This window comes from Stenotrophomonas sp. TWI377 (genome assembly GCF_039674525.1).
Classification (GTDB): domain Bacteria; phylum Pseudomonadota; class Gammaproteobacteria; order Xanthomonadales; family Xanthomonadaceae; genus Stenotrophomonas.
Genome location: NZ_JBDJNT010000025.1, coordinates 1 through 40843, shown reverse-complemented (window position 1 = coordinate 40843; position 40843 = coordinate 1). Strand labels below are relative to the sequence as shown.

The following is a 40843-nucleotide window of genomic DNA, read 5'->3' as shown; positions in this document are numbered from 1 at the left end:
GCTCCAGGCGGCGAACGGCAGCCGACCAACGGTCGGCTCTACGTGGTGCATCGGCAGCCGACCAACGGTCGGCTCTACGTGCTGCATCGATAGCCGACCAACGGTCGGCTCTACGTGGTGCATCAGCCCGCGCTTCCCCCCAGCGCCTTGAACAATGTCACATCGTTGATCAACTGCCGCTGGCGCACGGAGGCCAGTGACAGCTCGGCATCGCGCCGGGTCTGCTGCGCTTCCAGCCAGGTGCGCAGGTCGGTGGCGCCGACCCGGTAGCGCACTTCATACATCCGCTCGATCTCCACCGCTTCGTCGTAGGACGCCTGCGAGGCCGCCACCTGCGTGGCGAACTGGGTGCGTGCCGACAGGGCGTTGTCCACCTCCGACAGCGCGGTGTACAGCGTGCGGCGGAAGCCGTTGGCGGCGATCTGGTAATCGGTGCCGGCCAGCCGGGTGTTCAACTGCGCCTGGCGCACATTGAGGAACGGCAACGACAGCCCGGCACCGAGGGTGGCCACCGGGTTCTTCAGCACGTCGGAGAGCGAGGTGGCGCCGGTACCGACGCTGCCGGTCAGGCTCAATGCCGGGTAGTACTGGGTAGCGGTGACCTTGATGGTCTTCAGGCTGTTGCGCAGGCGCAGTTCGGCGGCGCGCAGGTCCGGGCGGCGGCCGAGCAGATCGGCCGGCAGGCCTTCGGCAACCACCGGGCTGCCCACACGCTGCAGCTGCTGCGGCTCCTCGGCCAGTGCCAGCGGCTGCCCATCCAGCAGCACCGTCAGCGCATTGCGCGCGGCGACGCGCTGCTGCTCCAGTGCACTCTGCGCGGCGCGCTGGGCCTCCAGGCTCTGGGCCGCCTGGCGCACTTCCAGGCGCGAGACCGCACCGGCATCGAAGCGCGCCTGGACCAGCTCGCGGGTGCGCTGCAGGCGCTCCAGGTTGGCCTGGCCGGCGGCAATGGACTGGTTGAGGAAGGCCAGCGTCCAGTACTGCGTGGCCACGTCGCTGATCACCAGCAGCGCGGTGTTCTGCAGGTCTTCCTGGCTGGCCTGGGCTTCCCACTGGGCGATGTCACGCTGGGTGCGCAGGCGCCCCCACAGGTCGATCTCCCATTGCAGGGACACGCCGGCCGAACTGCCGCGGTTCCAGTCCGCGCTTTGGTCGATGGGGCGGTTGCCGCTGCTGCTGACGCTGCCCGAGGGCTGCGGCCACAGCGCGTTGTCGGCGAGCCCGGCCTGCAGGCGCGCGCGCTGCAAGGCCAGCCCGGCCGAGGCCAGGTCCGTATTGGCGGCCAGGGCGCGATCAATCACGCGGTCCAGGCCGGGGTCACCAAACTGGGTCCACCAGGCATCGCTGCGGACATCGGCCGTCGCCGCATGCGGTTGTTCGGTCACCGCTTCGGTGGGGGTGTTCAACGTGGCATCGCCACGGCCATAGGTCGCAGGGACCGCCGGTGCATCGATCGGGTAGCGGCCGGTGCTGACACAGGCCGACAAGGCCAGTGCGGTCACGCAGGCCAGGACCAGTGGACGCAGCGAAGCGGGGTGCAGCAGAGCAGGAGAAATCTTCATTCGCGCGCCAGCGCCTCCACGGGATCAAGTTGGGCGGCATTGCGTGCCGGAAGGAAGCCGAACGCCACGCCGATCAGGCTGGAGCAGGCAAAGGCGGCCACGATGGATGCGGTCGAGAACAGCATCTGGAAGTCCGGCGCGAATTTGCCGAACAGCCAGCCGACCACCAGGGACAGGCCGACGCCGAGCAGGCCGCCGAGCAGACACACCAGCACCGCCTCGATCAGGAACTGCTGGCGGATATCGCTCTGCCGCGCGCCGACGGCCATGCGCACGCCGATCTCGCGGGTGCGCTCGGTCACCGAGACCAGCATGATGTTCATCACGCCGATGCCGCCGACCAGCAGCGCGATCGCGGCGATGGCGCTGATCAGCAAGGTCATCGTGCGGGTGGTCTGCTCGATGGTCTGACGGATCTCGGCACTGTTGCTGAGGAAGAAGTCCTCGGTGCCGTGGCGCATGATCAGCAGCTTGGAGATGGCCGCCTGTGCGGCATCCATCGGGGTGGCGTCATCCACGCGCACGGTGATGCTGGACACATGGCTCTGGCCGAGCATGCGCGACATCACCGTGGTGTACGGCACCCACACGCTCAAGCTGGTACTGCCACCAAAGCCGAAGCTCTGCCGCTGGGCCACGCCGACCACGCGCACCGGCACGTTGCCGAGCAGGATCACCTGGCCCACCGGGTCTTCGCCGTTGGGAAAGAACTGGGTGCGGGTGTTCTCATCGATGATCGCCACCTGGGCCAGGCTGCGCACCGCATCGGTATCGAAGAAGCTGCCGGCGATCAGGGTCACGCCCTTGACCCGGAAGAACTGCTCGCCCACGCCGTTGACCTGTGCGGTGGCCGATTGATTGCGATAGCGCGCGGTTACCGAAGACGACACGCTGGGCGTGGCGCTGTCGATGTAGCTCTGCCGCCCCAGCGCGTCGGCGTCGCTGGCCTTGAGGGTCTGTACCCGGGCCGAGCGCATGTCGCCGAAACCGCGGCCGGGATACACGTCGATCGTGTTGGTGCCCAGCGCGCTGATGTTCTGCAGGATCTGCTGCTGCGAGCCATTGCCCATCGCCACCACCGAGACCACCGAGGCGATGCCGATGATGATGCCGAGCATGGTCAGGAAGGTGCGCAGGCGGTGGGCATTCATCGCCAGCAGGGCCATGCGGAACGCTTCGGTGAAACGATCCCGCGCGGCCCGCCAGCTGTGCCCCTTGCCGGCAGCCACAGTGGGCTGGCGCTGGGCGCGGTAGCTCGGCGCCTTCGGATTGATGCGGTCGGCGATGATCTCGCCGTCGCGGATCTCGATGATGCGCTGGGCGTGTTCGGCCACGCTCATGTCGTGGGTGACGATGATGATGGTGTGGCCCTCGGCATGGAGCTCGCCGAGGATGCCCATCACCTCTTCGCCGGATTTGGTGTCCAGTGCGCCGGTCGGCTCATCGGCAAGGATCACCTCGCCACCGTTCATCAGCGCCCGCGCGATCGACACGCGCTGCTGCTGGCCACCGGAGAGCTGGCCGGGTTTGTGGTTCATGCGGTCGCCCAGGCCGAGCCGCTGCAGCAGCTGTTCGGCCCGCGCGGTACGCACCGGGCCGGGGCTGCCCGCATACACCGCCGGGACGGCCACGTTGCCGCGCGCATCCAGATCACCGAGCAGGTGGTAGCGCTGGAAAATGAAGCCGAAGTGTTCGCGGCGCAGCTCGGCCAGTTCGTCCGGCTCCATGCGGCCGGTCTCGCGGCCGGCCACCTGGTAACTGCCGCGCGTCGGCCGGTCCAGGCAGCCGAGGATGTTCATCAGCGTGGACTTGCCCGAGCCGGACTGGCCAACGATGGCGACCATCTCGCCGGCCGCGATGTCCAGATTGACGTCGCGCAGCACAGCGATCGTTTCATCGCCTGCCGGGAACTCCCGGCGCAGGTCGCGCAGCCGCAGCAGCGGCGTGCCCGTCGAGGCGCTGCTCATCGGCGCGGCCCACCCATGCCGGGGCCGCTGATCCGCACGCCGCCGCCGCCGCGGTTGCTGCTGCTGGCGCCCTGCGCGCCGCCGCCTTCGCCCACGATGACCTTGTCGCCTTCTGCCAGGCCGGACAGCACTTCGGCAGTGGCGCCGTTGTTGATGCCGATCTTGACCTTGCGCGGCGTGGGCATGCCATCGGCATCGGCCACACGCACCATGTACTGCCCGTCACGGGTTTTCGGGCCGAGCGCAACGGCCGGGATGATCAGTACGTCCTTGGCCTGCTTGAGCATCACCGAGACCTGTGCGGTCATGTCGATGCGCAGCGTGCCGTCCGGGTTTTCCACGTCGAACAGCGCGTTGTAGTAGACCGCGGTGCTGGAGCTGGAGCTGGACGAGCTGGAGCTGGACGAGCTGTCATTGGCGATCGAGGCCGGTGCCGGGTTGATCTGGCGCAGCGTGGCGTGGAACTTGCGGTCCGGCTCGCCCAGCGTGGTGAAGTACACCGGCATGCCGGCCTTGATCTTGACCACGTCCGCTTCGGAGACTTCCGCATTGACCGTGACCAGGTCCAGACGGGCCAGCATCACGATGGTCGGTGCGGTCTGGTTGGCGTTGACGGTACGGCCCTCTTCGGCGACCACCGCCACCACGGTGCCGTCCATCGGCGCGGTGATGCGGGTGTAGGCCAGGTTGGCGCGGGCGGTGCCCAGTTCGGTTTCGCGGCCGGTGATCTGTGCATCGAAGGACTGGATCTGGGCGCGCGCGGTCTTGAGCTTGGCATCGGCCGCATCGAACTCGGCGCGCGAGGTGGCCTCGGCGGCGAGCATCTGCTGCTGGCGCGCGAACTCGAGCTCGGCTTCACGCAGGCTGGCCTGCTGCACCGCGCGCTGCGCCTTGACCTGGTCCAGCGAGGCCTGGGCGTTGAGCACCTGGTTCTGCTGGGTGGTGGCGTCGATCTCGGCGATCAGGTCGCCTTCCTTGACGCTATCGCCGAGCTGGACCTTCAGCGATTTGATCTGACCGGAGGCCTGCGCACCCACGCTGACCAGCTTGTAGGCATCGATAACACCGGTGGCTTCCACCGTCTGTTCGATATCGCCACGGCTGACCGGCGAGGTCGCCAGGGTGGGTGCGGCCGGCTTGCGCAGCATCCATGCCACAATCGCGGCGATCAGGACGAGCACCACGAGCAGCAGCAGGAGGCGAGCACGGCGGGTTCTGGGCAAACGGGGCTTCACGATGATCGTCAACTCGGCAGGCCGGTGCATCGGCGTTGTCAGCATTGTGAAGATCGTTCATTGCCGGCTCAATGCTCGCCGTGTACCAAGATGTATCCCTGCGGTGCTCAACACGTTTCGTTGTGTATCTGCATCACCCTTTGAAACAGACGTACGCAAACCAGGAGATGCGGTTCAGCTCCCGACAGGGGATGATCACCGCATGGAGACTGCCAACAGCATGCACAGACTGCTGATCGTCGATGACGACAACGATATCCGCCAGCTGCTCGCCGAGCAGCTTGGCCGCGCCGGCTACCTGGTGAGCACCGCCAGCGATGGCCAGGGCATGCGCCAGCTGTTGGAGCGCGAACACGTCGACCTGATCGTGCTCGACCTCAACCTGCCGCGTGAGGACGGCCTGACCCTGTGCCGCGATCTTCGTGCGCGCTCGAGCACACCGGTGATCATGTTGACCGCGCGCAGCGAGCCGATCGATCGCGTGCTCGGCCTGGAGATGGGCGCCGACGACTATCTGGCCAAGCCGTTCGAACCGCGCGAGCTCCTCGCCCGCATCCGCAACGTGCTGCGCCGCACCGAGGCGTTGCCAGCCAACCTGGAGCCGCTGGCGATCCGCCGTGCGCGCTTCTCCAGTTGGATATTCGATCTCGAACACCGCCATCTGGTCGATCCCGATGGGCGCGTGGTGGTCTTGTCCGGCGCCGAATTCCGGCTGCTGCGGGTGTTCGTCGGGCATGCCAACAAGGTGCTGTCGCGCGAACAGCTGGTCTCGCTGAGCAGCGGCCGCAACTACGAATCGCAGGATCGCGCCATCGATCTGCAGGTCAGCCGGCTGCGCAACAAGCTGGCCGATGATGGCGGCAGCGATGGCCTGATCAAAACCGTGCGCAACGAAGGCTATGTGCTTGCGGCGGCAGTCACCCTGGAATGAAACGCCTGCGCCACTTCTTTTCCTCGATGGTGGGGCGACTGTTCGTCATCCTGCTGCTGGGCATGAGCGTGGCCGCGATCGGCGCGACCATGCTGGCCAGTACCAAGCGCCAGCAGGAGTTCGAGCGGCAGAACCTCAACCGAATCGCCGACCGCCTGCAGGGGTTCGTGAATCTGCTGGACGGCAATCCGGAGCTGCGCCAGCGGCTGCTCACCAGTGGCGGGCCGAGTGTGCGGCAGCTGCCGGAGGGGGCACGCATCGGCCGACCCGATGCCGCGCTGATGGAGATCCTCGATGACCGGCCCGGCCCGGTGGCGAGCAGCCAGGTGGCTTTCACCTCCTTCCGCTCCTGCCTGCCGCGGCTGCCGGAGCTGCTGCCGCCGCCACCGCGCGACAAAGAAAAGATGCGGCACCCGCCGCGTGAGCGCGACCCGGCCTTCATCCCACCCAAGTGCCGCGTGGTCACGCTGCAGCTGACCGATGGCACACCGCTGCGGCTGGCGCTGGATTCCCCCGCCGTCGCGCACAATGGTGTGCTCGCCGTGGACCCGTTGTTCCTGACCTTGCTGGTCGTGGCGATCGCGATCCTGGCCTACATCGTGGCGCGGATGGCCAGCGCCCCGCTGCAGCGGTTGGCCGATGCCGCCGCCGCGCTGGGCGATGACCTGCAGGGCGCCCCGATGCCCGTGACCGGTCCGTTCGAGGTCCGCCGGGCCGCGGAGGCGTTCAACGCCATGCAGAAGCGGCTGCAGCGCCACCTTGGTGAGCGCACCCAGATGCTGGCGGCGATCACCCATGATCTGCAGACACCGGTGACGCGCTTGCGGTTGCGGCTGGAGAACGTCACCGATGAGACCTTGCGTGAACGCCTGATCGCCGATCTCGGCGCGATGCAGGCGCTGATCCGTGAAGGCCTGGAGCTGGCCCGCAGCGCCGAGAGCGCTGAACAACGTGCCGCGCTGGACCTGGATTCGCTGCTGGAGAGCATCGTCGAAGATGCCGCCGAAGCCGGCGCCGATGTCCATTTCGAGCAGCCCAGCGGGGCGGTGCTGATGCTGCGCCCCTTGGCGATGCACCGCCTGTTCTCCAACCTGGTCGACAACGCGGTGATGTATGGCCAGAGCGCACGCGTGCGGGTGGAGCAGGCCGGGCAGGACGTGGAGGTGCGCATCCGCGACAGCGGCCCCGGCCTGGCCGAGGACGAACTGGAAGCGGTGTTCGACCCGTTCGTGCGGCTGGAGACCTCGCGCTCGCGCCAGACCGGTGGTGCCGGGCTGGGGCTGACCATCGCCCGGGCATTGGCCGAAAAGGACGGCGCGACGCTGCACCTGCGCAACCATCCGCAGGGCGGGCTGGAAGCGATCGTCCGCTGGGCCGCGCCGGCGCGGGCGGCGGCGGGGCCACGCGGGGGCTGACGCTGGTCCCCCAAACCGAAAGGATTTGCCTACTATGGGCATCTCTTTCCAGCGTCTCCTCCATGAGAGCGTACGACTCTGCCAGCCATCGCGCTGGTGCACGGCCGTTCCCCCCATGCACACGGCGCCTGCCCAAGGTTGATCCATACGGATGAGCGATCGGGGGGGCAGGATCCGGTGGCGGCCGGCACACGTGAAGTTCTTGGGCATGCCAACGCTGCAGGCGGCAGCGCTGTGGCTGTTGCTGCTGTGCGCGCTGCCATGGTCGCTGTCGGCGCAGGATGGGCCGCCGCCGCTGCGCGATTACGCCATCGACGTCTGGACCTCGCGCAACGGGCTGCCGCACAACTCCCTGCGTGATATCGCGCAGACGCCCGAAGGGCACCTGTGGTTTGCGACCTGGGAGGGGCTGGTCCGGTACAACGGCCTGGACTTCACCGTGTTCGACCGCAGCACCACCCCGGGCCTGCGCGACAACGGGGTCGGGGCGTTGCTGGTGGACCGCAGTGGCGGCTTGTGGATCAGTGATTCGCGCGGCAACGTGACCCGCCGGGGGGCGGATGGCCGCTGGCAGGTGTGGGAACACCGCGCCGACACACCGCAGGTGCTGATCCAGGCCATGCAGATGGACAGCCATGGGCGCCTGTGGCTGCTGTACGAAGGCAAGGGGATTGCCAGTCTGGGCCCCGACGGTACCTTCGATTACCAGGCGCCACCGGCCGACGTGCCGTTGGCGATGAGCTTCACCAAGCTGGTCGTGGATGCCCAGGACCGGGTCTGGGTCGGCACCCTGGATGGCCTGGTGGTGCGCGACAACGACGGGGTCCTGCGCCGGGCACCGGAGAGCTTCGGTCTGGGCCGTGGGCTGGTCTGGCCCTATCGTGCGCCGGATGGCGTGATGTGGGTGGTGGCCAGCGAGCGCATCTACCGCATGCAGGATGGCGTGCCTTTGCTGCAGCATCGCCTGCCCGGCGCGACCCACATCACGGCCATGCTGCAGGACCGCCACGGCGACCTGTGGCTGGGGACCGAAAACCAGGGCCTGCTGCGGCTGTCCCGGCACGGGCTGGAGCGGTTGCCGGCCGGGCTGTCCTTGCCCGGCGGGCGCGTGGTCAGCCTGCGAGAAGATGCCGAAGGCAGCATCTGGGTAGGCGCCAACGGTGGCCTGTATCGCCTGCGCGAAACCCTGTTCAGCAGCTACACCGAACGCGACGGGCTCAGTGGTGATTACGTCCGCACCGTCTTCGAGGATCGCCAACGGCAGCTCTGGATCGGCAGTGCGCGCGGGCTTGATCGCCGCGATGCCCAGGGCAACTTCAGTCCGGTGCCGCTGCGCAACAACGTCGGCAAGAGCCCCTCGGTGCTGAGCCTGGCCCAGGACCGTGACGGTGATCTGTGGGTGGGGACCTTCGGCGATGGCATCTTCCGGGTCGGCGAGAACGGGCAACCGCGGCGGACGTACGGCAGCGCCGACGGCCTGTTGGGGGGCAACATCCGCGCGATCAGCATCGACCGTGACGGGGTGATCTGGGCCGGCACCCAGAAAGGCGTGGTCCGCATCGTCGCCGACAAGGCCGAGCCGGTGGCCTTTCCCGGCATGCCCACCGGGCTGACCACCGCGCTGGCGCACGATGCCGAAGGCGCCCTGTGGATCGGCACCATCGAGGGCATCCGCGTGTTGCGCGGCAACCGCGTGCAGGTGATCGATCTGGAGGCACTGGGTGGTGGCCGCAGCGTGTTCGGCTTCCAGCAGATCGGCGATGCGATGTGGGTCAGCACCGATCGCGGCCTGTACCGCTACCAGGAAGGCAAGCTGGCACGGGTCGGCCTGGAGCAGGGCATGCCGGTGGATACGGTCTTCCAGTTGATTCCCGATCGCGTGGGCAACGTCTGGATCAGCAGCAACCGCGGCGTACTGCGGACCGACATGGCCATGCTCAACGCCGTTGCCGATGGGCGTGCCGCACGGGTCGAGGTCGAGCATTACAACGAGATCGACGGCATGGCCAACTCACAGGCCAACGGCAGTTCCGGCCCCTCGGCAATCCTGCGCCAGGACGGCACCTTCTGGGTGGTCACGGCCGGCGGGCTGAGCACCGTCGATCCACTGCGCCTGCAGCGTTTCCGTGAGCGCCTGGCGCCACCGGCGGTGATCGAGACCGTGCTTGTCGATGGCGTGCCGCTGCACTGGCAGGGCAGCGACCACAACACGATCCCGGGCGGGCGACGCCTGAGCGTGAGCTATGTGGGGCTGAGTTACCTGCTTTCCGAGCGCATCCGCTACCGCACCCGCCTGGAAGGACTGGACAAGGGCTGGGTCGAGCGTGGCCAGCAGCGCAGCGTGGAATTCATCGGCCTGCCGCCGGGCGACTACACGCTGCACGTTTCCGCCGCACATCCAGGTGGTGTCTGGAGCGACAGCGAAGCGGTCTGGGAATTCACGGTGGAGCCGTTCCTGTGGCAGCGCCACAGCGTGCAGTTGATCGCCGCGCTGTTGTTGCTGGCTGGGCTGGTGGCGCTGTACCGGTATCTGATCAGCCGCTACAAGGCCAGCAACGTGCGGCTGGCGCGGATGGTGCAGGAAGCCACGCTGGATCTGCAGACCCAGACGGTCAACCTGCAGGCACTCAATCAGGAAAAGACCGAACTGGCCGACCGCCTGGCGGTGCAGGCCGAGGCGTTCGAGCGGCAGGCCCGTGAGGATGCGCTGACCGGTCTACCGAATCGGCGTGCATTCGATGAAGCACTGGCGCGCGATTTCGCCCGTTCGCAGCGCAGCCGCCACCCGTTGTGCCTGGTGGTGCTGGACATCGATCACTTCAAGGAAGTGAACGACCGGCACAGCCATTCGGTGGGTGACGTGGTGCTGGTGGAAGTGGCGCGTCTGTTGGCCTCGGCCTGCCGCGATTCGGACATGCCGGCGCGGACCGGTGGCGAGGAATTCGCGCTGCTGCTCAACGACACCCGCCTGGATGAGGCGGCCCAGGTCTGCGCGCGCCTGCGTGGGTTGTTCCATGATCATCCGGACTGGGCCGGTATTCCGGGCCTGAACGTCACCTTCAGCGCCGGTCTGGTCGAACTGGACGCTGCCGACCGCACGCCGATGCTGCTCTACCAGCGCGCCGATCGCGCGCTCTACCGCGCCAAGAGCGAAGGGCGCGACAGGACCGCTATCGGGTGATGCTGCTCAGGGGCGCGGCCAGCTGTTGGCGACCTTGCAGAACAGTTTGGCGGTCTGCTCGGTGTCGTACACCGCGCTGTGCGCTTCATCGGCATCCCAGCCCAGCCCGGCGGCGGTGGCGGCGCGTGCCAGTACGGTCTGCCCGTAGGCGATGCCGCCGAGGGTGACGGTGTCGAACACGCTGAAGGGATGGAACGGGTTGCGCTTGTGGCCGGTACGATTGACGGCCGCATTGACGAAGCCCAGATCGAAGTGGGCGTTGTGCCCGACCAGGATCGCGCGCTGGCAACCGTACTTTTTCATCGCCGCCCGGATCGGGGCAAAGATGTGGTCCAGCGCATCGCGCTCGACCTTGGCCAGCCGGAACGGGTGATCCAGGATGATCCCGGTGATTTCCAGCGATTTGGGATCGATCTCCAGGCCTTCGGCCGGCACCACGTGGGCGCTGGCGGTCTGGCCGGGATAGAGCAGGCCGTTCTCGTCCATCTCGATCGGAACGGCGGCGATCTCCAGCAGGGCGTGGCGATCAGAATCGAATCCACCGGTCTCCACGTCCACCGCCACCGGCAGGAAGCCGCGGAAGCGGGTTGCCATCAAGCGCTGGGCAGCAGCGGGCAGTGCGTCGGCAGCAGCCGGCGCGTCGGAGCGGGGGAGGTCGTCAGTCATCGCGCCAGTTTAGCAGAGCGGCCTGTACCCCCCCTGCGCTCAGGCCAGGGCAGGGCGGTGCCCGCGGCCGCGGCGCAGCAGGTGATCCAGGCTCAACGGGCCCGCGCCCTGCACGGCCAGAGGCAGCAGCATGGCCAGGAACAGCAGCGGCAGTTTGAAGTTGCCAAAGCCCTGATCGGTGATGACATAGCCCATCGCCAGCTCGGCCAGACCATCCCAGTGCATCGGCCAGTGCACGGCGGCAGTGGCGACCACGGTCAGCACGAGCAGGCAGCTGGCGGCCAGGCGGGTCCCCAGCCCGAGCAGCAGGCAGACTGCGCCAACCAGCTCGAACCAGGTGGCCAGCTGCCAGTTGAGGGTGGCCGGCAGCTGATCGAACGGAAACGGGAAGGCCTGCTGCAGGTCCTCGAACCAGTTCTGGCCACGCAGTTTTTCACGGCCGGACTCGAAATACTCCCAGCCCATCAGCAGGCGCAGGCCGAGCGGGGCCAACCACGGGCCGAGGCGATCCAGCCGGTCGCGCAGGGCGACCAGGGGCGGTGACTTCATCGATGCGATTCCTGTGTGGAAGGGTCAGGTGGCGGGCGCAGCGGGCCCGATCACGCCGTTGTCGTGGAATTGGCGCAGCAGGGCGGCGCCGGGCAGGCGCAAGGCATCGGCCGCCATGCCGTGCGTCTGCGCGAGCTGCTGCAGGTAAGTGGCCCCGGTGCTGCCGGGGTGCTGGCCGATCTGCTCCAGCAACCGTGCGGCCATGGGGCTGACCACGGCGAAGCGGACCTGGCCATCAGGGTCGCGCCGGACCAGCAGCCCGGTCGGCTCGGGGGCCGGCTGGGAAGGCGCGTCATCGGCGCCGAGCCGATGCACCGGCCACTGATAGAGCAGTGGCCAGGCCAGCGGCGAGCGCTGCAGCGACGCGTGCATGGGGTCCATGCCCGGTGAGGGCGGCAGGGGCTGCGCGTCCAACTGGTAGAGGGCCGTTTCCACCCACTCGTAATGGGCCAGTTCGGCCAACGCCGGGTGCGGCAGCGCGGCTTGATGGTGCAGCCACTGCACGAACTCGGCGGCCAGTTCGGTGAACAACGGCGTCTGCGCCGGGTGGCCGGCAAGGAAGCGCCGGACCAGGGTGGCCCACGCCGTGTCACCCAGCAGCTGGACGCATACCGGGAAACCGTTGCCGAGCAGCCCCAGCACAGTGTTGAAGACCAACCGCTGGTAGATGGCCAGCCGGCGCGGGTCCATGCCCTCGGGTGCGGCGATATGGTCCGGGTCGCGCAGATGCGCGGTGAACGCTCTCTGCTGTGCGTGCAGGCGCGCCGGGGCGTCAGTCATGTCCGTTCCCGGCATGGGCGGCCATCAGCTGGCGGATGTGCTGCAGTTCGCCGCGTAGTTCGGCATACGGCGGGAAATTGAAATCACGTTCCAGCAGCGTCGGGCGTGCACCGATGCGCGCATAGGTGCGGGCGAGCAGGTCCCAGACCGGATCGATCACCGCGCTGCCATGGGTGTCGATCTTCAGATCGGGCGCCTCGTCCAGATGGCCGGCGACATGCAGGCACACGATGCGGGTGGCCGGCAGCCCGGCGATGAACGCATCGGCGTCGTAGCCGTGGTTGCAGGCGTTGACGTAGACGTTGTTGACGTCCAGCAGCAGATCGCAATCGGCCTCGGCCAGCACGGCATTGGTGAAGGCCAGTTCGTCCATGGCCGGTTCCGGGGCGAGGTAGTAGGACACGTTCTCCACGGCAATGCGCCGGCCCAGCAGGTCCTGCACGCGGGCGATGCGTGATGCAGTGTGGCGTACGGCCTCGTCGGTGAAGGGGATCGGCAGGAGATCGTAGAGGTGACCTTCATCACTGCAGTAGCTCAGGTGTTCGCTGTACAGCGGCACGTTGTGCCGCGCCAGGAAGCGTCCTACCTGTTCCAGCAGCACGGTATCCAGCGGCGCGGTGCTGCCCAGCGAGAGCGACAGCCCATGGCAGGTCAGCGGGTGGCGCGTGGACAGTTCGGCGAGTGCGTCGCCGGCCGGCCCACCGATACCAATCCAGTTTTCCGGCGCGCATTCGAGGAAGTCGACATCGCCGGCGGGCGCGTCACGCAGGTCCTGCAGCAGGGCGCGGCGCAAACCCAGTCCGGTCGCCGCCGCAGGCAGCGGCGACCGGGCCAGGCCAGTGGCGAAGGCGTCAGTGCTTGGCACCGCACTTGCCTTCGCCGCATTTGCCTTCCGCTGCCTTCTTGTCGCCAGCGGTCGTTGCCTTGGCGCCGGCAGCCTTGCCCTTGTCGGCGCCGCACTTGCCTTCCCCGCACTTGCCTTCGGCGGCCTTGGCACCGGTGGTCGCGGCCTTGTCGCCTGCCTTGGTGCCGGCCTTGTCGCCATGCGCACCGCACTTGCCTTCGCCACACTTGCCTTCGCCGGCCTTGGTCGCTGCCTGGCCAGCCACCAGGTAGCCTTGGGCCAGCTCGGTCATGCTCAAGGCGGATGCCGAGGCGGTGACGCCCAGGCCTGCGGCCAGCGCAGTGGCCGCCAGCAGGGACAGCGAACGGGTGGGTGTGCTCATCGGGTAACGCTCCTTGGAATGGGCCGGGGCCCGGGATGGCTGCGTGGGGGCAGCAGGTGCGGCCATGGTGGACCGACCCGACTCATCGAATCCTCACACAGGATTCAACGTTTCGTGAAGTGTGGGGGATTGCCATCATGGCAACGCAACAGCAAGGCAAAAAAAAGCCGCCACCCGAAGGCAGCGGCTTTTGCGTTCCACTTCGGAAGCACGCGCTCAGACGTGATCGGTACTGCTGGTCTCGTCGCGCTTCTCGCGCGGCGGCAGCGCCTGCTCGCCATGCACCAGGAACCACACGTTCTCGGCGATGTTGGTGGCATGGTCGCCCACGCGCTCCAGGTTCTTGGCCATGAACAGCAGGTGGGTGCACGGGGTGATGTTGCGCGGGTCTTCCATCATGTACGTCAGCAGCTCGCGGAACAGCGCGGTGTACTGCGCGTCCAGGCGGGCGTCATCGTCGCGCAGTTCCAGCGCCGCGGCGGCGTCGTTGTCGCGGTAGGCCTCGATCGCGCGGCGCACCTGCTGTGCGGCCAGTCGGCCCAGGGCGCGCAGCCCCTGGATCTGCGGCAGCGGTGGCACCTTGCTCAGGGCGATCGAGCGCTTGGCCACGTTGGCGGCGTAATCGCCGATGCGTTCGATGTCGGCCGGAATGCGCAGGCCGGCCAGGATCTCGCGCAGGTCGCGTGCCATCGGCCCGCGCAGCGCCAGGCGCATCACGTCGTGGCTGATGTGCTGCTCAAGCTGGTCGATGGCTTCATCGTTGGCGATGATGCGCTGGGCGGCGTTCTCGTCGCGCTTCTCGATGACGTCCATGGACGCCTCCAGCTGCGCGACGGCCATCTCGCCCATCCGCACGATCTCGGCCACCAGGCGCTGCTGCTCTTCGTCGTAGCTCTTGACGATGTGGTCGTTGGGAAGATTCATGGTCTGCAATCCGGGTAGAGCCAGGCCGTGCCTGGCTGGGACATTTGGTGAGGGAACAGCACCGATCAACCGAAACGACCGGTGATGTAATCCTCGGTCTGCTGCTTGTTGGGCTGCGAGAAGATCACTTCGGTGCGGTCGTGCTCGATCAGGTCGCCCAGGTACATGAAGGCGGTGTAATCGGACACGCGCGCGGCCTGCTGCATGTTGTGGGTCACGATCACGATCGTGTAATCGTGCTTGAGCTCTTCGACCAGCTGCTCGATGCGGCTGGTGGAGATCGGGTCCAGCGCGGAGGTCGGCTCGTCGAGCAGCAGCACGTCCGGGCGCAGGGCCACGGCGCGGGCGATGCACAGACGCTGCTGCTGGCCACCGGACAGGCCCAGCGCGCTCTGGTTGAGCTTGTCCTTCACCTCGTCCCACAGTGCGCCCTGGCGCAGGGCCTGCTCGACGCGATCGGTCATCTCCGACTTGGAAAGCTTCTCGTGGTGGCGGATGCCGTAGGCCACGTTCTCGAAGATGGTCATCGGGAACGGCACCGGCTTCTGGAACACCATGCCGACCTTGCTGCGGAGGCGGTTCATCGGGTACTTCGGCGAGAGGATGTTCTCCCCGTCCAGCATCACTTCACCCCGGGCTTCCAGCTTGGGGTACAGCGCGTAGATGCGGTTGAAGATGCGCAGCAGGGTGGACTTGCCGCAGCCGGAGGGACCGATCAGCGCGGTGACGCGCTTTTCCGGAATCTCCAGGTCGATGCCCTTCAGCGCATGGAACTTGTCGTAGTAGAAATCCAGCCCGCGTGCGGCCAGCTTGATCGGCGCCGGGGTGTGCAGGCTTTCATGCGAAGCCGGGACCACGATGCGCTGCATCGGCACGGCGTTGGAGAGATCGTTCATGGCGATGTCCGTGGAAAGGTCAGTCATGGGAGATACGGTTGCGCAGCAGGATGCCGCGCGCGGAAAGGCTGACCAGCAGCACGAACACGGTCAGCACCAGCGCGCCGGCCCAGGCCAGCACCTGCCAGGATTCGTAGGGGCTGCCGGCAAACTGGTTCATCACCACCGGCACCGAGGCCATCGGCTGGAACACGTTGCTGTTCCAGTACTGGTTGCCGAAGGCGGTGAACAGCAGCGGGGCGGTTTCACCGGAGATGCGGGCCAGCGCCAGCAGGATGCCGGTCACGATGCCGGCGGCGGCGCTGCGGTACAGCACCTGCACCGTCACCTTCCACTGCGGGATGCCCAGCGACAGCGCCGCTTCGCGCATCTGCGAGGGCACCAGGCGCAGCATTTCATCCGTGGTCCGCACCACCACCGGCAGCACGATGAAGGCCAGCGAGAGCGCACCGGCGAAGGCCGAGAACTGGCCGCCAGTCTGCATCACGTACAGGGTGTAGACGAACAGGCCCAGCACGATCGACGGCGCCGAGAGCAGGATGTCGTTGACGAAGCGGACCACCGTGCCGGTCTTGCGGAAGTTGCCGTACTCGGCCAGCCAGGTGCCGGCCAGCACGCCGAGCGGCGTGCCGATGGCGATGGCCAGGCCGCACATCACCGCGCTGCCGAAGAAGGCATTGGCCAGGCCGCCTTCCTGCATCGGCGGTGGGGTCATCTTGGTGAACAGATCCAGGTTGATGCCGGCCAGGCCCTTGGAGGCCAGCGTCCACAGGATCCAGCCGAGGAAGAACAGGCCGAACAGTGCGGTCAGGCAGGACATCAGCAGCGCGACCACGTTGACGATGCGGCGGCGCAGGTATAGCGGTTGGGCGTTGGCGGTGGACATCAGTTGCCCTCCTTGCGGGCCAGGCGCATCAGCATCAGGCGGGCGATCGCCAGCACCACGAAGGTCACCAGGAACAGCACGAAGCCGAGCAGCAGCAGTGCCGAACGGTAGGTCTCGGTGGCTTCGCCGAAATCGTTGGCGATCAGCGCGGCGATGGTGGTGCCCGGTTCGAGCAGCGACGGCGACAGGCGCACGCTGTTGCCGATCACGAAGGCCACCGCCATGGTTTCACCCAGGGCACGGCCGAGGCCGAGGAAGATGCCGCCGATCACCGCCGAGCGGGTGTAGGGCAGCACGATGTCCCAGCTCACTTCCCACTTGGTGGAGCCCAGCGCATAGGCCGATTCCTTCAGGCGGGTCGGCACGGTCAGGAACACTTCGCGCATCACCGAGGAGATGAAGGGGATCACCATGATCGCCAGCACGAAGCCGGCGGTGAGCACGCCGATGCCCAGCGGCGGACCCTGGAACAGCGGGCCGATGATCGGCAGCGTGCCCAGGTGATCATTGAGGAACGGGGTGACGTACTCGGTCATCACCGGGACCAGCACGAACAGGCCCCACATGCCGTAGATGATCGAGGGGATACCGGCCAGCAGTTCGATGGCGGTACCGACCGGGCCACGCAGCCAGCGCGGGGCGACCTCGGTCAGGAAGAAGGCGATACCGAAGCTCACCGGCACCGCGATGACCATCGCGATCAGGGCCGTGACCAGGGTGCCGTAGATGGGCGCGAGGGCGCCGAATTTGTTTTCGACCGGATTCCATTCGGACGAATAGAAGAAGCTCAGGCCCTGCTCCTGCAGGGCATGGCGGCCGCCCCACAGCATCGAGAGCGCGGCGCAGGCCAGGGCGACCAGCACCAGGATGACGGTGGCGATCAGGACCCACCGGAACAGTTTGTCATTGCGGGCGTCACGCAGGTCGCGGGTGGACGGTGCGGGAACAGGCTGGGCGATGGCATTCATGGGAAAGGCGGGGGCCCAAAATTAGGTGGGGTAGTGCCAGGCCATGCCTGGCAGAACGGTGTCATGGCGCCACACTCCGGACCCGCGCAATGCGCGGGTCCGGTCTGGATCACTTGAATTCAGCCGCCCAGTACCCTTCGATCTGCGTGACCAGCTCGGCCGGCAGCGGCACGTAGTGCAGTTCGTTGGCCTGGGTCTGGCCCTTCTCGAAGGCCCACTTGAAGAACGCCAGGGTGTCCTTGCTGCGCTGGGCATCCTTGGGCTGCTTGTGCATCAGCATGAAGTTGGTGGCGGTGATCGGCCATGCCTGGTCGCCCGGGGCATTGGTGATGACCAGGTTGAAGTCCTTGGCGCTGGCCCAGTCGGCGCTGGCGGCTGCTGCGGCGAAGGTTTCCGCGCTCGGCTGCACCCAGTTGCCGGCGGCGTTCTGCATCGAGGCGTACGGCATGCCGTTCTGCAGCGCGTAGGCCAGTTCGACATAGCCGATCGAGCCCTTGATCTGCTTCACGTACGAGGCCACGCCTTCGTTGCCCTTGCCACCCACGCCGTCCGGCCACTGCACCGAGGTGCCTTCGCCGACCTTGCTCTTCCAGTCCGGGCTGACCTTGGACAGGTAGTTGGAGAAGTTGAACGTGGTGCCCGAGCCGTCCGAACGGTGGACCAGGGTGATCTTGCCGTCGGGCAGTTTGACGCCCGGGTTGGCGGCGACGATGGCCGGGTCGTTCCAGGTCTTGACCTTGCCCAGGAAGATATCGGCCAGCAGGGCGCCGCTCAGGCGCAGCTTGCCGGCTTCCAGACCGTCGATGTTGACCACCGGCACCACGCCACCGATCGCCGACGGGAACTGGCCGAGGCCGGCCTGGGCCAGCTCTTCGCTGCTCAGCGGCTTGTCGGAGGAACCAAAATCAACGGTGCCGGCCTTGATCTGGGCGATGCCGCCACCAGAACCGATCGACTGGTAGTTGATCTTGGCGCCGGTGGCGGTGTTGTAGTCGGCCGACCACTTGGACACCAGCGGGAAAATGAAGGAGGCACCGGCGCCGGAAATCTCGGCGGTCAGGCGATCGCCAGCGGCCGGAGCGGCAGCGGGCGCATCGGTGGCCGGCGCGGCGGCCTGGCCTTCAGCGCCCGGCTTGCAGGCGGAAAGACCCAGCGCGATGGCCAGGGAAAGGGCGGCGATGCTGGCCGTGTGCAGTTTCATGCGTCACTCCATAGCGGGATAAGGGCCGGTCTTTCCGGCGACGCGACTATGAAATGATGTTTTTGTTACAGCTTGATGACGCCGTGACCGAGCGCACGCAAAGCCTTGCGGCACAAGGGTCGGGCGTTTTGCGGCAGGCAACAAAAAGGCGCGGAACCTTGCGGTCCGCGCCCGATGGCGCCGGAAGGGGGAGAGAGGTCCCTCCGGCGCCATTGCTCTGTCCGGTGGGTTGCGTCGGGGACTTCCTCAATACTTCAGGTTCTGCGACCAGTAGGTCTCGATCTGCTTGACCAGGGTGTCCGGCAGCGGGACGTAGTCGAGCTGCTTGGCCTGCGCATCGCCGCTCTTGTAGATCCAGCGGAAGAACTCCTGGGTGGCCTTGGCGTTGGCGACGTTCTTGGGCTGCTTGCGGACCAGGATGAAGTTGGTGGCGGTGATCGGCCACGCATCGGCGCCCGGGGCGTTGGTCATGACCAGGTAGAAGTCCTTCGCGCTGGCCCAGTCGGCGCTGGCAGCAGCGGCGGCGAAGGAGGTGTCGCTCGGCAGCACGATCTTGCCCGAGGCGTTCTTCATCGCAGCGTAGGACATCTTGTTCTGCAGCGCGTAGGACAGTTCGACGTAGCCGATGCCGCCCTTGATCTGCTTCACATACGCGGCAACGCCTTCGTTGCCCTTGCCACCGATGCCGACCGGCCACTGGACCGAGGTGCCTTCACCGACCTTGGTCTTCCACTCCGGGTTGACCTTGGAAAGGTAGTTGACGAAGTTGAAGGTGGTGCCCGAACCGTCCGAGCGGTGCACGACGGTGATCTTGCCGTCGGGCAGCTTCACGCCCGGGTTCAGCGCGGCGATCGCCGGGTCGTTCCAGGTCTTGATCTTGCCCAGGAAGATGTTGCCCAGGGTCGGGCCATCGAGCTTCAGCGCGCCCGGGGCAATGCCGGCCACGTTGATCACCGGGACCACGCCGCCGATCACCGACGGGAACTGGGCCAGGCCGGCCGCCGCCAGTTCTTCCGGCTTCAGCGGGGCATCGGAGGAGCCGAAATCAACGGTCGCCGCCTTGATCTGGGCGATACCACCACCGGAACCGATGGACTGGTAGTTGACCTTCTTGCCGGTCGCGGTGCTGTAGTCGGCCGACCACTTGGACATGACCGGGTAGATGAACGAGGCGCCCGCGCCGGTCACATCGGCGGCGTTGGCGGCGAACACGGACGACGCGGCGAGGACGGCAACAGCGGCGCGCGACTTGAAGGCGTGGATCACGGGGTGGCTCCTGGGATGGATGAAGGTGCGGGGTGTCCCGCCCGGTGCTCATTCCATAACGGTTCGATGACAGCGCAGCGTCTGTCATATGACCAACTCGTGACACGCCTTCTGGAAGGGGTGTCACAACGGCTGCAGCGCCTCCGGGACCGCGTAGCGGCGGCCGTCGAAGCGCAGCACGTGGCGCTCGCCTTCCACCGACGTGTCCTGGTCGCGGCAGCTGTCACCGTCCATCCAGCTGTGCGTGGTGACCCGTCGCTCGCGCAGGATGAGGTCGGCCAAGCCGTGTCTGCCTTTGGGCCCAACGGCCACGGTGCGCGTCACGTCGATGGAGTCGCCGGCGCAGCGGGTATCCCACTCGGCCTGGAAGCGACGCAGCACCATCGCTGGGCCGAACGTGCGCAGCGTGTCTGCCTGCACCGCCAGCAGATGCACCTGTTCTTCGCTGAACGGATTGGGCCCGGAGCCATTGCGCCGCTTCACGCGCAGGCCGAAGGCGAGGGTGTCCGGCGCAAGCTGGTAGCGCGCGGTATCAATGTGCATGCCATCGAAGAAGATCGCATCGCTGTCGAGTGCGCCGAGCAGCACCGCCCATGCGCGCGTGGCAAGGGTGTCGGTATCGATCACCAGTACCTCCACATCGCCATCGCGGGAGTCGTTGTTGCCGCCGTCGCGCCAGACCGGCGTGGCCACCAAGGTCAGCTCCGGGCGTGCCGGCCATCGGCGGCAGACGCTGGCGGCGATGTCGCGTGTGTAGCCGGCGCGGTCGGGCAGCACGTTGGGTGCTCGGACCGTGTAGGCCTCCTGCGCTGCCGCCTGGGCGTCATGGCAGTCCTGGGCTTGGGCGGGCAGGGCGGCGGCACTGCACGCGGCGGCCAGCAACAGCGAGAGTGCGATACGCATCGGGTCCATCCATGGGGCGAGGGGCGCACAGCATACCCGCGGACGAACACGAAAAAAGGCGCAGCCGAAGCTGCGCCTTTGTGTCACACGCGTGTTGCAGGGCTTACCAGAAGAACTGCAGGCGCGCTTCGAGGATGTTCGGATCGTCGTTGACGAACGTGCGCGCGGTCGAGCTGTACTTCTTGCTGTCCACCATCACGTAGTTCAGCGCGAACTTGGTGTTGGAGCGCCAGTAGTAGTTCACGCCCACGGTCCAGATGTCCATCTTGCCGCCCAGCACGCCATCGACGATCGGCGGGCGACCGGCCACCGGGTTCGCCGACAGATTGCCGTCGTTGAGGTCCATGTGGTCGTAACGCGCACCTAGCTGCCACATCCCGCGGCCCGGCTCATCCGGCAGGCCGGTGGTCGGGGTGCCGCCCTTGTAACCCCAGGTCTCGCCGCTGATGTTCCACAGGCCGCTGACGTAGTAACCGTCGCTGCTGTAGTTGTCGTGCGAGTACCGCTTGGCCTTGCTGGTGTAGTACTCGGCCTGGGCCTTGAACGGGCCGCCGATGTACATCGCTTCGGCGCCGATCGTGCTCACGCGGTCGGTGTCCACCATGTTGCCGCTGTCGACCAGGCGCGCGGTGGCCAGGTCGGCGTTGGGACGGGCACGCACGCGCAGGGTGTCGGCGTCGGTGTCGTAGTCCACATAGCTCAGGCCGAAGTGCAGGACCTGGCCCTTCTCATTGATCGGGGCCCAGGTGCCACGGGCGCCGTAGCCGCTGCCGTGCGCGAGGTTGCGGGTCAGTTCGCGGCCGAAGCCGCTGGCGGTGACGGACCAGTTGTTGTCACCGATGCTGTAGGCGCCACCGAGGCGGCGGGCCACGGCGTAGGTATTGGTGACCGCGGCCTTGGAGATGAAGTCGTTGTTCTTGGTGCTGGAGAGTTCTTCCAGGCTGTTGGGCTGCTTGAACTGGCCGAACTGCACGAAGTGGTTGGCGTTGCCGGCCAGCTTGTACTTCAGGTTGGTGTCCAGGAACTTGTCGGCCTTGGCGTCGTAGCCCACCACCCATTCCACGTTGCCCGGGCCCTTGCCCTTGAGCACCAGCTCGGCGCGGCGCAACTCGAATTCGCTGTTCTTGCCGTTGCCGGCATCACCGCCGTTGAGGTCGGTCACATCGTTGTCGAACCAGTTGCCGTCGGCCTGGACCAGGCCCTCGAACGTGATTTCCGAACCGCCGATCACATCGATGGCCACTTCAGCGTGAGCGGCCGGAACGAACAGCGCAGCCGCCACGGCCGCAGTAAGAAGTTGGCGATGCAGTTTCATGGAAGGAGCCTTGCAGGCAGGTGGGAAGATGCTGCGCAGGCTAATTAGTGAAGATTGCGTAAATGTGACAGTTTCGGGCAAACCGTCATCGCCCGTATCCCAAGCGGCGTCAGGGGCTGCTATTGATGCCGTCTGGAGATGACCGCCGGGTTGCGCCCATATGGCAGTCGTCGCCCCCGTTCAGGCAGCCGTCTTTTCCTTGAAACGGCACAGGTCGCGGATCACGCATTGCGGGCAGTCCGGCTTGCGTGCCTTGCACACGTAACGGCCATGCAGGATCAGCCAGTGATGCGCATCGAGCAGGAACTCGGCCGGGATCACCTTGACCAGCAGATCCTCCACCGCACGCACGTCCTTGCCCGGCGCCAGCCCGGTGCGGTTGGAGACGCGGAAGATGTGCGTGTCCACTGCCATCACCGGTTCGCCGAAGGCCGTGTTGAGCACGACATTGGCGGTCTTGCGACCGACACCGGGAAGCGCCTCGAGTGCAGCACGATCACGCGGCACCTCGCCGCCGTGCTGTTCGACCAACATGGCGCACGCGGCAATCACGTTCTTCGCTTTCGCGTTGTACAGGCCGATGGTGGCGATGTACTTCTTCAAGCCGTCCTCACCGAGAGCGAGGATCGCCTGCGGGGTATTGGCGACCGGGAACAGTTTGCGCGTGGCCTTGTTGACGCCGACATCGGTGGCCTGCGCCGACAACGTGACCGCCACCAGCAGTTCGAACGGCGAGCTGTACTCCAGTTCGGTCCTGGGGTGCGGGTTGAGCTCGCGCAGGCGCGTGAACATCTCGATCACGTCGGCCTTGGGCATGCGCGCGGTGCGTGCGACGGTTTTCTTCATCGTGGCCATCAGGAGGTGCGGCCCGCGGCCTTGGCCTTGGCGCGCGCGAGAATCGCGGCAGCGGCCGAGGGCAGGGCGGGTTTCTGGATCTCGGGTGTAGGGGGCGGTGCACGGCGTGCATCGCGCTCGGCAGCACGGCGCGCGAGTCGCTGCTGGCGCTGGCGGTAGCGCTCGCGTGCGGCCCAGGCACGTTGCAATTGCTGCTGTGCGTGCTGCAGCCGCTGTGGAAGATCGGGATGATCGGGCCGCAGCGCTTCGTCGCCCGGCTGCGGGACGTAGTCCATCAACCCGGCCGCCAGCGCGGCATCCCATTGATCGTCGAGGACGAGTGCCAGCAGCTGCGCCGGCGAAGCGGTATCGGAAGGCGACATGGCTCAGCGGTTCTGGAACACCGGCGGCCGCCGCGCCAGGAACGCGCTGGTGCCTTCGCGCATGTCCTCGGTGGCGAACATCAGGCCGAACTGCACGCTCTCGTACTCCAGTCCCTCGCCGAGCGAACATTCGCCGCCGATATGGATCGCATCGAGGATGCCGCGCAGCGCGAGAGGCGCGGCCGAGGCCAATTGCGACGCCAGAGCCTGGACGCGGGCATCCAGCTCCGCAGCCGGGACCACCTCATTGACGATGCCCAGTTGCGCGGCACGCGCGGCGGTGATCGGGGTGCCCAGCAGGCACAGCTCCAGTGCGGCGGCGCGGCCGCACAGGCGCAGCAGCCGCTGGCTGCCACCGAAGCCGGGGATCAGGCCCAGATGGATCTCTGGCTGACCGACCTTGGCGGTCTCCGCGGCCACCCGGAGGTGGCAGGCCATGGCCAGTTCCAGGCCGCCGCCCAGCGCAAATCCGTTGATCTTGCCGATCACCGGCTTGGGCATGCGCTCGATGCGGCGCATCAACCCTTGGCCGAGCAGTGAGAAATCACGACCCTGAACCGCGCTCAGGCCGTTCATTTCGGCAATGTCCGCACCGGCGACGAACGCCTTGGGACCGGCGCCGGTCAGCACCACCACCCGCACCCCAGGGGCGGCAGCGGCCTCGGCGAAGGCCGTATCAAGGGCTTCCAGGGTCGCCCGGTTCAGGGCGTTGAGTTTGTCCGGGCGGTTGACCGTCACAGTGCGTACGGCACCATCGTCCATAATCGCGATAAGGGCGTCGGCCACGGCAGGACTCCTGAAAACGTTAAAAAAAAGTGATGTTGAACTCTTGAAACGAAGTCAGGTCAGAGCCTGCGTCGTTAGTGGCGGTTCAACGTTGCGGCGGCTATCCTAACCCGTCGCCTCAGGGCGGCCCAACGCGTCCTGAGTTACCACCCCTGGAGAAAAGTTTGATGAAGTTGCGTTCTATCGCGGTCGCCGTCGCGGCCCTGGCCCTGACGGGCAATGCCTTCGCCCAGGACACCTCGTCCGAAAAGGGCAAGCTGAGCTATTACTTCGGTTACGACTACGGTAACAACCTGGCTGAACTCACCGCACGCGGCGAGCAGCTGGACATCAACTCGGTGGTGAAGGGCCTGCAGGATGCCTACGCCAAGAAGCAGCCGTCGATCACGGCTGAGCAGTTGAAGCCCGCCGTCGAAGCCTTCCAGAAGCGTGAGCAGGGTCGTGCGCAGGCCGCCAAGGCCGAGTACGACAAGGCTGCCGCCGAGAACAAGACCAAGAGCACCCAGTTCCTGGCCGCCAACAAGGCCAAGGCCGGCGTGCAGTCGCTTCCGAGCGGCGTGCAGTACCGCGTGATCGAAGCCGGCAAGGGTGCCAAGCCGACCCAGGCCAGCACCGTGCAGCTGGAAGTGGCCGGTCCGTATCCGTTCGGCACCCGTCCGGCCGAAGCGCGTCCGGCCCAGCAGATCCCGGGCATCAAGGTCAGCGAAGTTGAAATGAAGGCCATGCGTGAAGCCCTGCTGCAGATGCCGGCTGGCTCCAAGTGGGAAGTGACGCTGCCGCCGGATCAGGCCTATGGTGCCGATCCGCGCACGCCGTTCCCGCCGAACGTCGCGGTGCAGTTCGAAATCAAGCTCGTCAGCGTCAAGTAATTTTCGCAACATCAAGAACGCGCCGGTGGAAACACCGGCGCGTTTTTTGTTTCCGTGCAATCGCGGTACTGTTGACCGGTGCAATCGATGGAAGAATCCCCGCATGCCGTGCCCACTCCCTGCATCGGAATCTGCGCGCTGGATCGCGCCGGTGTCTGCACGGGCTGCCTGCGCACCGTGGATGAAATCACCCGCTGGCGAACCATGAGCCGACCCGAACAGCATCACGTCATGCAGCACACGCTGCCCCTGCGCGAACAACTGCGGCAATCGCTGCGCGGTTCGCTGGCCGAACACGAGCGCCTGCTGCGCGCGCTGCATCCGCTGGACCGGCCGCCGTCCGGCGATGGCTGGAACCGCAGCGAACTGATCGATCTGTTACCGCCCGGCCCGCCCGTTGAAGCGGCCGTGCTGGCCGGCATCATTCCGCGCGAGGGCGGCGCGCAGGTGCTGCTGACCCGGCGCACCGACACGCTGCGCCATCACGGGGGCCAGGTCGGTTTTCCCGGTGGCCGCATGGAGCCGGAGGACCGCGATGCCGTCGCCGCCGCGATCCGCGAGAGTGACGAGGAAATCGCACTCAAGCACGATCAGGTGCAGGTGCTTGGGTATCTGGATCCGTTCGTGACGATTACCGGCTACCGGGTCATGCCGGTGGTGGCCGTGATCGATCCTGCCTTCGTGGCCGTGCCCGAACCGGGCGAGGTCGCGGAAGTGTTCGAAGTGCCGCTGTCCTACCTGATGGATCCGGCCAACCTGCACCACGTGGAGATCGACCACCGCGGTCGCATCCGCCACGTGCTCGAATACGGCTGGCCCGGGCAGCGGATCTGGGGTGCGACCGCCGCCATTCTCTACAACCTGCGTCGCCGCCTGGAGCAGACCGCATGACCACGCCATTGATCGATGTCACCGCCCTCGCACAGGCGTTGGACGACGGCGCCACGCGCCTTATGGATGCACGTGCGACGGCCAGTGCCGCCCCCACGCTTCGGGTAGTGGATGCGCGGTTCTCCTTGGCCGATCCGCAGTCCGGTGCGGCGTTGTATGCACAGGGCCATCTGCCCGGCGCGCTGTACGCCGATCTCAACCGGGACCTGTCCGATCCTGGCCGCACCGGCCATGGCCGTCATCCGCTGCCGGACAGCGATGCGTTCGCCGCGCGCCTGGGCGCGTGGGGCATCGGGCCGGAAACCGAGGTCGTGGTCTATGACGCCGGCGACGGCAGCATGGCGGCCGCGCGGTTGTGGTGGCTGCTGCGGCTGATCGGGCATGCACAGGTACGCGTTCTCGATGGCGGATTTGCGGCATGGCAGGCCGCCGGTCTGCCGGTCACCGCAGCGCTGCCGCAGGTGACGCCGTTGCCGCCGTACCCGGGGCAGTTCGACCGCCGCCAGATCGCCTCGGTGGAGGAGGTGCAGGCGCGTCTCAAGCACGCGCCGGGCTGGCTGATCGATGCGCGGGCGGGCGAGCGTTTCCGGGGCGAAGTGGAGCCCTTGGATCCGGTCGCCGGCCACGTGCCCGGCGCGGTGAATCGTCCGTTCGCGTTGAACGTGCATGAGGGACGGCTGCGCCCTGCGGAGGATCTGCGCGCCGCGCTGCAGCCGCTGATCGGCACGCACGCACCGGACGAGGTCGTGCTGATGTGCGGCTCGGGAGTGACCGCCTGCCATCTGCTGCTGGCGATGGAAGCCGCCGGGCTGGAAGGGGCGCGGATCTATGCGGATTCGTGGAGCGGCTGGGTCAGCGACCCGTCGCGTCCCGTCGCCACCGGCTGATCACGGGCCACGATGACGGCCACGGCCAATGGCGCGGTAGGTGCCGACCGTTGGTCGGCACACCCTCTCACCCACGCAGTTCCTGCAGCGGCACCGCCGCCAGCACGCGTGGCCACGGGAACATCGGACCCGGATCGCGCTTGCGCGGCACCCGCCGTTCCGGATCGTCGCTGGCCACTTCCTCGCGCGTATCCAGCCACTCATGCCCGGCGATATGGGCCAACGCGGGCAGCGTCCCGCACAGGTGTTGCAGCAGGTCGATCAGCGCCGCGATCTGCGCATCCGGGTAGGGCTCGTCCATCGCCTGGTGGTGGGAATCCCACCAATGTGGGTAGCGCCCGGTGTTGACCAGTTCGATCCCGATCGAGCGCGGGTTATAGCCACTGACCTGATGCGCGACGCGGTCCAATGACACGTACTGGACGATGCGCCCATCGCGGTCGATGTAATAGTGGCCACTGTTGCCGGTGCCGCTGTCATACAGCACGCGTTCGCCGTACTCGCGTGCCATCGCCAGGTCCGGCAGTTCGGTGCAGTGGATGACCACCAGATCGATCTCGTCGTGCGTGCGGGACAGCAGCCTGTCCTGGTAGGGCAGGGGCTGTGCATCGATGGCGGGCGGGGCGCGGTCGGGCATGCGGCGATGCTAGCATTCAGGCATGAACGCTCCTATCGATTCCCGCGCGGTGTGCGCATGAGCCGCGGCCACTGCATCCTCTCCCATGGCTTTGAAAGCGGCCCGGACGCCATCAAGGTGACCGCCCTGGCCGACGTCGCCGAGCGCCTGGGCTGGACCCACGAGCGCCCGGACTACACCGATCTGGACGCCCAGCGCGAGGTCAGCAGCCTGGGCGATGTGCGCGCCCGCCTGCAGCGCCTGGTCACCCTGGCCACCGCCCGTGTCGTGCAGGGCCCGGTGGTGCTGGCCGGCTCCAGCCTGGGTTCGTACATTTCGGCCATCGCCTCGCTGCAGGTGCCGGTCCAGGGCCTGTTCCTGATGGTGCCGCCCACCCGGATGGGGCCGATGCCGGCGCTGGATGCCGCCCGCGTGCCGACCAGCGTGGTCCACGCCTGGCACGACGAGCTGATCCCGCCGGCGGAGGTGATCGCCTGGGCCCAGGCCCGCTCGGCCCGCCTGCTGATGGTGGACGACGGCCACCGCCTGACCGATCACGTCGAGGCCTCGAGCCGGGCCTTCGAGGAACTGCTGGCCAGGCTGTAGCCGGGCGTTCCAGCCCGCCTCACGTACAATGGCCCCCCGGACACCCGTGCCCGGCTGCTTGCCGTGCCCGTGGGCACCCCCTCTCCGCTGACCTGCGATACCGATTCCGTGAAATTCTTTGTTTCCTGCGCCAAGGGCCTGGAGTATCTGCTCGCCGACGAACTGTTGGCGCTCGGCCTGGACAAGGCCACCGCCACCATTTCCGGCGTCAACGCCGAGGGCGAGCTGGCGCAGGCGCAGCGCGTGGTGCTGTGGTCGCGCCTGGCCAGCCGGGTGCTGTGGCCGCTGACCGAGTTCGACTGCCCCGACGAAGGCTCGCTCTACCAGGGCGTGTCGGCGATGGCGTGGGAGCAGCACATCAGCCCCGAGCTGACCCTGTCGGTGGACGCGCATGTGTCCGGCACCGAGATCACCCATGCGCGCTTCGCCGCGCAGCGGGTCAAGGACGGTGTGGTCGACAGCCTGCGGTCGCAGGGCCTGGAGCGGCCGTCGGTCAACACCGACTTCCCGGACGTGCGCATCAACCTGTCGCTGCGCAAGGGCCGGGCCACGATCTCGATCGACCTGGGCGGTGGCCCGATGCACCGCCGCGGCTGGCGCATGGCGCAGAACGATGCGCCGCTGAAAGAAAACCTGGCCGCCGCGGTGCTGCTGCGCGCCAACTGGCCGAAGATCCACAGCGAAGGCGGTGGCCTGCTCGACCCGATGTGCGGCAGCGGCACGCTGCTGATCGAAGGCGCATTGATGGCCGCCGACGTGGCCCCGGGCCTGCAGCGCCACGGCAGCATTCCGCCGAGCCGCTGGCTGGGCTTCGACCGCGACGCCTGGAACAGCCTGATGGAAGAAGCGCGCGCCCGCGAAACCGCCGGCCGCAGCGCACTCAAGCAGGTGATCCACGGCAGCGACGTGGATCCGCACGCCATCCATGCGGCCAAGCAGAACGCCGAAACGGCCGGTGTGGGCCATGCCATCTGGTTCGGCGTGCGCGACATCACCGATGTGCAGGTTCCGCCGCAGGAGACCGGCTGCGTGGTCTGCAACCCGCCCTATGACGAGCGCCTGGCCGCCGACGCGGTGCTGTACCGCCAACTCGGCGACGCGCTCAAGCGCGCGGTGCCGCAGTGGCGCGCCAGCCTGTTGTGCGGCAGCGCCGACCTGGCCTTCGCCACCGGCCTGCGCGCCAACAAGAAGTACCAGCTGTTCAACGGCGCCATCGAGTGCGCGCTGATCGTCTGCGACCCGATCGCGGTACCGCAGCGCGAGAACACCGGCCAGCCGCGCGAGCTCAGCGAAGGCGCGCAGATGGTGGCCAACCGCCTGCGCAAGAACATCAAGAAGTTCAAGACGTGGCGGACGCGCGAGAGCATCACCTGCTACCGCGTTTACGATGCCGATCTGCCCGAGTACGCGGCCGCCATCGATGTCTATGAAGAAGACGGTGGTGCCCGCCGGACCTTCCTGCATGTGCAGGAATACGCGGCCCCGGCGACCATTCCGGATGTGGATGTGCGTCGCCGCCGCAACGAGCTGCTCTCGGCCGCGCGCGAGGTCTTCCAGGTGCCGGCCGAGCAGGTCGCGCTGAAGTCACGCGAGCGTGGCAAGGGCGGCAGCAAATACGGTCGTTTCGAGCAGCGCGGCGAGTTCGTGCTGGTGCGCGAGAACGATGCGCTGCTGCGCGTGAACCTGTTCGATTATCTGGACACCGGCCTGTTCCTGGACCACCGTCCACTGCGCTGGCACATGGCGCAGGAAGCCCAGGGCAAGCGCTTCCTCAACCTGTTCTGCTACACCGGTGTCGCCTCGGTGCAGGCCGCCGTGGCCGGTGCCGCGACCACCACCAGCGTGGATCTGTCCGGTACGTACCTGCAGTGGTGCGCCGACAATCTCGCGTTGAACGGCAAGGGCGGCAGCCAGCACCAGCTGATCCAGGCCGATGCGCTGGCGTGGCTGGAAGCCGAACGTCACCGCTTCGACGTGATCTTCTGCGATCCGCCGACGTTCTCCAACTCCGCCCGCGCCGATGACTTTGATATCCAGCGCGAACACGTGCGCCTGCTGCGCGCGGCCGTGGCGCGCTTGAGTCCGGAAGGCGTGCTGTATTTCTCCAACAACTTCCGCCGCTTCAAGCTGGACGATGAAGCGATCAAGGAATTCGCGGAGTGCAAGGAGATTTCGCCCGAGACCATCGGGGCGGACTTCGAGCGCAACCCGCGCATCCACCGCGCGTGGGAACTGCGCCGCTACGGCGCCTGACGGGAACGGGCTGACATGGACGACAGCCAACTCCACGCCGACGGGCTGCTGCTGCGACCGTTCGAGGATGCCGACGCCGCTGCGTTCGCAGTGGCGGTGCGTGAGTCGGCCGAGGGCATGCGGCGCTGGATGCCGTGGAGCTCGGTCGACTACCGCGTCGAGCAGGCGCTGCAATGGTTCCAGGCCTGCCGGGACGGTTGGGCGGCAGGCACGGCCTGCGAATACGGAATCTTCGACCAGGACACGGCCGCCTTCGTCGGCGGCGCGGGATTGAACAAGATCCAGCACGATCCCCGTTTCTGCAACCTGGGCTACTGGGTGCGGCAGTCGTGCCGTGGCCAGGGCGTGGCGCCCCGCGTCGTGCAGGCGCTGGCGGCCCAGGCGTTCGGGCCGCTGGGCCTGCATCGGGTGGAGATCGTCGTTGCGGTAGACAATCTCGCCAGCGAACGGGTGGCGGTGAAGGCCGGCGCCCTGCGCGAAGGCGTGGCGCGCAACCGTCTGGTCATCGACGGCCGTCCGGTCGCGGCGCACATGTTTTCACTGGTGCCCTGAGCGGCGATCGCGATGCGGCGACGCCCGTGAGGTTGCGGCGGGTGCACCGCAGGGATCGATCTGAAGGTAGAGCCACGCCATGCGTGGCTGCTCCCTCAACGCCCGACCAGCGCCACCGCCAGCCCCACCACCGGCAACGCCCAGGCCAGCGGCGCGATCCACCTGGGGCGGTACGGGTACAGCCCGAACGCAATCACCACCCCGCTGATCGTCAGCGCACCCAGCCACAGCACCGGACCGATCGCCCAGCCGTGGTCCAGCACGCACAGTGCGAATGCGACGGTCAGCAACGTCCAGCCCACCCAGCGCCACACCCGCATGCGCGATGCGCTGGCGCCGGCTTTGCCGTTCAGGTCCAGCTGGTGCTTGTCCATGGCCAGCGACAACGCCGTGAACGCCGAGAAGCTCAGCGTGATTGCGAGCAGCATCATGCCGTCGCCCCCGCAGCAGCGGCCTGCTGACGGCGTTTCTTCTCGGCCGCAGTCAGCGGTGGCTGCCAGCGCTGCATGCGATGACCGCAGTAGGCCAGCATCGCGCCGAAGGCGAGCATGGTCAGATCGAACCCGGCGAGCACCCAGTCACCGGTGCGCAGGGTGACGCCCAGATGCGCATGCGTGGTGAATGCGTTGACCACCGGAATCAGGGCGAACAGCACGCCACCCAGGTACAGCTGCCAGGTCCACATCCTCCGCTTGGGCCAGAGGAAACCGGCCAGCAATGCGGCGGCCCATGCATAGAAGAACGCATTGACCTCGGCGTTGGCGCGCTCGGCCATCTGGACCGGCAGCAGACGATTGGCCAGGAAATAGGTGGCGAAAGCGATCGGCAGGCCGGCCACCGCACCGATGTTGAGCGCGTCGACCAGGCGCAGGCCGAACCCGGTCTTGCCGGACTTGGCGTGCTTGGGTCGTTCCTTCACCGCCCATAGCACCACGCCGCTGGCGACCATCAGGCAACCGATCAGCCCGGACAGGAAGAACAGCGCACGCAGGCCCCAGTCGGCGAAGCGCGCCAGGTGCAGGCCGTACATCACGCCACGGGTCTGGGTGGCACCGCCCGAGGCCGGGCTGGCCTCGAGCAACTGGCCGGTGATCGCGTTGAAGCGCAGCGACGGGGTATCCACCGACACGCGCTTTCCATCGCGCTGGGTGATATCCACGATCGCATTCGCCGCGCCCGGGTGGTAGAGGGTGAAGCCGGCCACATCCGCGCCCTTCCATTCGGCGCGCGCGCTGTCCAGCAACTGCTGGATGGGCAGTGGCGTGGCGCGTCCTTCGGCCGGGGTCTCGATCTCGGCCAGACGCGCGAAGGCTTCGCTGAAGAACGCCTCCTCATCCTTGGGATAGGCCACGCTCACGCCCCACGGCAGGTACATGAACATCAACGTGACGATGCCGGTGTAGGTGATCATCGCGTGGTACGGCAGCGCCATCACCGCGCTGACGTTGTGGAAATCCAGCCACGACCGCAGGCCCTTTTCCGGGCGGAAGGTGAAGAAGTCCTTGAAGATCTTCTTGTGCGTGATCACGCCGGTGATGATCGCCACCAGCATGAACATCGCACAGAAGCCGACCAGGTAGCGGGCCCAGTAAACGGGGATGTAGTGCAGGTCGAAATGCAGGCGGTAGAAGAAGTCACCGCCGCGGGTTTCGCGCGCGGCGATCTCTTCGCCGGTGTTCGGATCGACGGTGGCATCGCCGAAGCGGCCTCCGCCGCGCCGGCGGCGCTCGCCTTCCACCGGCGGCTTGACCATCGATTCGGGGTTGCGCCAGAACATGCGCATCGCCGGGTTGCGCGGGTCGGGCAGGGTGACATTCCAGCTCTCGGCCTGCGGCGCCTTGTGCTGCAGGAAGGTGAGAGCACGCTCGGCGGCCACATCGGCACTCACGCTGCTGCGCGGCAGCTCCGGGCGCATCCAGCGGCTGATTTCCTCGCGGTAATAGCTGGCCGTGCCGGCCATGAAAATCAGCAGCAGCAGCCAGCCGACCAGCAGGCCGGTCCAGGTGTGCAGCCAGGCCATCGACTGGCGGAATCCGTTCTTCATGCGGCCCCCTGCAGCAGGCGGGTGCCGAGCCAGAACAGCGCCGTCGGGATCAGGATGCCGACCCACGCGCGCAGCGCGGTACGGGTAGCGAACGCCCACAGTGCCGCGCAGGCGCACAGCACGATCGCCACCAGCATGCCGGTCAGCACCGCTTGCCCGCGCGCGATCGGCAGCGCGACCGCAAAGAACATCGAGCAGGTCGCGGCCAGCGCGTAGCCGCCGAAGATCGCGGCGAGCGAACGTGACAGGACACCCAGCCAGGGGCGGGCGAAGAAGGAACCAAGACGGTTGAACCTGGCGCTGGCGTGCGGCGTGCTGTCCACGGAAACCTGCTGATCGATCGGGGAAACGGGCATCACCGGCCGCAGCCGGTGATGAATGATAGTGGCCATCCCTGGCCGTGTTCACTGCGCGTCGCAGTGGTCCCTTGGAGCCGGTGTCAGAGCTTCCAGCGCAGGTTCAACATCACGTTGCGCGGTTCGCCCCAGTACACGCCGTTGTAGAAACCGACGTTGCTGTAGTACTTCTTGTCGAGCAGGTTGTTGACGTTGAGCTGCGCGGAGAAATTGTCATTGAAGCGGTAGCCGGCGAACACATTCACCAGGTAGAACGCATCCTGGGTGATGAACGCCGATTCGGTGCGGCCACTGGTCGCGTAATCGGAACGCGGCTTGGTGCTGGCGCGGTAGATACGACTCTGCCAGGTCACGCCGCCCCCCAGCGAGAGGCGGTTCCACTCACCACTCGGGCGCCAGCTGGTGTTGAGCCGGAAGGTGTCCACCGGGTTGGTGGTGTTCTGCGCCACGCCCGCCTGGTTGCGGATGGTGGTGTGCGCGAAACCGGCCGAGACGTTCCAGTTCTCGGTCAGGCTGCCCTGGGCTTCCAGTTCCCAGCCCTTGACCTTGTTGCCCTTGCCGGTGGAACGGTAGGCGCTGCTGCCATCGGGCAGCGAGGCGGCCGGTACCGAATCATCGAGCTCGGCGACATTGTCCTTCTCGCCCTTGAACACCGCGGCGGAGGTGTTCAGGCGGCCACCGAAGAATTCACCCTTCAGGCCGGCCTCCCACATGTCCCCAACCACCGGCTCCAGGTAATCGTTGTTCTTGTCGCGGTAGTCCTGCGGCTGGAAGATGTCGGTGTAGCTGGCGTAGGCACTGAACTGCCTGCTGAAATCGTAGACCAGGCCGACGTACGGGGTCAGCGAATCGTCCGGCTTGTAGCCGCCGCGGGTGGTACCGGTGCGGTTGCCGGCCGCATCGTTGGTATAGCGCCAGCTGCGGGTCTCCCAGCTGCCATAGCGCGCGCCGAGCACGGCCAGCAACGGATCGGCCAGCTGCAGGCGGGCGGCCACGTAGGCGGCCTTCTGCGTCAGCTCGTTCTCCGAGGCCAGCCAGTCATGCCGGGTGAGCGGCAACGGGGCAACGTCGCCGGTCCAGGTGCGCCAGTCCGGTACGACGTCGTAGCCCGGCGGCTGCACGAACTCCGAGGCAGGCGATTCGCCCCTGCGAACGGACTGGCCGACGCCGAACACCAGTTCATGCTCGCGGCCGAACAGCTGGAACGGGCCGCTGGCGTTGAGGTCGAACACGTTCATTTCGCTGCGTTCGGCGAAATGCGAAAGGTAGGCGCGCACACCGGTACCATCCGGCGCGGGATAGCCCTGCGCGCCGTACCAGACGTCGCCATCGGTGTTGCGCTTGGCCTGGGTCGCGCTGGCCTTGAGCGACCAGCCGTTGCCGAGCTGCTGCTCCAGGCGCATGAAGGTGGTCTTTTCCACGATCGGCCAGCTGCTCCAGCTTGCCGACAGGTTGGTCGAGCGCGGCAGGTTGGCCGGCTTTCCGTCCGGGCCCCAGTACGGCACCACGCCCCAGGTCACGCCCTTGGTTTCCGGCGACTGGTAGTCATAGCCGACTTCGAACAGGGTGCTGTCGGTCAGGTCGGCCTGGACGATGCCGTAAAACACGTCCTTGTCGAGACGGTACACATCGCGGAAGGAATCGCTCTGCTGCTTGGCGGCGACAAAACGCGCACGCACGCGGCCATCCAGCGCGACCGGGCCGCCGATGTCCGCTTCCAGGCGCTGGTTGCCCCAGCGGCCCAGGGTCAGGCCGGCGCTCATCGCCATCTCCTGGGTCGGGCGCTTGCGGACCATGTTGATGGTGCCCGACGGATCACCGGCACCGGTGGTGAGGCCGGTCGCGCCGCGGACCACTTCGATGCGCTCGTAGATCGCGCTGTCGGTGTTGGTCTTGAGCGAGCCACCAAACGTGTTGAGCATCCCGTCGATCTGGAAATTGGTGATGCTGTAGCCACGCGAGATGTAGTTGATGCGCTCCGAATCGGTGACCGATACATGCACGCCGGTGACCTGGCCCATCACGTCGGACAGCGCGTACAGGCCCATGTCGTCCAGGCGCTGGCGGGTCAGCACGGTGACCGACTGCGGGGTGTGGCGCAGCGACAGGTTCAACTTGGTGGCGGTGCTGGCCTGCTTGACCGTGTAGGAATTGGGAATCTCGCCGTCGGCGGTCACCTTGATCGTGTCCAGCGTGGTCGCATCATTCGGCCCGGCCTCGGCGAAGGCGGGCAGTGCAGGCCCGGCGAGGGCAGCAACCAGCGCGATGGCCAACAACGATGGCCGGGACAACGGTGACGCGGACGAACGGGACATGGCAACACTTCCAGTGTGAGAAAACGGCAGCACGCACAGCGACGCTGCCAGAGGCGGCAGGGCAGGCAGGGCAGCGGATCAGGGGGTGTACACGGGGCGTTGCGCGGGGAGGGCGTGATGCTTCCGGGCGCCGGTTGGCTAGGCGTACAGCCGATCAGTGAATGATAGTCATTATCATTTCGTTAGACAAGCGTCATGGCGGTGTCGAGAGCGGGGAAAGCCGTGCGCTGGCGTATGTGTGGCGGGCTGCAAGAACGTCGCCTGCGTGTCATTGCCGGGCAATATCGCGTCAACAGACTGTGAGGATGTCGTGACACGCCGTTACGGCATCCCCCCTCTGTTCGTCCGCGGAGTCGTCAGTGAATCGTTGTGTGCTTGCTGTAGCGGTGTTGTCCGTCCTTACCTTTGCCACGGCCGCCGATGCGCGTGCCGAGGCCGCCCCGGCAGGGACTGCCGCGGCCCCCGCCACCCTGGACACGATGATCGTCACCGGCACGCGCGGCAGCAACCGCACCCAGTTCGACACGCTGGCCCCGGTGGACGTGTTCTCGCAGGAAGAGATCCAGGCGATCGAGTCGTCCGACCTCAACGACGTGCTGGCCCAGCTGGTGCCTTCCTTCGTGGTCCAGCGCATGCCGATGAACGATGGCCTGGTGTTCGTGCGGCCGGCCACGCTGCGGGGTCTCTCGCCGGACCAGACCCTGGTGCTGGTCAACGGCCGCCGCTTCCACCGTTCGGCGCTGCTGGGCGCACGCGGCGCGCAGGGGCCGGACCTGGCGCAGATTCCGGTGCATGCGATCCAGCGCATCGAAGTGCTGCGTGATGGCGCGTCGGCGCAGTACGGCTCGGACGCCATCGCCGGGGTGATCAACATCATCCTGGATGACCGCGTCGGCGGGGAACTGTCGCTGGGCCTGTCCGAATACAGCGAAGGCGATGGGACCGGTCGCAAGATCGGCGTCCGGCACGGCTTCGCGCTGGGTGACAAGGGCAGCCTGTCGCTGTTCGCCGACTGGGACAAATCCGACGCGACCTCGCGCAGCCGCCAGCGCGCCGATGCGATCGCCTTCCAGAACGCCCACCCGGATCTGGTCGTGCCCGATCCGGTGCAGCGCTGGGGCCAGCCGGACCTGGAAAACCGCCATTTCGGCTTCAACCTCAACCTCGCCTTGAACGACAGCGTCGACCTCTACGGTTTCGGTCTGTACGGCCACAGCGAAGGCGTCAGTGATTTCAACTGGCGCAATCCCGATGGCACCGCCTCGGTCTATAACCGCAGCCGTGTGTTCCCCGGCTGGGACGCGCGCAGCCTGTACCCGACCGGCTTCAGCCCGAAGTACGGCAACGAGCAGGACGACCTGCAGGGCGTGCTCGGTCTGCGCGGTTACTGGGGCGAGCGCTGGCGCTGGGATGTGAGCGGCTCCTACGGGCGCAACCGCATCGACTACACGCTGGGCCATTCGATCAATGCCTCGCTCGGCCCGGACAGCCCCACCTCGTTCTACCTCGGCCGCCTCTCGCAGGAGGAGAAGAACCTCAACGCCGATATCGTCTATTCGCTGCCGGTCAGCGCGCTGGCCGCACCGATCAACATCGCCTTCGGCGCGGAGACGCGCGAGGAAACCTACGGGGTGGATGCCGGTGATCCGGCGTCGTATGCGATCGGGCCGGGGGCGGTCACCGGCCTGGCCGGTGGCGCCAACGGTGCGCCGGGTTTCAGTGCGGCCAATGCCGGGCGCTGGAGCCAGCGCAGCCGCGCGGCCTACATCGATGTCGAAGCGCCGTTGACCGCGCGCTGGACGGTCGGCGCAGCCACCCGCTACGAGCACTTCTCGGCCTTCGGTGAGAGCGTGGACGGCAAGCTTTCCAGCCGCTTCGAGTTCACCCCGGACCTGGCTGTGCGCGGTTCGGTCTCCACCGGCTTCCGCGCGCCCACGCCGGGCCAGCTGTACACGCAGAGCACCCAGCAGGGACTGGATACCGTGACCTTGCAGGTGTTCACCACCGGTCGCCTGTCGCCCAGCGATCCGCTGGCGATCCAGCTCGGCGCCCAACCGCTCAAGCCGGAACAATCGCGCACCGCCTCGCTCGGGCTGACCTGGAAGAACGACCTGGGCTTCTCCGGCTCGGTGGACCTGTACGACATCAAGGTCACCGACCGTTTCAGCCAGTCGGCCTCGTTCGCGGTGCCCGCCGGCGTGCCCAATCCGCTGGCGTATACCTCGGTGAGCTTCTACACCAACGATTTCGACACCACCACCCGCGGTGTCGATGTGGTGGCCAGCCACACCACCGCACTCGGGGCGGGCCGGCTGAGCACCACGCTGGGCTACAACTACAACCAGACCCAGGTGGACAGCGGTGCCACCGGCGTGGCCACCAATGAAAGCCAGCGCCGCATTTTCGAAGAGCGCCTGCCGCGGCAGAAGGCCACGCTCAGCAGCACGTATGCGTGGGGCCGCTTCAGCGTGCTCGGCAAGCTGCGATACTACGGGGCATGGACGGACTCTTCGGGCAATGCCACCGGCGACATCTTCCAGCGCTTCGGAGCGATGAGCTTCGTCGATCTGGCCGTGAGCTGGAATGTCACCGAGCAGCAGACGCTGCGGATCGGCGCGGACAACCTGTTCAACCGCTACCCGGACGAGGCCAGCTTCCAGGCCAGCCGTGGCTTGATCTACTCGCGGAACGCGCCGTATGACACCGACGGCCGCAACCTCTATGCCGAATACCGGATCCGCTACTGATGGACCGGCAACGACGTGCTCTGCTGCGTGGCGCACTGGCCCTGCCAGTCGCTGCGGCACTCTCCGGTGCGAACGCCATGGACGCTGAGCCGCTGGCGCTGCCGGCAGTGGGCGCGCGCACGCCGGCCGAGCTGGCCGCCGACGAAACCTGGTGGGCCCAGGTGCGCGCGCTGTACGACCTCACCGACGAGGTCGTGATGCTGGACAACGGCTACTGGGGCGCGATGGCGCGCCCGGTGCTGCAGGCCTACCAGCAGGCCACCGCCACGGTGAATGCCGGCAACGCCTGGTTCGGGCGCTTGGCGTTTCCACCGCTGTTTGAGCAGGCCCGCGTGCGTCTGGGGCAGGTGCTGGGCGTGGAGACCGACGAAATCGTGCTCACCCGGGGCGCCACTGAAGCGATGCAGGTGCTGATCGGCAGCTACCGCGGGCTGTCGCCGGGTGATGCGGTGATGTATGCCGATACCGACTACGACAGCATGATCAGCGCGATGCAGTGGCTGCAGGCGCGGCGCGGTGTGCAGCCGGTGGCGATCACGCTGCCTGAGCCATTCGACCATGACAGCATCGTGGAGACGTACCGCCGCGCGCTGGCCGCCAACCCGCGCGTGCGCCTGCTCCTGCTCACCCACGTCAACCACCGCAACGGCATGCTGCTGCCGGTGGCCGAGATCGCCGCGCTGGCCAGGGCGGCGGGCGTGGAGGTGGTGCTCGATGCGGCGCACGGCATCGGCCAGGTGGATACGCCGCTACGCGCGCTGGGCGTGGATTTCATCGGGATCAACCTGCACAAGTGGATCGGCGCGCCGGTCGGCGTCGGCGCGGTGTATGTCCGCCGCGGGCGGGTGCGCGATCTGGATCCGTACATGGGCGAGCAGGACCACGACGACATCCGTACCCGTGTGCACACCGGGACGGTCAACTTCGCCGCCTACATGGCGTTGCCGGTCGCGCTGGATCTGCACGAGCGCATCGGTGTGGCCAACAAGCGGGCGCGGCTGCTGCGCCTGCGCAATCAGTGGATGGACGCGTTGCGCGGCGACGAACGCCTCCAGCTGCTGGGCTCGGACGATCCGCGCCTGTCCAGTGCGATCACCTCGTTCCGGCTGCGCGGGCAGACCACGATGCGCGACAACACGGCCACCTCGCAGCGGATGGTGAAGCAGTCCGGCGTGTTCGTGGTGCCGCGCGAAGGGCTGGCTTCGGGCGCCTGCCTGCGGGTCACGCCGGGCATCTTCAGCACGCCGGCGCAGATGGACGCACTGGTGGCGGCGGTACGCGCGGTCGCTGGCTGAGGCACCCGGCGACGCTGGCGGTGACCTCGCCAGCGTCCGTCGGCAGGCCCGACGCGGGTCGGGTTACCAGTGGAACCACACCGTCAGCGCGTGCAGGATCACGCCGATCAGCCCCCCCACCAGGGTGCCGTTGAAGCGGATGAACTGCAGGTCGCGGCCCACGCTCAGTTCCAGCTGCTCGACCAGATGGCGTTCGTCCCAGCTTTTGACGGTCTGTGCGATGTGCTCGGTCACGCCGCTGCGCAGCCGCGTGGTCAGGCGCTCGGCACCGTCCATCAGGTGCTGGTTCAACGCTTCGCGCAGTGACGGGTCGGCCTGCAGCGCCTCGCCTACGGAGGCCAGGCTGCGGCGCAGATGGCCGGCCAGTGCGGAATCCTCGCTGGCCAGGTCGGCGCGCAGGCTGGCATGGATGCGCGCCCACAGGCCCTGCACGTACTCCTGCACGGCCGGGTGGTCGATCACCTGCTGCTTGAGCTGTTCCACCTTCTCGGCCAGGGCCGGGTCTTCGCGCAGCCGCTGGATGTAGTCGCTCAGCCAGGTCTCGTAATCGCGACGCAGCGGATGCTCGGGCTGGGCCAGGATCTGCTGCAGTTCCTCCAGCACCGCATGCGCCAGGCGCTCGGCGAGGGTGTCACCGATCTCGTCGATCGGCTTGACCCAGTTGACGGTGCTGGCCAGCTTGGGCCACTCGCGCTGGATGTAGCCCACGATCAATGTGGACGCGCGGTCTTTGACCTTCTCGTTGCCCAGCCATTCGCTGATCCGGGTCAGGCCTTCGTCCAGCACGCGCTGGTGGCGGTTGTCGGCGGTGAGCAGGCCGAGCAGTTCTCCCGCGGTGGCGGCCGCGTTCCATTGCCGCAGCTGCTGGATCACAAAGCCCTGGATGCTCCGCCGCACGGCGGTCTCATCAAGGAAGTCCAGCGCCTGCAGCGCCCAGCCGCGCGCCATGTCGGCCAGCATGCGGGCCCGCGCCGGCTCGGCCAGCCAGCTGCCCAGGCGGCTGGCCGGATCGAACACCTGCAGCCGGGCCAGCAGGGCCTGCGGTTCCAGGAACTGGTCGCGCACGAACAGCGCCAGGCTGTCGGCGATCCGGTCCTTGCTGCGCGGGATGATGGCGGTATGCGGGATGGGCAGGCCGAGCGGGCGCCGGAACAGTGCCACCACCGCGAACCAGTCGGCCAGCGCGCCGACCGCGGCAGCCTCGCAGAACGCCGAGACCCAGGCCCAGATGCCGCGTTCGCCGTGCCAGTGGCTGACCGCGAAGCCGGCCAGCATCGCCACCAGCATGGCCAGGGCGATCAGTTTGAGCCGACGCAGCTGGGCGCGGCGCGGGTCGGGAGGGGAGGTGGGCGTCATGGCGGCAGTTTAACGACCCCGGCATGAGCAACAGGTAGTGCCGGCCGCTGGCCGGCAACCAGAAACCCCGCGCAGAAGCCACGGTAGTGGGGGGGGGGGGGGGGGCCCCCCCCCCCCCCCCCCCCCCGGGGGGGGGGTGGGGGGGGGCCGGGGGCGCCCGCCCCCCGGGTGGGGCGCCCGCC

At 67.3% G+C, this 40843-nt stretch carries 36 protein-coding genes; 11 read left to right on the top strand and 25 right to left on the bottom strand.

Annotation, left to right across the window (positions count from 1 at the left end; genetic code table 11):
* Positions 1–122 precede the first annotated feature (122 nt).
* The 3 genes from ABE546_RS16945 to ABE546_RS16935 are packed head-to-tail and all read right to left on the bottom strand — an operon-like array spanning position 123 to position 4794.
* Complete coding sequence (locus tag ABE546_RS16945) at positions 123–1562, bottom strand: TolC family protein (RefSeq protein ID WP_346464548.1); 1440 nt, start codon at positions 1560–1562, stop codon at positions 123–125.
* Positions 1559–3529: a MacB family efflux pump subunit gene (locus tag ABE546_RS16940; protein ID WP_313211681.1), complete on the bottom strand. Its 1971-nt coding sequence runs from the start codon at positions 3527–3529 to the stop codon at positions 1559–1561. Before ABE546_RS16940 ends, ABE546_RS16945 begins: the two co-directional genes overlap by 4 nt.
* The gene (locus tag ABE546_RS16935) at positions 3526–4794 is read right to left on the bottom strand and encodes an efflux RND transporter periplasmic adaptor subunit (protein WP_346464547.1); all 1269 of its coding nucleotides are present in this window, start codon (positions 4792–4794) and stop codon (positions 3526–3528) included. Before ABE546_RS16935 ends, ABE546_RS16940 begins: the two co-directional genes overlap by 4 nt.
* Before the next feature lie 172 nt (positions 4795–4966).
* Between ABE546_RS16935 and ABE546_RS16930 the strand changes: the two genes are divergently transcribed.
* From ABE546_RS16930 to ABE546_RS16920, 3 genes are all read left to right on the top strand, one after another.
* The gene (locus tag ABE546_RS16930) at positions 4967–5695 is read left to right on the top strand and encodes a response regulator transcription factor (RefSeq protein ID WP_121041545.1); all 729 of its coding nucleotides are present in this window, start codon (positions 4967–4969) and stop codon (positions 5693–5695) included.
* On the top strand, positions 5692–7110 hold the full coding sequence (locus ABE546_RS16925; RefSeq protein WP_313211684.1) for an ATP-binding protein: 1419 nt from the start codon (positions 5692–5694) through the stop codon (positions 7108–7110). The genes ABE546_RS16930 and ABE546_RS16925 overlap by 4 nt, the downstream gene beginning before the upstream one ends.
* A 208-nt stretch (positions 7111–7318) precedes the next feature.
* On the top strand, positions 7319–10291 hold the full coding sequence (locus tag ABE546_RS16920; protein ID WP_346464546.1) for a two-component regulator propeller domain-containing protein: 2973 nt from the start codon (positions 7319–7321) through the stop codon (positions 10289–10291).
* A 6-nt stretch (positions 10292–10297) separates the two neighbouring features.
* Here ABE546_RS16920 and rnt read toward each other — a convergent pair whose 3' ends face one another.
* From rnt to ABE546_RS16840, 16 genes are all read right to left on the bottom strand, one after another.
* The gene (gene rnt, locus ABE546_RS16915) at positions 10298–10885 is read right to left on the bottom strand and encodes a ribonuclease T (protein WP_088433103.1); all 588 of its coding nucleotides are present in this window, start codon (positions 10883–10885) and stop codon (positions 10298–10300) included.
* 111 nt (positions 10886–10996) lie between these two features.
* Positions 10997–11506 carry a DoxX family protein gene (locus ABE546_RS16910; protein WP_346464545.1) on the bottom strand — a complete coding sequence of 170 codons (510 nt, stop codon included), beginning with the start codon at positions 11504–11506 and terminating at the stop codon, positions 10997–10999.
* A gap of 24 nt (positions 11507–11530) precedes the next feature.
* Positions 11531–12286 (bottom strand): putative DNA-binding domain-containing protein, encoded by a 756-nt coding sequence (locus ABE546_RS16905; protein ID WP_313211688.1) that lies wholly within the window; start codon positions 12284–12286, stop codon positions 11531–11533.
* A complete protein-coding gene (locus ABE546_RS16900) occupies positions 12279–13151 on the bottom strand; it encodes a DUF692 domain-containing protein (protein WP_346464544.1) in 873 nt (290 codons plus the stop codon). Before ABE546_RS16900 ends, ABE546_RS16905 begins: the two co-directional genes overlap by 8 nt.
* Positions 13138–13512 carry a hypothetical protein gene (locus ABE546_RS16895; RefSeq protein WP_313217755.1) on the bottom strand — a complete coding sequence of 125 codons (375 nt, stop codon included), beginning with the start codon at positions 13510–13512 and terminating at the stop codon, positions 13138–13140. The genes ABE546_RS16900 and ABE546_RS16895 overlap by 14 nt, the downstream gene beginning before the upstream one ends.
* 216 nt (positions 13513–13728) lie before the next feature.
* Positions 13729–14436: a phosphate signaling complex protein PhoU gene (gene phoU / locus ABE546_RS16890; RefSeq protein WP_152151802.1), complete on the bottom strand. Its 708-nt coding sequence runs from the start codon at positions 14434–14436 to the stop codon at positions 13729–13731.
* Positions 14437–14501: 65 nt separating this feature from the next.
* Positions 14502–15332 carry a phosphate ABC transporter ATP-binding protein PstB gene (gene pstB, locus ABE546_RS16885; protein ID WP_313211720.1) on the bottom strand — a complete coding sequence of 277 codons (831 nt, stop codon included), beginning with the start codon at positions 15330–15332 and terminating at the stop codon, positions 14502–14504.
* Positions 15333–15351: 19 nt separating this feature from the next.
* Positions 15352–16218, bottom strand: a complete 867-nt coding sequence (gene pstA / locus ABE546_RS16880) for a phosphate ABC transporter permease PstA (protein ID WP_313211691.1) — start codon at positions 16216–16218, stop codon at positions 15352–15354.
* Positions 16218–17186 (bottom strand): phosphate ABC transporter permease subunit PstC, encoded by a 969-nt coding sequence (gene pstC / locus ABE546_RS16875; protein WP_313211692.1) that lies wholly within the window; start codon positions 17184–17186, stop codon positions 16218–16220. The genes pstA and pstC overlap by 1 nt, the downstream gene beginning before the upstream one ends.
* Positions 17187–17295: 109 nt before the next feature.
* On the bottom strand, positions 17296–18387 hold the full coding sequence (gene pstS, locus ABE546_RS16870) for a phosphate ABC transporter substrate-binding protein PstS (RefSeq protein ID WP_313211694.1): 1092 nt from the start codon (positions 18385–18387) through the stop codon (positions 17296–17298).
* 246 nt (positions 18388–18633) lie between these two features.
* Positions 18634–19653: a phosphate ABC transporter substrate-binding protein PstS gene (gene pstS / locus ABE546_RS16865; protein ID WP_070471808.1), complete on the bottom strand. Its 1020-nt coding sequence runs from the start codon at positions 19651–19653 to the stop codon at positions 18634–18636.
* Positions 19654–19776: 123 nt separating this feature from the next.
* Positions 19777–20556 (bottom strand): hypothetical protein, encoded by a 780-nt coding sequence (locus ABE546_RS16860; protein ID WP_346464543.1) that lies wholly within the window; start codon positions 20554–20556, stop codon positions 19777–19779.
* Between the two features lie 103 nt (positions 20557–20659).
* Positions 20660–21871, bottom strand: coding sequence for an OprO/OprP family phosphate-selective porin (locus ABE546_RS16855; RefSeq protein WP_313211697.1), 1212 nt, complete (start codon positions 21869–21871; stop codon positions 20660–20662).
* A 180-nt stretch (positions 21872–22051) separates the two neighbouring features.
* Positions 22052–22726: an endonuclease III gene (nth, locus tag ABE546_RS16850; RefSeq protein ID WP_313217761.1), complete on the bottom strand. Its 675-nt coding sequence runs from the start codon at positions 22724–22726 to the stop codon at positions 22052–22054.
* Entirely contained in the window at positions 22726–23088 is a 363-nt protein-coding gene (locus ABE546_RS16845) for a hypothetical protein (RefSeq protein WP_313217762.1), read from the bottom strand. The genes nth and ABE546_RS16845 overlap by 1 nt, the downstream gene beginning before the upstream one ends.
* 3 nt (positions 23089–23091) lie before the next feature.
* On the bottom strand, positions 23092–23874 hold the full coding sequence (locus ABE546_RS16840; protein WP_313217763.1) for an enoyl-CoA hydratase-related protein: 783 nt from the start codon (positions 23872–23874) through the stop codon (positions 23092–23094).
* Positions 23875–24041: 167 nt separating this feature from the next.
* Between ABE546_RS16840 and ABE546_RS16835 the strand changes: the two genes are divergently transcribed.
* The 3 genes from ABE546_RS16835 to ABE546_RS16825 all read left to right on the top strand — a co-directional run bounded on the left by ABE546_RS16835 (position 24042) and on the right by ABE546_RS16825 (position 26521).
* On the top strand, positions 24042–24743 hold the full coding sequence (locus ABE546_RS16835) for an FKBP-type peptidyl-prolyl cis-trans isomerase (RefSeq protein ID WP_019185884.1): 702 nt from the start codon (positions 24042–24044) through the stop codon (positions 24741–24743).
* An 87-nt stretch (positions 24744–24830) separates the two neighbouring features.
* Positions 24831–25634 carry a CoA pyrophosphatase gene (locus ABE546_RS16830; RefSeq protein WP_070426970.1) on the top strand — a complete coding sequence of 268 codons (804 nt, stop codon included), beginning with the start codon at positions 24831–24833 and terminating at the stop codon, positions 25632–25634.
* Entirely contained in the window at positions 25631–26521 is an 891-nt protein-coding gene (locus tag ABE546_RS16825) for a sulfurtransferase (protein ID WP_313211701.1), read from the top strand. The genes ABE546_RS16830 and ABE546_RS16825 overlap by 4 nt, the downstream gene beginning before the upstream one ends.
* A gap of 67 nt (positions 26522–26588) precedes the next feature.
* Here ABE546_RS16825 and ABE546_RS16820 read toward each other — a convergent pair whose 3' ends face one another.
* On the bottom strand, positions 26589–27158 hold the full coding sequence (locus ABE546_RS16820; RefSeq protein ID WP_346464542.1) for an N-acetylmuramoyl-L-alanine amidase: 570 nt from the start codon (positions 27156–27158) through the stop codon (positions 26589–26591).
* A gap of 57 nt (positions 27159–27215) precedes the next feature.
* Here ABE546_RS16820 and ABE546_RS16815 point away from each other — a divergent pair, with 57 nt between their 5' ends.
* From ABE546_RS16815 to ABE546_RS16805, 3 genes are all read left to right on the top strand, one after another.
* Positions 27216–27743: a hypothetical protein gene (locus ABE546_RS16815; protein WP_346464541.1), complete on the top strand. Its 528-nt coding sequence runs from the start codon at positions 27216–27218 to the stop codon at positions 27741–27743.
* A gap of 108 nt (positions 27744–27851) precedes the next feature.
* Positions 27852–29996 (top strand): bifunctional 23S rRNA (guanine(2069)-N(7))-methyltransferase RlmK/23S rRNA (guanine(2445)-N(2))-methyltransferase RlmL, encoded by a 2145-nt coding sequence (rlmKL, locus tag ABE546_RS16810; RefSeq protein WP_070427569.1) that lies wholly within the window; start codon positions 27852–27854, stop codon positions 29994–29996.
* A gap of 15 nt (positions 29997–30011) precedes the next feature.
* Positions 30012–30548, top strand: a complete 537-nt coding sequence (locus ABE546_RS16805; RefSeq protein WP_313217770.1) for a GNAT family protein — start codon at positions 30012–30014, stop codon at positions 30546–30548.
* A gap of 95 nt (positions 30549–30643) precedes the next feature.
* On the opposite strand, the gene ABE546_RS16800 is transcribed toward ABE546_RS16805, so the two are convergent.
* Genes ABE546_RS16800 through ABE546_RS16785 form a run of 4 tightly spaced genes read right to left on the bottom strand, consistent with a single transcriptional unit; the run spans position 30644 to position 35263 of the window.
* The gene (locus ABE546_RS16800) at positions 30644–30979 is read right to left on the bottom strand and encodes a DUF3325 domain-containing protein (RefSeq protein ID WP_313217771.1); all 336 of its coding nucleotides are present in this window, start codon (positions 30977–30979) and stop codon (positions 30644–30646) included.
* The gene (locus ABE546_RS16795; RefSeq protein ID WP_346464540.1) at positions 30976–32592 is read right to left on the bottom strand and encodes a PepSY-associated TM helix domain-containing protein; all 1617 of its coding nucleotides are present in this window, start codon (positions 32590–32592) and stop codon (positions 30976–30978) included. The genes ABE546_RS16800 and ABE546_RS16795 overlap by 4 nt, the downstream gene beginning before the upstream one ends.
* Positions 32589–32984, bottom strand: coding sequence for a DUF3649 domain-containing protein (locus ABE546_RS16790; protein ID WP_346464539.1), 396 nt, complete (start codon positions 32982–32984; stop codon positions 32589–32591). The genes ABE546_RS16795 and ABE546_RS16790 overlap by 4 nt, the downstream gene beginning before the upstream one ends.
* 47 nt (positions 32985–33031) lie before the next feature.
* A complete protein-coding gene (locus tag ABE546_RS16785; RefSeq protein WP_346464538.1) occupies positions 33032–35263 on the bottom strand; it encodes a TonB-dependent siderophore receptor in 2232 nt (743 codons plus the stop codon).
* Between the two features lie 386 nt (positions 35264–35649).
* On the opposite strand from ABE546_RS16785, the gene ABE546_RS16780 reads away from it, so the two are divergent.
* Both ABE546_RS16780 and ABE546_RS16775 read left to right on the top strand, forming a co-directional pair.
* Entirely contained in the window at positions 35650–38010 is a 2361-nt protein-coding gene (locus tag ABE546_RS16780; protein ID WP_346464537.1) for a TonB-dependent receptor, read from the top strand.
* On the top strand, positions 38010–39305 hold the full coding sequence (locus ABE546_RS16775) for an aminotransferase class V-fold PLP-dependent enzyme (protein ID WP_346464536.1): 1296 nt from the start codon (positions 38010–38012) through the stop codon (positions 39303–39305). The genes ABE546_RS16780 and ABE546_RS16775 overlap by 1 nt, the downstream gene beginning before the upstream one ends.
* Before the next feature lie 63 nt (positions 39306–39368).
* Here the strand turns inward: ABE546_RS16775 and ABE546_RS16770 are convergent, their stop codons facing one another.
* A complete protein-coding gene (locus tag ABE546_RS16770) occupies positions 39369–40661 on the bottom strand; it encodes a DUF445 family protein (RefSeq protein WP_346464535.1) in 1293 nt (430 codons plus the stop codon).
* Positions 40662–40843 lie beyond the last annotated feature (182 nt).

What these genes read in the sequence shown, in the direction of transcription:
- ABE546_RS16940 (WP_313211681.1), bottom strand. Translation starts at nt 3,529, where the DNA reads ATGAGCAGCGCCTCGACGGGCACGCCGCTGCTGCGGCTGCGCGACCTG.
- phoU (WP_152151802.1), bottom strand. Translation starts at nt 14,436, where the DNA reads ATGAATCTTCCCAACGACCACATCGTCAAGAGCTACGACGAAGAGCAG.
- ABE546_RS16795 (WP_346464540.1), bottom strand. Translation starts at nt 32,592, where the DNA reads ATGAAGAACGGATTCCGCCAGTCGATGGCCTGGCTGCACACCTGGACC.
- ABE546_RS16845 (WP_313217762.1), bottom strand. Translation starts at nt 23,088, where the DNA reads ATGTCGCCTTCCGATACCGCTTCGCCGGCGCAGCTGCTGGCACTCGTC.
- pstB (WP_313211720.1), bottom strand. Translation starts at nt 15,332, where the DNA reads ATGAACGATCTCTCCAACGCCGTGCCGATGCAGCGCATCGTGGTCCCG.
- rnt (WP_088433103.1), bottom strand. Translation starts at nt 10,885, where the DNA reads ATGGCAACCCGCTTCCGCGGCTTCCTGCCGGTGGCGGTGGACGTGGAG.
- ABE546_RS16835 (WP_019185884.1), top strand. Translation starts at nt 24,042, where the DNA reads ATGAAGTTGCGTTCTATCGCGGTCGCCGTCGCGGCCCTGGCCCTGACG.
- ABE546_RS16775 (WP_346464536.1), top strand. Translation starts at nt 38,010, where the DNA reads ATGGACCGGCAACGACGTGCTCTGCTGCGTGGCGCACTGGCCCTGCCA.
- ABE546_RS16895 (WP_313217755.1), bottom strand. Translation starts at nt 13,512, where the DNA reads ATGAGCACACCCACCCGTTCGCTGTCCCTGCTGGCGGCCACTGCGCTG.
- ABE546_RS16830 (WP_070426970.1), top strand. Translation starts at nt 24,831, where the DNA reads ATGGAAGAATCCCCGCATGCCGTGCCCACTCCCTGCATCGGAATCTGC.
- ABE546_RS16815 (WP_346464541.1), top strand. Translation starts at nt 27,216, where the DNA reads ATGAGCCGCGGCCACTGCATCCTCTCCCATGGCTTTGAAAGCGGCCCG.
- ABE546_RS16935 (WP_346464547.1), bottom strand. Translation starts at nt 4,794, where the DNA reads ATGCACCGGCCTGCCGAGTTGACGATCATCGTGAAGCCCCGTTTGCCC.
- ABE546_RS16800 (WP_313217771.1), bottom strand. Translation starts at nt 30,979, where the DNA reads ATGATGCTGCTCGCAATCACGCTGAGCTTCTCGGCGTTCACGGCGTTG.
- ABE546_RS16860 (WP_346464543.1), bottom strand. Translation starts at nt 20,556, where the DNA reads ATGCGTATCGCACTCTCGCTGTTGCTGGCCGCCGCGTGCAGTGCCGCC.
- pstS (WP_313211694.1), bottom strand. Translation starts at nt 18,387, where the DNA reads ATGAAACTGCACACGGCCAGCATCGCCGCCCTTTCCCTGGCCATCGCG.
- ABE546_RS16855 (WP_313211697.1), bottom strand. Translation starts at nt 21,871, where the DNA reads ATGAAACTGCATCGCCAACTTCTTACTGCGGCCGTGGCGGCTGCGCTG.
- ABE546_RS16785 (WP_346464538.1), bottom strand. Translation starts at nt 35,263, where the DNA reads ATGTCCCGTTCGTCCGCGTCACCGTTGTCCCGGCCATCGTTGTTGGCC.
- ABE546_RS16925 (WP_313211684.1), top strand. Translation starts at nt 5,692, where the DNA reads ATGAAACGCCTGCGCCACTTCTTTTCCTCGATGGTGGGGCGACTGTTC.
- ABE546_RS16805 (WP_313217770.1), top strand. Translation starts at nt 30,012, where the DNA reads ATGGACGACAGCCAACTCCACGCCGACGGGCTGCTGCTGCGACCGTTC.
- ABE546_RS16790 (WP_346464539.1), bottom strand. Translation starts at nt 32,984, where the DNA reads ATGGCCACTATCATTCATCACCGGCTGCGGCCGGTGATGCCCGTTTCC.
- ABE546_RS16825 (WP_313211701.1), top strand. Translation starts at nt 25,631, where the DNA reads ATGACCACGCCATTGATCGATGTCACCGCCCTCGCACAGGCGTTGGAC.
- ABE546_RS16945 (WP_346464548.1), bottom strand. Translation starts at nt 1,562, where the DNA reads ATGAAGATTTCTCCTGCTCTGCTGCACCCCGCTTCGCTGCGTCCACTG.
- pstC (WP_313211692.1), bottom strand. Translation starts at nt 17,186, where the DNA reads ATGAATGCCATCGCCCAGCCTGTTCCCGCACCGTCCACCCGCGACCTG.
- ABE546_RS16905 (WP_313211688.1), bottom strand. Translation starts at nt 12,286, where the DNA reads ATGACTGACGCCCCGGCGCGCCTGCACGCACAGCAGAGAGCGTTCACC.
- ABE546_RS16930 (WP_121041545.1), top strand. Translation starts at nt 4,967, where the DNA reads ATGGAGACTGCCAACAGCATGCACAGACTGCTGATCGTCGATGACGAC.
- nth (WP_313217761.1), bottom strand. Translation starts at nt 22,726, where the DNA reads ATGGCCACGATGAAGAAAACCGTCGCACGCACCGCGCGCATGCCCAAG.
- ABE546_RS16910 (WP_346464545.1), bottom strand. Translation starts at nt 11,506, where the DNA reads ATGAAGTCACCGCCCCTGGTCGCCCTGCGCGACCGGCTGGATCGCCTC.
- ABE546_RS16820 (WP_346464542.1), bottom strand. Translation starts at nt 27,158, where the DNA reads ATGCCCGACCGCGCCCCGCCCGCCATCGATGCACAGCCCCTGCCCTAC.
- pstA (WP_313211691.1), bottom strand. Translation starts at nt 16,218, where the DNA reads ATGTCCACCGCCAACGCCCAACCGCTATACCTGCGCCGCCGCATCGTC.
- ABE546_RS16770 (WP_346464535.1), bottom strand. Translation starts at nt 40,661, where the DNA reads ATGACGCCCACCTCCCCTCCCGACCCGCGCCGCGCCCAGCTGCGTCGG.
- ABE546_RS16920 (WP_346464546.1), top strand. Translation starts at nt 7,319, where the DNA reads ATGCCAACGCTGCAGGCGGCAGCGCTGTGGCTGTTGCTGCTGTGCGCG.